45 protein-coding genes (2 of these 45 running past the window's edge) are annotated in these 57,511 nt (G+C 63.8%); 20 read left to right on the top strand and 25 right to left on the bottom strand.

Annotation, left to right across the window (positions count from 1 at the left end; translation table 11 throughout):
- Window positions 1–122 carry the final stretch of an MFS transporter gene (locus AT984_RS11155; protein ID WP_058720156.1) on the top strand. Its footprint begins 1,561 nt before the window's first position, so the window shows 122 of its 1,683 coding nt (coding positions 1,562–1,683); the start codon falls outside the window, past its left edge; the stop codon is at window positions 120–122.
- 245 nt (window positions 123–367) lie between these two features.
- Complete coding sequence (locus AT984_RS11150; protein ID WP_058720155.1) at window positions 368–571, top strand: hypothetical protein; 204 nt, start codon at window positions 368–370, stop codon at window positions 569–571.
- 124 nt (window positions 572–695) lie between these two features.
- Here AT984_RS11150 and AT984_RS11145 read toward each other — a convergent pair whose 3' ends face one another.
- The 3 genes from AT984_RS11145 to AT984_RS11135 form a co-directional block, all read right to left on the bottom strand.
- The gene (locus tag AT984_RS11145) at window positions 696–1,268 is read right to left on the bottom strand and encodes a porin family protein (protein ID WP_058720154.1); all 573 of its coding nucleotides are present in this window, start codon (window positions 1,266–1,268) and stop codon (window positions 696–698) included.
- Between the two features lie 269 nt (window positions 1,269–1,537).
- Window positions 1,538–3,100, bottom strand: coding sequence for a sensor histidine kinase (locus AT984_RS11140; protein WP_082679963.1), 1,563 nt, complete (start codon window positions 3,098–3,100; stop codon window positions 1,538–1,540).
- A gap of 291 nt (window positions 3,101–3,391) precedes the next feature.
- Window positions 3,392–4,456 (bottom strand): GGDEF domain-containing protein, encoded by a 1,065-nt coding sequence (locus AT984_RS11135; RefSeq protein WP_082679962.1) that lies wholly within the window; start codon window positions 4,454–4,456, stop codon window positions 3,392–3,394.
- 329 nt (window positions 4,457–4,785) lie between these two features.
- Here AT984_RS11135 and AT984_RS11130 point away from each other — a divergent pair, with 329 nt between their 5' ends.
- From AT984_RS11130 to AT984_RS11115, 4 genes are all read left to right on the top strand, one after another.
- Complete coding sequence (locus AT984_RS11130; RefSeq protein ID WP_058720151.1) at window positions 4,786–5,997, top strand: NAD(P)H-dependent flavin oxidoreductase; 1,212 nt, start codon at window positions 4,786–4,788, stop codon at window positions 5,995–5,997.
- A 129-nt stretch (window positions 5,998–6,126) separates the two neighbouring features.
- Window positions 6,127–7,080 (top strand): DMT family transporter, encoded by a 954-nt coding sequence (locus AT984_RS11125; RefSeq protein WP_058720150.1) that lies wholly within the window; start codon window positions 6,127–6,129, stop codon window positions 7,078–7,080.
- A gap of 4 nt (window positions 7,081–7,084) precedes the next feature.
- A complete protein-coding gene (locus AT984_RS11120; RefSeq protein ID WP_058720149.1) occupies window positions 7,085–7,873 on the top strand; it encodes an SDR family oxidoreductase in 789 nt (262 codons plus the stop codon).
- Window positions 7,874–7,971: 98 nt separating this feature from the next.
- Complete coding sequence (locus AT984_RS11115) at window positions 7,972–8,979, top strand: quinone oxidoreductase family protein (RefSeq protein ID WP_058720148.1); 1,008 nt, start codon at window positions 7,972–7,974, stop codon at window positions 8,977–8,979.
- 5 nt (window positions 8,980–8,984) lie between these two features.
- On the opposite strand, the gene AT984_RS11110 is transcribed toward AT984_RS11115, so the two are convergent.
- From AT984_RS11110 to AT984_RS11050, 13 genes are all read right to left on the bottom strand, one after another.
- Window positions 8,985–10,562 (bottom strand): ATP-binding protein, encoded by a 1,578-nt coding sequence (locus AT984_RS11110; protein ID WP_058720147.1) that lies wholly within the window; start codon window positions 10,560–10,562, stop codon window positions 8,985–8,987.
- Between the two features lie 146 nt (window positions 10,563–10,708).
- On the bottom strand, window positions 10,709–11,563 hold the full coding sequence (locus AT984_RS11105) for a DUF2189 domain-containing protein (protein WP_082679961.1): 855 nt from the start codon (window positions 11,561–11,563) through the stop codon (window positions 10,709–10,711).
- A 57-nt stretch (window positions 11,564–11,620) separates the two neighbouring features.
- A complete protein-coding gene (gene lspA, locus AT984_RS11100) occupies window positions 11,621–12,118 on the bottom strand; it encodes a signal peptidase II (protein WP_058720146.1) in 498 nt (165 codons plus the stop codon).
- 29 nt (window positions 12,119–12,147) lie between these two features.
- The gene (ileS, locus tag AT984_RS11095; RefSeq protein WP_058720145.1) at window positions 12,148–14,982 is read right to left on the bottom strand and encodes an isoleucine--tRNA ligase; all 2,835 of its coding nucleotides are present in this window, start codon (window positions 14,980–14,982) and stop codon (window positions 12,148–12,150) included.
- Between the two features lie 102 nt (window positions 14,983–15,084).
- On the bottom strand, window positions 15,085–16,125 hold the full coding sequence (locus AT984_RS11090; protein ID WP_058720144.1) for a bifunctional riboflavin kinase/FAD synthetase: 1,041 nt from the start codon (window positions 16,123–16,125) through the stop codon (window positions 15,085–15,087).
- Between the two features lie 46 nt (window positions 16,126–16,171).
- Window positions 16,172–18,202: an ATP-binding protein gene (locus AT984_RS11085; RefSeq protein ID WP_082679960.1), complete on the bottom strand. Its 2,031-nt coding sequence runs from the start codon at window positions 18,200–18,202 to the stop codon at window positions 16,172–16,174.
- A gap of 227 nt (window positions 18,203–18,429) precedes the next feature.
- Complete coding sequence (locus AT984_RS11080; RefSeq protein ID WP_058722255.1) at window positions 18,430–19,170, bottom strand: pseudouridine synthase; 741 nt, start codon at window positions 19,168–19,170, stop codon at window positions 18,430–18,432.
- 30 nt (window positions 19,171–19,200) lie between these two features.
- A complete protein-coding gene (locus AT984_RS11075) occupies window positions 19,201–20,322 on the bottom strand; it encodes an acyl-CoA dehydrogenase family protein (protein ID WP_058720142.1) in 1,122 nt (373 codons plus the stop codon).
- A 12-nt stretch (window positions 20,323–20,334) separates the two neighbouring features.
- Window positions 20,335–21,513, bottom strand: coding sequence for an acyl-CoA dehydrogenase family protein (locus AT984_RS11070; RefSeq protein WP_058720141.1), 1,179 nt, complete (start codon window positions 21,511–21,513; stop codon window positions 20,335–20,337).
- Window positions 21,514–21,707: 194 nt separating this feature from the next.
- Window positions 21,708–22,508 carry a PEP-CTERM sorting domain-containing protein gene (locus AT984_RS11065; protein ID WP_058720140.1) on the bottom strand — a complete coding sequence of 267 codons (801 nt, stop codon included), beginning with the start codon at window positions 22,506–22,508 and terminating at the stop codon, window positions 21,708–21,710.
- A gap of 168 nt (window positions 22,509–22,676) precedes the next feature.
- Window positions 22,677–25,514 (bottom strand): XrtA/PEP-CTERM system TPR-repeat protein PrsT, encoded by a 2,838-nt coding sequence (prsT, locus tag AT984_RS11060; RefSeq protein ID WP_058720139.1) that lies wholly within the window; start codon window positions 25,512–25,514, stop codon window positions 22,677–22,679.
- A gap of 134 nt (window positions 25,515–25,648) precedes the next feature.
- Window positions 25,649–26,350: a retropepsin-like aspartic protease family protein gene (locus AT984_RS11055; RefSeq protein WP_082679958.1), complete on the bottom strand. Its 702-nt coding sequence runs from the start codon at window positions 26,348–26,350 to the stop codon at window positions 25,649–25,651.
- A 6-nt stretch (window positions 26,351–26,356) separates the two neighbouring features.
- The gene (locus tag AT984_RS11050; RefSeq protein ID WP_058720138.1) at window positions 26,357–26,851 is read right to left on the bottom strand and encodes a YajQ family cyclic di-GMP-binding protein; all 495 of its coding nucleotides are present in this window, start codon (window positions 26,849–26,851) and stop codon (window positions 26,357–26,359) included.
- A gap of 113 nt (window positions 26,852–26,964) precedes the next feature.
- Here AT984_RS11050 and murB point away from each other — a divergent pair, with 113 nt between their 5' ends.
- Window positions 26,965–27,993, top strand: a complete 1,029-nt coding sequence (gene murB / locus AT984_RS11045) for a UDP-N-acetylmuramate dehydrogenase (RefSeq protein WP_058722253.1) — start codon at window positions 26,965–26,967, stop codon at window positions 27,991–27,993.
- A 7-nt stretch (window positions 27,994–28,000) separates the two neighbouring features.
- Here murB and AT984_RS11040 read toward each other — a convergent pair whose 3' ends face one another.
- Genes AT984_RS11040 through argG form a run of 3 tightly spaced genes read right to left on the bottom strand, consistent with a single transcriptional unit; the run spans window position 28,001 to window position 32,290 of the window.
- Window positions 28,001–30,307: an ATP-binding protein gene (locus tag AT984_RS11040; RefSeq protein ID WP_058720137.1), complete on the bottom strand. Its 2,307-nt coding sequence runs from the start codon at window positions 30,305–30,307 to the stop codon at window positions 28,001–28,003.
- 25 nt (window positions 30,308–30,332) lie between these two features.
- Complete coding sequence (locus AT984_RS11035) at window positions 30,333–30,896, bottom strand: molybdopterin-dependent oxidoreductase (protein WP_231741671.1); 564 nt, start codon at window positions 30,894–30,896, stop codon at window positions 30,333–30,335.
- Window positions 30,897–30,946: 50 nt separating this feature from the next.
- Window positions 30,947–32,290 carry an argininosuccinate synthase gene (gene argG, locus AT984_RS11030; RefSeq protein WP_058720136.1) on the bottom strand — a complete coding sequence of 448 codons (1,344 nt, stop codon included), beginning with the start codon at window positions 32,288–32,290 and terminating at the stop codon, window positions 30,947–30,949.
- A 238-nt stretch (window positions 32,291–32,528) separates the two neighbouring features.
- Here argG and AT984_RS11025 point away from each other — a divergent pair, with 238 nt between their 5' ends.
- Window positions 32,529–34,250, top strand: a complete 1,722-nt coding sequence (locus tag AT984_RS11025; RefSeq protein WP_058720135.1) for a long-chain fatty acid--CoA ligase — start codon at window positions 32,529–32,531, stop codon at window positions 34,248–34,250.
- Between the two features lie 30 nt (window positions 34,251–34,280).
- Here the strand turns inward: AT984_RS11025 and AT984_RS11020 are convergent, their stop codons facing one another.
- From AT984_RS11020 to AT984_RS11010, 3 genes are all read right to left on the bottom strand, one after another.
- Window positions 34,281–35,147, bottom strand: coding sequence for a DUF924 family protein (locus AT984_RS11020; RefSeq protein WP_082679957.1), 867 nt, complete (start codon window positions 35,145–35,147; stop codon window positions 34,281–34,283).
- Window positions 35,148–35,187: 40 nt separating this feature from the next.
- Window positions 35,188–37,290: a prolyl oligopeptidase family serine peptidase gene (locus AT984_RS11015; RefSeq protein ID WP_082680332.1), complete on the bottom strand. Its 2,103-nt coding sequence runs from the start codon at window positions 37,288–37,290 to the stop codon at window positions 35,188–35,190.
- A gap of 74 nt (window positions 37,291–37,364) precedes the next feature.
- Complete coding sequence (locus AT984_RS11010) at window positions 37,365–37,925, bottom strand: YaeQ family protein (RefSeq protein WP_058720134.1); 561 nt, start codon at window positions 37,923–37,925, stop codon at window positions 37,365–37,367.
- Between the two features lie 74 nt (window positions 37,926–37,999).
- Between AT984_RS11010 and AT984_RS11005 the strand changes: the two genes are divergently transcribed.
- The 9 genes from AT984_RS11005 (at window position 38,000) to AT984_RS10965 (ending at window position 50,153) form a co-directional block, all read left to right on the top strand.
- A complete protein-coding gene (locus AT984_RS11005) occupies window positions 38,000–38,272 on the top strand; it encodes a hypothetical protein (RefSeq protein WP_058720133.1) in 273 nt (90 codons plus the stop codon).
- A gap of 156 nt (window positions 38,273–38,428) precedes the next feature.
- Window positions 38,429–39,121 carry a hypothetical protein gene (locus AT984_RS11000; protein ID WP_058720132.1) on the top strand — a complete coding sequence of 231 codons (693 nt, stop codon included), beginning with the start codon at window positions 38,429–38,431 and terminating at the stop codon, window positions 39,119–39,121.
- 110 nt (window positions 39,122–39,231) lie between these two features.
- Complete coding sequence (locus AT984_RS10995) at window positions 39,232–41,307, top strand: M3 family metallopeptidase (RefSeq protein WP_058720131.1); 2,076 nt, start codon at window positions 39,232–39,234, stop codon at window positions 41,305–41,307.
- Window positions 41,308–41,334: 27 nt separating this feature from the next.
- Entirely contained in the window at window positions 41,335–42,090 is a 756-nt protein-coding gene (locus AT984_RS10990; RefSeq protein WP_058720130.1) for an SDR family oxidoreductase, read from the top strand.
- Between the two features lie 67 nt (window positions 42,091–42,157).
- A complete protein-coding gene (locus AT984_RS10985; protein ID WP_058720129.1) occupies window positions 42,158–42,439 on the top strand; it encodes a hypothetical protein in 282 nt (93 codons plus the stop codon).
- Window positions 42,440–42,959: 520 nt separating this feature from the next.
- The gene (locus tag AT984_RS10980; protein WP_058720128.1) at window positions 42,960–45,248 is read left to right on the top strand and encodes an Orn/Lys/Arg decarboxylase N-terminal domain-containing protein; all 2,289 of its coding nucleotides are present in this window, start codon (window positions 42,960–42,962) and stop codon (window positions 45,246–45,248) included.
- A gap of 108 nt (window positions 45,249–45,356) precedes the next feature.
- Window positions 45,357–46,691, top strand: coding sequence for a putrescine-ornithine antiporter (gene potE / locus AT984_RS10975; RefSeq protein WP_058722249.1), 1,335 nt, complete (start codon window positions 45,357–45,359; stop codon window positions 46,689–46,691).
- A gap of 104 nt (window positions 46,692–46,795) precedes the next feature.
- A complete protein-coding gene (locus AT984_RS10970; RefSeq protein WP_058720127.1) occupies window positions 46,796–47,713 on the top strand; it encodes an amino acid ABC transporter substrate-binding protein in 918 nt (305 codons plus the stop codon).
- Between the two features lie 133 nt (window positions 47,714–47,846).
- Window positions 47,847–50,153: an Orn/Lys/Arg decarboxylase N-terminal domain-containing protein gene (locus tag AT984_RS10965; RefSeq protein WP_058720126.1), complete on the top strand. Its 2,307-nt coding sequence runs from the start codon at window positions 47,847–47,849 to the stop codon at window positions 50,151–50,153.
- A gap of 49 nt (window positions 50,154–50,202) precedes the next feature.
- Here the strand turns inward: AT984_RS10965 and rsgA are convergent, their stop codons facing one another.
- The 3 genes from rsgA to AT984_RS10950 are packed head-to-tail and all read right to left on the bottom strand — an operon-like array spanning window position 50,203 to window position 52,755.
- Entirely contained in the window at window positions 50,203–51,111 is a 909-nt protein-coding gene (rsgA, locus tag AT984_RS10960) for a ribosome small subunit-dependent GTPase A (RefSeq protein WP_058720125.1), read from the bottom strand.
- Entirely contained in the window at window positions 51,108–51,473 is a 366-nt protein-coding gene (locus AT984_RS10955) for a 4a-hydroxytetrahydrobiopterin dehydratase (RefSeq protein WP_058720124.1), read from the bottom strand. The genes rsgA and AT984_RS10955 overlap by 4 nt, the downstream gene beginning before the upstream one ends.
- Before the next feature lie 16 nt (window positions 51,474–51,489).
- The gene (locus AT984_RS10950; protein ID WP_058720123.1) at window positions 51,490–52,755 is read right to left on the bottom strand and encodes a M48 family metallopeptidase; all 1,266 of its coding nucleotides are present in this window, start codon (window positions 52,753–52,755) and stop codon (window positions 51,490–51,492) included.
- A 63-nt stretch (window positions 52,756–52,818) separates the two neighbouring features.
- Between AT984_RS10950 and orn the strand changes: the two genes are divergently transcribed.
- The 3 genes in view from orn to AT984_RS23240 are tightly spaced (at most 34 nt apart) and all read left to right on the top strand, a layout consistent with a single transcriptional unit that may run on beyond the window.
- Window positions 52,819–53,409 (top strand): oligoribonuclease, encoded by a 591-nt coding sequence (gene orn / locus AT984_RS10945; protein WP_058720122.1) that lies wholly within the window; start codon window positions 52,819–52,821, stop codon window positions 53,407–53,409.
- 20 nt (window positions 53,410–53,429) lie between these two features.
- Window positions 53,430–55,328: a chorismate-binding protein gene (locus AT984_RS10940; protein ID WP_082679955.1), complete on the top strand. Its 1,899-nt coding sequence runs from the start codon at window positions 53,430–53,432 to the stop codon at window positions 55,326–55,328.
- A 34-nt stretch (window positions 55,329–55,362) separates the two neighbouring features.
- Window positions 55,363–57,511, top strand: the 5' portion of a protein-coding gene (locus AT984_RS23240; protein WP_197418304.1) for an SNF2-related protein. Its footprint extends 866 nt past the window's final position; the window shows 2,149 of its 3,015 coding nt (coding positions 1–2,149); the start codon lies at window positions 55,363–55,365; its stop codon lies off the right edge, out of view.

Here is a 57,511-nt window from a genome sequence, read left to right as displayed (position 1 = left end):
CTCAGAACGGCAATATCTATCACGGCCTGTGGTACCCCATCGGGGTCGCCGCGATGACCCTGGTGATCGGTCTGCTGTTTGTACGCGAAACCAAGGACGTCAATATCTACGCTAACGACTAAGTTAGGCGTGCGATTCTGATGTGAAAAGGGCGGCCTGCGGGCCGCCCTTTTTTGCCTTGCAACTCGGCTTTTGCGGCTGTCGTTTGGACTTTGCGAGCCGCATTTGACGAGTCTTTTTCCTAGCCAGAATGACCGCAGCAGCGCCAAGGCGCTGCACATCGCCCCATCAAGCGGGGCGCTCAGTTCGGCGTCAGCTTTGGGTTCAACAATCGCGGCATTCAATCATTGAAGGAGTGGAATCAATCATGTGGAAACTGTTCGTTGGCTTCATCATCTTTGCGGCTCTGGCGCTTTACATCCTGACCAAGAGCGGTGGCGACATCGATATGGGCGGCGAGAAGCATGATGTGGCGGCCCCGCACAGCGAAGTGGCGCCTTCCGCGCCAGCTGCTGCTGCCAGTGAGGCTTTGCCTGCTGCCAGCGCAGCGGCTTCGGCTGCCTCGATGTAAGCGATGTAAGCCAGGCAGGCTAAACAGGTTCGGCTAAATTTTGCCGAACCAACGAGACAAGGGGCGGGGCTGCCGTAGCAGCTCCCGCCCCTTGTTCGTTGACGGCCGTGGTCAGTCGCTCAAATTAGAAGCGATAGTTCACGCCGACGTTCCAGGTGTCAATCGTGTTGCCGAACATCGTGGCAGTGGGCACGTTGTTGTAGCGGGTCAACTCGGTACGCACGAACCAGTTCTTGTTCAGGTTGTAGTCGGCACCCAAGCCCACCTTGAAGCCGGTGTTGCCCTGGCTGTCGAGGTTGGCGACGCCCTTGAAATCACGCTCGTTTTGAGCCACACCCAGTCGGCCGAACAGGCTGAACTTGTCATTCACCGGTAGACGGCCGATGGCGTCCAGCGAGTAGCTCATGGTCTTGGCCTGGCTGTCGCCGAGGTGAGCCTTGCCCAGGTAGTTGACCGTCAACTCGGTAGCGAAGTACTGGTTGAACTGGTAGCCACCGTGGATGCCGTAGCTGGTGTCGCGCTTGTCGACGTTCAGGCCGGGGGCGCCGGCATTCACATCAGCATGTGATTGGCCGATATTGCCACCGACGTAAAAGCCCTTGTTCTGGTCGGCTGAAGCGCTGCCGGCAAAAGCGGCCAGGGCCAGTGTGAGCACGGCCAGCGGAGCGACGGGGCGGGTCTTGTTATTCGAGTTCATATTGGAATACCTTTCACGTTTCACCAGACATTTGGCTTCGCCACCGGGTCCCTTGGGGGCCTCTTGCGGCGATGACTCATTGTGGCGAAAGTGAGGGAGGGACTCAGTACAAACCCTGTGTTCGCTCTGTGACGGGGTATGACCTTGGCGTAAAGCTGTGTGAAGCGAAGAAAGGCGCGGAGAACGAAGGCGGCAGAGAGGCTGCGATGAATGCCTGCCCGCCTTTCGATGCCTCAGGCGCGCGCGCCAGGCGCCGTTGAGGCTTGCTGTTACTCGCTGGTTGGCGCGAGTTCGCCGCTGCGCTGTGGTGCGACGCAAGGCATGCGTATCACCATCCGGGCGCCCTGGCCGGGGCTGCTGATCACGTCGATCTGGCCGCCCAGCACATTGGTGACCATGTTGTGCACGATGTGCATGCCCAAGCCTGAGCCGCCTGTGCCCAGCTTGGTGGTGAAGAAGGGGTCAAAGATGCGCCGGCGTACCGACTCGTCCATGCCCGCACCATCATCACTGACGCTGAGTTCCACCTCGGAGGGGCTGAGGCGCCGGGTCTGCACCCGCACCACGCCCATGCTGCGGCCATGAAAACCGTGCACCAGGGCATTGATCATGAGGTTGGTCAGCACCTGGCCCAGCGAGCCAGGGTAGCTGTTCATCAAGATCTCGGGTTCCAGTGCCACCTGAACCTGAAATGGGGTGCGCTTGAAGCTGGGCTCCACCATCACCAGCACGTCTTCGACCACCTTGGCAAGGTCGAAGTCGCGGCGCAGGTCGGAGGTTTGGTCGATCGCCACTTGCTTGAACTCGCGCACCAGGTCGGCGGCTTTTTGCACATTGCGCTGCAAGATGTCTTGGCCGCGCCGGGCATCGCGCACCAGCTCTTCCAGCACGCTGCGGCGCATCGGGGTGTTGCTGGCCAGCAGTTCTTCCAGTTTGCGGAAACGGTCTTCCAGCGAGGACACCACGGTGAGCGAATTGCCCAGCGGCGTATTCATCTCGTGCGCAACGCCCGCTACCAGGCGGCCCAGCGAGGCAAGCTTTTCTGACTCGACTAAGTCATGCTGGGCGGTGCGCAAATGGCCCAGCGCCTGCTCCAAGTCTTCATTCTTTCGGGTCACTTCCTGGGTGCGTTGGGCGACCTGGTCTTCCAGCGTGTTGGCATGCCCGCGCAGGGATTCGAAGGCCTGCTGTAGCTTTTCACGCATGCGCTCCATGGCCTGGCCCACGCGCGCAATCTCGTCGCTGCCGCTGAGCGCCAGGGGCTTGTCCAGCGCACCGGCGGCCATGGCTTCTGCTGCTTGGGTCAAACGTGTCATCGGGCGCAGCACGCGGCGTTGCATCACGAACAGGATCAGCACCAGGGAAAAGGTCAGCGTGACCGCGCTGCGCCACAAGCTGCGCACCATATCGGCTCGCTTCTCGGCCAGCAGCGGTGCGGCGCTCATCTCCACCGTGACGCTGGCGATTTGTCGGCCGTCGCGCACCACGGGGCGTGTGGCGCTCAGGGTCAGGTCTTGCTCGCCAGAGGATTGCGCGCGCCGGTGTTCCTGGAAGGGCTTGCTATTGGCGGGCTCGAGCACCACCACGGATACAAAGCGGGGGTCGTCGAACTGCGCCTTGATCATCGGCTCGGCCAGATCGGGCGATACCTGCCACACCGGCTCGGCCAGGGACAAGGCCATCACCTCAACACTGCGGCTGAGGTCGCGCCTCACATCTTCCAGCGCCACCAGCCGGGTCTTTTGCAAATCGAACAGCAGCACCGCTGCGGTGGGCACCAGCAAGCCCAGCAACAAGGCCACCACCACAGCGAGGCGCAAGGAGGATCTCATGGAGGGCGCCTAAATCGCGACTTGATCGGACTGCCGATCAAGCTGGCATGAGGGGCAGGAGAGGAAGTGCAGGTAAAGCGTCATGGCCGGTCATGTATGCACATTTGCACGATTTGGCGAGTGTAGGGGCAAGTGAGCGGCTTGGCGCTTTGCTTTTTCCATTCGCTTAAGGGCTTTGTGCCCGGCTGACAACGCAGCCGGGGCGGCCTCTCTCAAACACCCACAAGCGGGCCTCCCCAGCGTGCCCTTTTGGCTCAGCTCGCTTTGCTTGAGCCAATGCTGCGCAATGGCTTAGTGCGCCAAGGCGGCAATGCGGTTGCGGCCGCCATGCTTGGCTGCGTACAGCGCGCGGTCGGCGCGGCCGTAAAAGTCGGCGGCGCTCTCGCCGGCGGCCAGTTGGGTCACGCCCAAAGAAATGGTGACGTTCTCAGCCTCTTGCACCTGCTCGCCGCGGCGGATGCGGCCGGCCGCCACTTTGCTGCGCAAGTTCTCGGCCAGGCGTTGGGCTTGATCCAGGCTGCTGTTGGGCAACAGGATGGCGAACTCCTCGCCACCCACGCGTGCGGCCAGTGCCCCATCGCTGAGTGCGCCTTGCAGTGTTCGCGCCACGGCGCGCAGCACCTGGTCGCCGAAGCTGTGGCCGAAGCTGTCGTTGATGCGTTTGAAAAAGTCGATATCGCCCAGCAGCAAGCAAGGGGCAATGGCGCTGGCCGGGGCAGGCTGCTCAGCGCCCGGCTGAGGCTGTTCAGCCATGCAGGCACTCAACTGCTGATCGAAGGCGCGCCGATTGGGCAGGCCGGTCAACGCATCCACCAGGGCTTCACCGCGCGCTTTTTGTACTTCCTTGCGCAGGCTGTCAATTTCTTGCTGACTGTGGCTCAGATGGGTTTGCAGCACCGTCATGGCGGCGCGAATTTCGCGCGAGCCGCTGAGCAGTTCGCGCAAGACCTCGGATTGGGTTTGCTCGCTGGGCCCGGCCAGCAACTGCTCGACCCAGGTGCCCAGTGAGTCGTCAAAGCGGGCCGTTTCCTGGCCGGCTTCCGCGGCTGTGACGGCCATATTGTCCAGGACCTTGCTCAGGCCTTCTCCGATGATCTTGGCCTTGGCGATTTCATCGGCCTTCATGCCGTCGCCAATATGCTGGCGGTACAGCTCCCAGGTCTGCGCCTCATCCAGCGTGGCGCCATCGCGCGTTTGCGCCAGCAAGGCCTGGTTGAGTGCGAGGTTTCGGCTGGTGACAAATTCGTACCAAACGGCGTAAGTGATCGGATGCAGGGCAGTGCGTTGGCGAGTCATCAGCGGGAGAGCGGCACGCAGGTGTTCGGCGCTGCGCGACATGCTGTCGGTGTATCTCATCAAAGTCCTTCGGGCGGAATTCGTTTGTTTCCACTACGCCGCAACCCGTCATTTGACGAGCTGCGCTGCTTGGGCGGGACAAACTGAATCAGCGCGGCGGGCCGCAAGACCGCTCGGTGCTAGAACCGTTTCTCCCCTTGACGCCATGGCCGTTGAACGGTCTCTTTGTTTGGGCGTCAAGCCCCTGACGCACCTGCTATCGGTCGCCCCTGTCGACACCAAAGGGTAATTTGCACAGTGCGTTTGCACTGGCTGTGATTTTTGTCAACTAATGCCGCTGCCATGGGGCTTAGGGTGGCGGCTTGCCAATTTTTCGACCCGCTGACCTCATGAATTCAAACGCCATCGCCCCTGATCTTGTGCCCCTGTTTGAGCGCAGTGGCTTGGCACCCTTGATGCTCAAAGGGCGGCGCCTGCTGCCGGTGGTGCAGGGCGGCATGGGGGTGGGTGTCAGCGCCCAGCGCCTGGCCGGCAGTGTGGCGGCCCTGGGTGGTGTGGGCACGCTCAGCTCGGTGGATCTGCGCCGCCATCACCCCGACTTGATGGCGCGCACGGAAGGGCAGAGTGCGGGTGCTGCCGCCAAAGCCTTGATCGACGAAGTGAACCTGATAGCGCTGGAACGCGAGATCGCCGGAGCGCGTGAGCGCAGCGGCGGCCGTGGTCTGGTGGCCCTGAATGTGATGCGCGCAGTGAGCGAATACGCGCCCACCATCAAGCGCGCGCTGGCCTGCGGCATTGACGCGGTGGTGGTCGGCGCGGGCTTGCCGCTGGACCTGCCGGAGCTGGCGGCAGATCACCCGGAGGTGGCGCTGATCCCCATCCTCAGCGATGCCCGTGGCGTGCAGCTGATCGTGCGCAAATGGGAGCGCAAGCAGCGCTTGCCTGACGCCATCGTGATCGAACACCCGCGCCTGGCCGGCGGCCATTTGGGCGCGGCTAAGGTGGAAGATTTGAACGACCCGCGCTTTGACTTTGAGCGCGTCATTCCCGAATGCCTGGCCTATTTCGACAAGGCTGGCCTGGCCGGCAAGATCCCGCTGATCGTGGCCGGTGGTGTGCGCAGCTTCGAGGACATTCAGCGCCTGCAAGCCCTGGGCGCGGCCGGTGTGCAACTGGGCACGCCCTTTGCCGTGACCAGCGATTGCGATGCCCACGAAGCCTTCAAACAAGTGCTGGCCCAGGCCAGCGATGCCGACCTGGTGGAATTCACCAGCGTGGCCGGTCTGCCCGCCCGCGCGGTGAACACGCCCTGGCTGCGTAACTATCTGCGCGCTGCGCCCAAGCTGCAGGCGGTGGCGCAGGTGAAGAGCCGCTGCACCAAGGCTTTTGATTGCCTGGCGCAATGCGGCTTGCGCGACGGTTTCAAGGACTGGGGCCAGTTCTGCATTGACAACCAACTCGCCGCCGCCCTGCGCGGTGACGTGGCCAAGGGCCTGTTCTTCCGCGGCGCCGGGGCCTTGCCCTTCGGCGCGGAGATCCGCTCGGCGCGCGACTTGATGATGCGCTTGCTGGGCGCGCCTTTGCTGCCGCAGCAGGCCTGAGGACAGGATCGCTAGCGCTCGTTCAGTAGCTCTTCGCGCAAGTAGACAGAGGCTGGCTCGTCCAGCCAAGAAGGGTCTTGGCGTGCGCTGCCAAGCGCGGCGCAGGGGCGGCTTCTAGAATGCAGCGCAATGAGTTCTGCTTCCAATGCGCCCGATCCGGCGCCCGATTCGGCCCCGGCTTCCGCCCCCGTTCCCTCCCTCCCGAAACCGATTTGGCCCGGGCTTGTGCTGGCAAGCTTGGGCGCCGTGGCTTTCTCCGGCAAGGCCATCATCGTCAAGCTGGCGTATCGGCATGGTGTCGATGCGGTCACGCTGATCATGCTGCGCATGTTGTTCGCGCTGCCGCTGTTTGTGGCCTTGGCCTGGTGGGCTGGCCGCGGCCAACGGGCGCTGACGCGGCGCGATTGGATCGCCGTGCTGGGCCTGGGCTTCTCGGGCTATTACCTGGCCAGCATGCTGGACTTCGCGGGCCTGGCCTATGTCAGCGCCAGTTTTGAGCGCCTGATTCTTTACCTCAACCCCACCATCGTGCTGCTACTGGGTTGGGTGCTGTTCAAACGCCGCGTCAGCACGCGGCAATTGCTGGCCCTGGCGCTGAGCTATTCGGGTGTGCTGCTGGTGTTCGGCCAGGAATTGCATTTGCAAGGCGCCGATGTGCTGCTGGGCGCGGCCCTGGTCTTCGGCAGCGCGGTGAGCTATGCGCTCTACCTGGTGTTCAGCGGCGAGGAGGTTAAACGCCTGGGGGCGATGCGCTTGACGGGCCTGGCCAGCACGGTGGCCTGTGTTTTGTGCATTGGTCAGTTTGTGCTGCTGCGGCCGCTGGGCAGCTTGGGTGCGGTGGCGCCGGAGGTGATCTGGCTGTCGGTGCTCAATGCCACGGCCTGTACGTTTGCGCCGGTGCTGATGGTGATGATGGCGATTGAGCGGCTGGGTGCCACGCTGGCGGCCCAGACCGGCATGATCGGCCCCATGTCGACGATTTTGATGGGCGTGGTGATTCTGGGGGAACCCTTCACGCCCATGGTGGCTGCGGGCACGCTGCTGGTGCTGGGCGGCGTGTGGCTCTTGACGCGTTGGAGGTAATGCCATGGATTTGGGTCTACAAGGGCGCTGGGCGCTGGTGTGCGCCGCCAGCAAGGGGCTAGGGCGCGGCTGCGCGCAAAGCCTGGTGGCCGAAGGCGTGAATGTGGTGATCACTGCGCGCGGCGCGGCCGATTTGCAGGCCACGGCCGAGGCGCTGCGGCGTTTGAACCCAGACGTTGATGTGCGTGCTGTGGTGGGCGACATCACCACGCCCGAGGGCCGCGCGGCGGCGCTGGCGGCCTGCCCGCAGGTGGACATCCTGATCAACAACGCCGGTGGCCCGCCGCCGGGCGATTTCCGTGACTGGCAGCGCGAGCATTGGCTGGCCGCGCTGGACGCGAATATGTTGACGCCGATCGAGCTGATCAAGGCGACCGTGGATGCGATGGCTGCGCGGGGCTTTGGCCGGGTGGTCAATATCACCTCCGCAGCAGTCAAGGCGCCGATCGACATCCTGGGCCTGTCCAACGGCGCACGCTCGGGCTTGACGGGCTTTGTCGCCGGCCTGGCGCGGCAACCTGGTTTGGCTGGGCGCAATGTCACCATCAACAATCTGCTGCCCGGTGCTTTCGACACCGAACGCCTGCAGAAGAACATCGCGGTGGGTGCAGCCAAAAGCGGCATGGACGTGGCCCAGGCCGCAGCCAAACGCAGCGCGGCCATCCCGGCCCAACGCTTTGGCACGGCGGAAGAATTTGGCGCCATTTGCGCCATGTTGTGCAGCGCGCAGGCGAGCTATCTGACGGGCCAGAACATCTTGCTGGACGGCGGCGCCTACCCCGGGGCGTTCTAGCCGACTGGGCATCAGCATGGCGCGACTCTCGGCACGAAGCGCGCAATCCTGGCAGGAAGGCGAGATTCTTTTGCCAGACATTTGAAAGGGCCGATACCATGACGAGTAACTGGACCAGCACCGAGCAGGTTGTGCGCATTGATCAAGTCGGCGGCCCCGAGCAGATGAAGCTGGTGGCGGTGGAGACCGGCATGCCCGGCCCCGGCGAAGTGCGCATCCGCCACAAGGCATGCGGGCTGAATTTCATCGACATCTATCACCGCAATGGCAGCTATCCGCTGCCCATGCCGGCCGTCCTTGGCATGGAGGCGGCCGGCGTGGTGGAGGCGGTGGGCGAGGGCGTGTCGCATCTGGCCGTCGGCGACCGCGCCGCCTATGCCAGCCCGCCGCCCGGGGCCTACGCCACGGCGCGGGTGCTGCCGGCACGTTCGGTGTGCAAGCTGCCTGAAGGCATCGACTTCGAAACCGGCGCGGCCATGATGCTCAAGGGCTTGACGGCCCAATACCTTTTGCGCCGCACCTTGCCGCAGGGCGGCTTGCAGGCCGGCGACCATGTGCTGTTTCATGCTGCCGCCGGCGGTGTGGGCTTGATCGCTTGCCAGTGGGCTAAGGCCCTGGGGCTGCAATTGATCGGCACGGCCGGTTCGGATGAGAAATGCGCGCTGGCGCTGCAGGCCGGGGCGAGCCATGTCATCAACTACCGGCGCGAGCCCGACTTTGCCAGTCAGGTGCGAGAGATCACTGGCGGCCGCGGCGTCAAGGTGGTGTACGACTCGGTGGGCGCGGATACCTGGGAAGGCTCACTCAACAGCCTCGCGCCCTTCGGCCTGCTGGCCAGCTTTGGCAATGCCTCGGGCATGGCGCCGCCGCTGAATCTGGGCACGCTGGCGGCCAAGGGTTCGCTTTACGTGACCCGGCCGACCCTGTTCACCCATCTGGCCACGCGTGAAAGCAGCCAGCTGATGGCTGACGACTTGTTCGCCATGGTGCTCAGCGGCCAGGTGAAGATCCCCGTGGAGCAGCGCTACCCGTTGGCCGAGGTGGTGCAGGCGCACCGGGATATGGAAGCCCGCAAGACGGTGGGCTGCGGCATCTTGCTGGTCTGATTGCTTTAGTCGGGCGTGCCCGGTTGCGCCGGCGTTGCCGGGTTGGGCGCGCGCCGCAAGGGCACTTCGAAGCTGAAGCAGGAGCCGGTACCGGCCGCGCTTTCCACCTGCACCTGTCCGCCCATCAGCAGCACCAGGCGCTGCACGATGGTCAGGCCCAGGCCGGTGCCACCGAAGCGGCGGGTGATGCTGCCATCGGCTTGGGTGAAGGGCTCAAAAATATGGGCGATTTGATCATGTGTCATGCCGATGCCGGTGTCGTGGACGGCAAAGCGCAGGCGTAGCAGATCGGGGTCGGGCTTGTTGGCCGTGGCGGATGTAGCGGCTTGGGCTTCGCCATCCGGGCTGTCGGGGCTGTCGCCAACGTTGCTGCTGTCGCAGCTATCCACGCGCTGGATTTCTACCCGCACCTCGCCGTTCTCGGTGAACTTGAGCGCATTGCCCACCAAGTTGACTAGCACCTGGCGCAGGCGCAGGGCGTCGCCCACCGCATGCTGGGGCACTCCCGGCTGCACACGCGCATTGAGCTGAATGCCTTTTTCATGCGCCTGCAGCAGCAGGGGGTGCAGGGCCTCGCGCAAGCAGTCGTGCAGGGAAAAAGGCGCTTGTTCGATGATGACGCGGCCGGATTCGATCTTGGCCACGTCCAGCAAGTCGTTGATGATGACCATCAGCCCCTTGGCGGAGTTGTGGGCCAGCTCGATGAAGCGGCGCTGCTTATCGTCCAACTCGGTTTGCAGCACCAACTCGGTCAGGCCCAGCACGCCGTTCATGGGCGTGCGGATTTCGTGGCTCATATTGGCCAGGAAGCTGCTCTTGGCCAGGCTGGCGGCCTCAGCCACTTCACGAGCGACTTCCAGCGCCGCTTGGCTGGCCTTGAGGTCGGCGATATCGCGGGCGTTGAGCAGCAGCACTTGCTCGCCGGTGACCGGGTCGCGCATAGGGCGGGCGTTGACGGCATGCCAGCAGCGGCCTTGCTCGGTCAGCAACTCCACATCGTCCTTATAGCTTTGACCGGCCTGCACATGCGCAAAGATCTTGGCGGCATCGGCCAGGTCCAGGAACACGCTGCCGAAGTCGCTGGGCTTGAGCCCGGGCCCGCTGTGATCGTTCTTGAAGGCCAGGGCTGCGGCCGGGTTGCGCATCAAAAAACTGCCGTCCTTCAGGCTGAACACGGCGATGCGAACCGAGGTGTGCTGCAAGGCTTCGACGCCACGGCGCAGGCCTAAGTCCTCGCCGCTGGCGAGTGAGTCGGCGGCGAAGAGCATGACTTGGCGGCGGTCCGGCGTGCGGATGCCCCGCGACACCAGCATGACGGTGGTGGGCACGCCCTTGGGGTAGAGCGTCCATTGCTCGCGCACGATTTTTTCCTGCGCATGGTCGGCCGCGGTCACGGCCAGGCGTTCACGCACGGCCTCGGCGGTGTCGGTATGGCTGCGCGACAAAAAAGCCTCGGCGCTTTCGGCCTGCCAGAAGCGCAAGGCCGCTGCATTGGCCCAGACATTGCGCATGTGCTCTTGGTCGAACACCCACATGGGCACATCGAGCCAGTCGTAGTGGGTCAGGCAGGAGAAGTCGAGCATGGACGTTGATGGGGGCGGCGGAAGGCGGTCAATGGGCGCTAGGCGCCATTGTGGCTTGGCCGGCTTGCCATCTGCTTGCGCGGCGGGCCGCCTGTGGCCCAAATCGGCAATTATTTGATTCTTGGCAGACCTGCAGCACTTCGCCCTCAGGCTGCCTGGGGCGGCGGGCTGTCCACCACAGCTTCGCGGTAGGCATGCCAGCTGGCGTGTCCCAGCAGCGGGCCAACGAGGATCAGGCCGGCAAAACCCGGCAGCAAGGCCAGCACGACCAGCACCGTGATCAAGGCGCCCCAAACCAGCATCACGCCCATCTGCGTCAAAACCAAGCGCATGCTGGTCAGGCCGGCGCTGATGGCGTCGGTCTCGCGGTGCAAGAGCATGGGCATGGAGATCACGCTAACGGCAAAAATCAGCGCGGCGAAAAGCCCCCCCACCGCCACATAGGCTGCAATGAAACCGAGGTTTTGGCTGTCCACCAATTTGCTCAGCGAGCCCGCGAAATCGGGCATGCCGTTAAAGCTCACCGCAAACACCACCAGGGCCGAGCGCGCCCACAGCATTTCGAGAATGAGCAGCACAAAGCCGAAGATGGCCAGCTGCCCGGTGCGGCGCCGCCAGACAGTGAGCGAGTCCAGCAAGCGCGGGGTTTCACCCACTTCCAGCCGGTAGCTGACTTGGTAGAGGCCCAGGCAGGTCAGCGGCCCGACCAGCAAAAAGCCCGCCGACAGCGCCAGGGTGTAAACCGGCGCATGTTTGAACACCGCCACCAGGGCCCAGCCCATCAGCATGAAGCACAGGCCGTAGAAAGCACCGATGAGGGGGGCGCGCATGAAGTCGCGCCAGCCCAGCGCCAACCAGTGGAAGGGAGCGGCTAAGCTGAGCGTGCGCAGCTGGATGGCGAAAACGCTGTCGGCCGGAATTTCGTTCTCGGCCGGGCTGGCCGAGGGGGGCGCTGTTGGCTGGGCCGAAGGATTGGTCGCTGGGGCTTCGATTGGCGTCATGCCACGCAGCGTAGGCCACGCGCCGAGCGCCCACCAGGGGACTTGTCCTAGCCGGTTTTACCCTTTGCGCACCCGGCGCAACTCATCCAGGATCAGCAGCACGGCGCCGATGGTGATGGCACTGTCGGCGATGTTGAATGAGGGGAAGTAGTACTTCGCACCCCAGTGGACTTGAATGAAGTCCACCACATAGCCGTGCATCAGGCGGTCCACCACATTGCCGATGGCGCCGCCCAGAATCAGACTCAGCGCGCTGGCAAACAGGCTTTGCTGGCCATGGCGGCGCAGCATCACGGTGATGAATACGGTGGCTGCGGCACCTAGGCCGACGAAGAACCAACGCTGCCAGCCCCCAGCGTCGTGCAAGAAGCTAAAGGCAGCGCCGTAGTTGTGCACCCGCACCACATTGAAGAAGCTGGTGACGTAGCGGCTGTCGCCGAGCTGGAAGTTACCGAGGATCAGCACCTTGGTGAATTGGTCCAGCAAGATGACGATCAGGGCGATGCCCAGCCAAAAGCCTAGACGATTGCCGCCGGCAGATTTTTTTGTTGCCATGAAAATGGTTTCTTTTGCGCCAAGGTCGTTCAGGCCACCAGTCGCGTTTCGCCCGCGCCGTGCAGATTGCTGTCGCAGCGGCCACAAATGGTCGGGTGCTCGGTATTGCTGCCGACGTCATCGCGGTAGTGCCAGCAACGCTCGCACTTTTGCTGCGTGGACGGCGTGACCGTGACGCTCAACTCATCCGCCGCCACCAGGCTGGCCGCCGAGGTGATCAGCACGAATTTCAAATCCTCGCCCAAGGACTGCAGCAGGCTCAAGTCTTGCGGATTCACGCCCAAGACCACTTCGGCCTGCAGCGATGAGCCCACGCCACCGGCGGAGCGCACATCCTCGATGGCCTTGTTGACCGCTTCGCGGATTTCGCGGATGCGGCTCCACTTGGCCAACAACTCGGTGTCAGCGGCCTCGAACTGCCAGTAGGTTTCGGTGAAGATGCTCTGGCCCGGCTGGGCGCCGGCAAAGATCTTCCAGGCTTCCTCGGCGGTGAAGCTCAGGAAGGGTGCCATCCAGCGCAGCATGGCCTGGGTGATGTGCCACAGCGCGGTTTGCGCCGAGCGGCGCGCCAGCGAGCCCGGGGCGGTGGTGTAGAGGCGGTCCTTCAGCACATCGAGGTAGAAGGCGCCCAGGTCTTCCGAGCAATACACCTGCAGCTTGGCCACCACGGGATGGAACTCGTAGCGCTCGAAGTGGGCCAGGATGTCGGCCTGCAACTCAGCCGCGCGGGCCAGGGCGAAGCGGTCCACTTCCAGCAGTTGGTCCAGCGGCACGCTTTGCGTGGCGGCATCGAAGTCGCTGACATTGGCCAGCAAGAAGCGCAAGGTGTTGCGGATGCGGCGGTAGGCGTCCACCACGCGGGCCAGGATCTTGTCGTCCAGGCCCAAGTCACCTGAGTAGTCGGTCGACGCGCACCACAGGCGCAGGATCTCGGCGCCCATCTTGTCGCTGACGGCTTGCGGCGCCACCACATTGCCCTCGGACTTGCTCATCTTGCGGCCCTTGCCGTCCACCACAAAACCGTGGGTCAGCAAGCCCTTGTAGGGCGCGCGGCCGTGCAGGGCGCAGGCGATCAGCAGGCTGGAGTGGAACCAACCGCGGTGCTGGTCATGGCCTTCCAGATACAAATCGGCCTCGGGGCCGCTCTCATGCGCCGCACCCTTGTGGCTGCCCTTGAGCACATGTTCAAAGGTGGAGCCGGAGTCGAACCACACGTCCAGGATGTCGCTGCCCTTGCTGTAGTGCTCGGCTTGCTCGCCCAGCCACTCGGCCGGGTCCAGCTTGGCCCAGGCTTCCACGCCACCGGCTTCCACCAGCGCGGCGGCGCGCTCGATGAAGGCCAGGGTGTCGGGGTGCGGCTGGCCGCTGTCCTTGTGCAGGAAGATGGGCAGGGGCACACCCCAGCTGCGCTGGCGCGAGATGCACCAGTCGGGGCGGCCGGCGATCATGTCGCGCAGGCGAGCGCGGCCATTCTCGGGGTAGAAGCCGGTGGCTTCGATGGCTTCCAGCGCGGTCTGGCGCAGGCTCTTGGCCGGCGCGTCGATGGCGAACAGGCCTTCGCCCTCGTCCATGCGCACAAACCACTGGGCTGCGGCGCGGTAGATCACCGGCGTCTTGTGGCGCCAGCAGTGCGGGTAGCTGTGGGTGATCTTGACGTGTGAGAGCAAACGGCCCGCGTCTTCCAGCGCTTGCGCGATGACGGGGTTGGCTTTCCAGATGTGCAAGCCGCCGAACAAGGGCAGCTCGGCCTCGTACTGGCCGTTGCCTTGCACCGGGTTCAAGATGTCCTTGAAGGCCATGCCGTGGCTGACGCAGCTCTGGAAGTCGTCCAGGCCGTAGGCGGGCGCGGAGTGAACCACGCCGGTGCCGTCTTCGGCGGTGGCGTAGTCGGCCAGGTAGACCGGGCTGGTGCGGTCGAAGCCCGCGTCCACATGGGCCAGGGGATGCTTGAACTTCAGCATCGCCAGGTTCTTGCCGACGGTGGTGGCGAGCACCGCGCCTTCGAGCTTCCAGCGGGCCAGGCATTTCTCCACCAAGGCTTCGGCCACCATGAAGATGCCGCGCGGCGTGTCCACCAGAGCGTAGACCAGCTCCGGGTTCAGGTTCAGCGCCTGGTTGGCCGGAATGGTCCAGGGTGTGGTGGTCCAGATGACGGTGAAGGCTTCTTTGTTCAGCGCGGGCAGGCCAAAGGCAGCGGCCAGCTTCTCGGGCTCGGCGCTCAAGAAGGCCACATCCACGGCCGGGCTTTGCTTGTCTTGGTATTCGATCTCGAATTCGGCCAGCGAGGAGCCGCAGTCAAAGCACCAGTACACGGGTTTGAGGCCGCGGTAGACAAAGCCGCGCTCGAACAAGCGCTTGAGCACCCGGATCTCACCCGCCTCGTTGGCGAAGTTCATGGTGCGGTAAGGGTTGTCCCACTCGCCCAGCACGCCCAGGCGCTTGAAGTCCAGGCGCTGCGCGTCGATCTGCTCGCCGGCGTAGGCGCGGCTCTTGGCCTGCACCTCGTCGCGCGGCAGGCCGCGGCCGAAGGTCTTCTCGATCTGGTTCTCGATCGGCAGGCCGTGGCAGTCCCAGCCCGGGATGTAGGCGGCGTCCATGCCCTTGAGTTGGCGCGCCTTGACGATCATGTCCTTGAGGATCTTGTTGGCGGCGTGGCCGATGTGGATCTGGCCATTGGCATAGGGCGGGCCGTCATGCAAAACGAATTTCGGTGCGCCGCAGCGCGCGTCGCGCAGCTTTTTGTAGACCCCGTGGTCGTCCCATTCCTTGACCCAGCCGGCCTCGCGCTTGGGCAGGTCGCCGCGCATCGGGAAGGGGGTGTCGGGCAGGTTGAGGGTGGCGCGATAGTCTTTGGTGGTGCTCATGGCAAAACTCGGTGAGGCCAGGCGGGAGGCGCAGCCTTGGGGGATTTGAAGCGGAGGAAGAAGAGGCGATTCAGCGAAGCAGGGCAGATCCTGCTGTCAGCCTCAAATTCGGTCGCGGGTGGTCTGGCGCCGCAAGGCCGCGTGGGCGCCGGGCGCCTGAGCGCCTGCAAAAAAAGCGCGCGCGTCGCGAACATCCTGGGCGATGGCCGCCGTCAGCGTAGCCAGCCCGTCGTAACGGGCTTCATCGCGAAGTTTGTGCAGGAGTTCCACCCGTACGAGTTTACCGTAGCCGCCCGCCGCACCCAGCTCGGCAGGCCAATCCAGGCAATGCACTTCCAGCAGCACGCGGCCGGCGTCTTCCACCGTGGGGCGCACGCCCAGCGAGGCCACACCGTCCAGCACCTGGCCGGCCAGCCCGTGCACCCGCACCGCGAAGATGCCGTGGGCGGCTGGCTTGTCGTGGGTGAAGCGCAGGTTCAGGGTACGAAAGCCATCGCCTGCAGCGGGGACCGACTCGCCCAGGCTGCGGCCGAGCTTGGCGCCATGCACCACATGGCCCGAGATGGCGTAGGGCCGGCCCAGCAAGCGGGTGGCGGCGGCCATATCGCCAGCGGCCAGGGCCTCACGCACGGCCGAGCTGCTGACGCGCAGGCCATGCACCTCGTAGCTCATCATGCGGGCCACATCGAAGCCTTGGGCCCGGCCAGCGGCGTCCAGCGTGGCGTAGTCGCCCAGTCGCTTGGCGCCAAAGCGGAAGTCGTCGCCGACCAAGATGTATTTGCTGCCCAGGCCCTGAACCAGCACTTGTTGAATGAAGTCTTGGGCGCTCAGCGCAGCCAGGGCAGCGTCGAAGCGCAGCACGATGACTTGGTCGATGCCGCAGCGCTCTAGCTCGCTGAGCTTGTCGCGCAGCAGGGCGATGCGGGCGGGTGCCAGTTCGGGCTTGCCGAGCTTGGCGGCAAAGTAGTCGCGTGGATGGGGCTCGAAGCTCATCACGCAACTCGGCAAGCCGCGATGTTGGGCCTCCGATTTGAGCAAGGCCAGCATGGCCTGATGGCCGCGGTGGACGCCGTCGAAATTGCCAATCGTCAGCGCGCAAGCGCTGGCGATGCCGGGATGATGAAAACCGCGAAAAACCTGCATGCGCGGATTATCGCCGGGTAGCCGACTGCAGCCTTAGTGGCCGCATTCAGGCGGCCTGCGTCGCAGGCAAATGGCGCTGTGCCACGCCCAGCAAATCGTCCATCTCGAAGGGCTTGACCAGATAGTCGTCCATGCCGCTTTGGATGCAACGGTCGCGGTCACCGTTCACTGCGCTGGCGGTCAGTGCCACGATGGGCACATGGCCCATCGCCTCGCGGCGCTCGATGCTGCGCCATTGGCGGGTGGCCTCAAAGCCGTCCAGCACCGGCATCTGGCAATCCATCAAGACCAGGTCGTAGTCCTTGGTCTTGAGCTGATCGAGCGCTTCTTGGCCATTCTCGGCCTGGTCGACCTGCAGGCCGCATTGCTCCAGCATGGACGAGGCCACCAGCACATTGACCGCGCTATCGTCCACCAGCAGCACGCGGCCGCTCAGGCGCGGCACTTGGCGGGCAGGGCGCTTGGCCTGCGTAACGGCTTGTTTGCTGGCGCTTGGCTCGGCCAGTGTTGTCGCAATTGTTGCCTCTGTTGTCGATGGCGTGGCTGTGGCGGCCGCCAGCAGCTCACCGAGGTTGCCGCTCAGTGGCTGGGCAGCCGGCTCGGCCACATCGGCTTGCGCTGAAGCTGTAGAAGGTGCTGCGGCCTCGCTCGATTTATCGCTGCTGCTCGCTTCGCAGGGCTGCAATGGCAGGGTGAATTCGAACAGTGAGCCATGGCCAGGCGCCGAGCTGCAGCGCAGATCGCCGCCCATGGCACGTGCCAGTTCACGCGAAATCGTCAGTCCCAGACCGGTGCCGTCCTTGCGCTTGCTAGACGTTTTACGACGCAGGTCTTGGGCTTGTTCGAAGGGGGCGAAAACGCGCTCCAGCTGGTCGGCCGCAATGCCTTCGCCGCTGTCGTGCACCGCAAAGCGCAGCATGGTGCCGGCGCGCATATCGTGCACGGTGGCCACTTCGACGCGGACATGTCCCTTCTCGGTGAACTTGATGGCATTGCCGATCAAGTTGTGCAGCACTTGCTTGATGCGTGAGGCATCACCCAGCGCGAAAAGCGGCAGGGCAGGGCTGAGCCGTAAATCGAAGGCCAGGCCTTTTTCATGCGCGGTTTGCGACAGCAGTTGGCAGACGTCATCCACCGTCTCGCGCAGATTCACTGGGCCGGTGTCAACTGCCAGCTTGCCGGATTCGATGCGGGCCAGGTCGAGGATGTCGTTGACCAGGGCCAGCAAGTGCTGGCCGGAGCGCCGCATGATGTTGACCTGCTCGCGTTGCGTGCCGTCCAGATTGGAACGCTCCAGCAACTGGGTCATGCCCAGGATGCCGTTCAGCGGGGTGCGGATCTCATGGCTCATCACCGCCACGAAGCGGCTCTTGCTGGTGCTGGAATGCTCGGCGGTTTGCAGGGCTTGCTGGCGCTGCTCGGCCACCCAGGCATTGGCGAAACGGTGGCGCAGCAGTTCGGTCAAGCGCAGCTCCATCTTGCGTGATTCACTCAAGGCCAGGCCCAGGAAAACCAGCAGCCCCAGTCCGGTGAGGCTTGCCGTCATCGTGCCCAAGCTGAATTGGTGCAGCACCATGGGCAGCACGGCCAGGGAGGCGCAGACCAGATTGGCGCTGAAGGTATTGCCAAGCGAAAACAGGCTGATCGCCATCACGGCCAGCACCGAGGCCAGGATCAGGCCATTGAGTTCGGGCGCGCCGGGCAGGTAGAACAGATGGCCCATCACGCCCCAGCTGAAGGCGTCCAGACCCAGCAGCAGCAGGTGGCGGTGGCGCCAGGCATCGGTTTGGGCGAGGGTCAGGGTCGCGGGCTTCAGGCGCTTGAAGCGCAGCACATCGGCCCAGCGCAGCGACACGATCAGTGCGCGCATGGCCAACCAGCTCAGCAGCATGATTTTTGACAGATGGGGCCAGAACAACAGCACCGGCACCATGCTGTAGGCCAGCCCGGCGATGCTGGGCGTGACGCTGCGGCCCAGCAAGGCGGTCAGCTGCTCGAGCTTGACGCTGCTGGCGATATTGGGGCATGAGCCCTCATCACCCATACCCGGCGAACCAGGAGATGGCTGTGTGTACATTTCTCAATCCCTCGACCACTGGGCCGGCCATGCGCCGGCGCCATCTGCTAGTGGGGCAGCCTCTGCGTGCTGCGCCCATCCTCCAAGGGGAGAGTTTGTACCTGCGGGATGTGACAAATTACCCGGTATGAACCCTAGAGCGTCGCATGGGCGCCGCAGATTTGAGGCAAACCCGCTAGGGGTTTGCGCGGGGTCAAAAGAGCGTCAGGTGCTGAGGCGGTGCGCGCTCAGGGTGTGATGAGTTTGGGGCTGCTGATCCAGATCCACTCGCCCGGCTTGAGATCGCTGGGCAAGTCCAGGGCGCCAAAGCGCGGGCGGTGCAGGCTTTCGACCCGGTTGCCCGCCGCCGCCACCATGCGCTTGACTTGGTGGTATTTGCCTTCGATCAGGGTCAGGCGCAGGCCATGGGTGCCAAAGCTCTCAGCGCCTTCGGCCTTGACCACCTCGCCCACATAGGGCGTGGTGCGCACCGGCTTGTTGGCACTGGTGGTCTCGGGCTCGCGCAGCTCAACGCCTTCCAGCAGCTTGGCCACCATCTCGGGCGTGACCGGGTGCTTGCACTGCGCTTCATAAACCTTGGGCACATGGTGCTTGGGGCTGGTGAGCTTGTGGATCAGCGTGCCGTCGTCGGTCAGCAGCAGCAGGCCGGTGGTGTCCTCGTCCAGCCGGCCAATCGGCTGCACATCGCGCTCGCGCAAGGGGGCGGGCAGCAGATTCATCACGCTGGGGTGATGCTTGGGCTTGCGCGAGCATTCGTAGCCGGCAGGCTTATTCAGCAGAATCAAGGCCTTGTCGTAGAAGGGCCAGGTCTTGCCGCTGACTTCAAAGCTGAAGCCCTCGGTCTCGAACTCGGCATCCGGGTCATCGACCATCTCGCCAGCAACGCTGACTTGCTCGTTGTAGATCAAGCCCGAGCACAAGCGGCGGGTGCCGAAGCCTTGGGAGAACAGGATTTGGGACAGGCGCATTTTCATGCCGCCATTGTCCCTCAGCCGCCATCAGGTGAATACACCGGCCTTGTCCTGCATGCGCTGACTGACTTCGCCCAGATGGTGCAGATCGTCGCCGAACTGCATGCCCATCACGGTCAGGCGTTTGAAGTAGTGGCTGCTGATGTACTCATCGGTCACGCCAATGCCGCCGTGCAGCTGGGTGCATTGCTGGCCCACATAGCGCATGGAGTTGCATAACTGCAGCTTGGCTTGCGACAGCGCCATGCGGCGCGCATCGGGCGCATCACCCAGCTTGAGGGTGGCGAAGTAGCTCATTGAGCGGGCCAGCTCCAGCTGCATCTTCACATCGGCCATGCGGTGGCGCAGGGCTTGAAAGCTGCTGATGACGACACCGAACTGCTTGCGCGTGTTGAGGTAGTCGGCCGTGATGGCCAGCATCTTTTCCATCGCGCCTACGCCCTCGGCGCACAAGGCGGCAATGCCCCAGTCGAGCGCCAGCTCCAGCACGGCCAGGCCTTGCTCGCGGCCCACCAGCAGCGTGGCGGGTGCGTCAAGCAGTGTCAACTCGGCCGCGCGCGAGCCATCTTGCAAGCTGTAGGCCCGGGTGCTGACACCTGCTTGCTGCCGCTCAACCAGATAGAGCGCAATGCCGCCTCCTTCAGCTGCGTCAAGGCGTGCCGGCACGATGAAGGCATCGGCCACATCGCCTGCCGCCACCAAGGTCTTGGCGCCGGTGAGCTTGTGCTCGCGCGCCACGGTCTTGATCTGCTCATGCCGATAGCGCGCGCCTTGTTCCTGGTGGGCCAGGACCAGCAAGGCCTCGCCGCTGGCCATGCGTGGCAGCCAAGCAGCTTGCGTGGCGGCCGGTGCATGGGCCAGCACCACGGGCGCCATCAGCCCGGCTTGCGCAAAGGGCTCCATGACGATGCCGCGGCCCAGTTCCTCCATCACCACCATGGCGTCCACCGCGCCAAAGCCCAGGCCGCCCTGGTCTTCGGGAACGAGCAGGCCGCCCAGGCCGAGGCCGAGCAAACCGTCCCAGGCCTCGCGGCTGAAGCCGCCGGCCTTGACGATGCTTTGGCGGCGCTCAAAGCTGTAATCTTTTTCGACCCAGCGGCGCAGGGCTTCACGCAGCGATTCTTGGTCTTCGGTGAAATCAAAGTCCATGTCTGTGTCCTCTTAACCAAGCACCGTCTGGGCGACGATATTGCGCTGCACTTCGTTCGATCCACCGTAGATGGTGGTCTTGCGGTAGTTGAAGTAGTGGCTGGCCAATGAGGCGCAGTGGGCCGGTCCGACGTGGTCACCCTGCCAGCCGGCTTCCATCGCTTCGTGGATGAAGGGCAGGCTGTTGGGGCCGCCGGCTTGCATCATCAGCTCGCTGTAGCGTTGTTGAATCTCGCTGCCGCGAATCTTCAAGAGCCCCGCCACATCGAGCGACTGCTTGCCGCTCTTTTCAGCCGACAGCACGCGCAGCACCATCATCTCCAGCGCCACCAAGTCGACCTCCAGCAGGGCGATTTGATCGCGGAAGCGCTGGTCTTCCCACAGGCCTTCGGCCTTGGCAATGCGCTTGAGGCGCTCCAGCTCGCGCTTGCCACGATTCACATCGGCAATATTGGTGCGTTCGTGGGCCAGCAGGTACTTGGCATAGGTCCAGCCCTTGTTTTCCTCGCCCACCAGGTTTTCAGCCGGGACTTCGACATTGTCGAAAAACACCTCGTTCACCTCATGTTCGCCGTCGAGCATGATGATGGGCCGTACGGTGACGCCGGGCGACTTCATGTCGATCAGCAAGAAAGAAATACCGGTCTGCGGCTTGCCGGAGCTGTCGGTGCGCACTAGGCAGAAGATCCAGTCACCGTACTGGCCCAAGGTGGTCCAGGTCTTCTGGCCGTTGACGATGTATTTGTCGCCCACCCGCTCCGCCTTGGTTTTTACCGAAGCCAGGTCCGAGCCCGAGCCCGGTTCGCTATAGCCCTGGCTCCACCAGACTTCACCGCTCATGATGCCGGGCAGGTGGCGCTCTTGCTGCTCGCGCGAGCCGAAAGCCATGATCACCGGGGCCACCATCACCGGGCCAAAGGGCACGATCCGCGGCGCGCCGGCCATGGCGCATTCTTCTTCGAACAAATGGCGTTGCACCGCGTTCCAGCCCGGGCCACCGAAGGCCTTGGGCCAGGCCCAGCCGTGCCAGCCTTTGGCGCCGAGGATCTTGGCCCAGCGCTGCAGATCGTCCTTGTTCAGGCGCTGGGCCTGCTGAACTTTCTGGCTGATGTCTGCGGGAAGGTTGCTGCTCACCCATTCGCGGATTTCGGCGCGAAAGGCCTGCTCCTCGGGCGTGAAGTTCAAATTCATCGGGCGTCTCCTGGCGCTGGGGCGATCAATTCTGCTACTGCTTTGTTCGAGGCTGTTTTTAGCACGGCCGTGCTATTTTCAGCTGTCCCGACAGAGACAGGCCAGGGGCATGCCAGGAGCTGGCGTGTTGAAGTCGCCGCCCCAATGAAAAACGGCCCCGTAGGGCCGTTGTCATTCTTGCAAAGCGGGCTGAATCAGCTGCGCTTGCTGCGGCGGGTGTAGGCCACGCCAAACAGGGCCAAGCTCACCAGGGCAATCGAGCCAGGCTCCGGCACCGTGTTGGGGGCATCGGTCACGCGCAAGAAGGTCTGCGAACCGCCAAGAGGGCTGGAAACGTAGGCAGTGTAGGTGTAGTTCTTGGTCGCGCTGAGGTTGGCGCCATTGACCGAAGTCCAGGTGTTGCTGGTCAGTGCGGTCAGATAGGCATCAGCCTGGGTTTTGAATCCGGCCGCTGTACTTAGTATTGCAGAGGCCTTCAATCCGCCGCTGGTACTGGAATAGGCCGACTCGCCCTCGATTTCCCATACAGCGTACTGGAATGCCGCAGACTTGGCCGCGCTTTTCAGACTATCGTCGTAGGCATGCGAGTACAGCGACACCAGCTTGTTCAGCACCGTGGTGGTGTTTTGGGCTGCATAGGGCGTCACGCCGCTATAGGCCGGGTTGGTGAACAGCTTGTTGTAGCTGCTGTTAGTGCCGCCCAAAGTAAGGAAGTCAACGAGCGATGCGGTGTTGTAAGTGGCGCCGGCCTTGTACGCGGTCAAGGGGTCCAGGCAATACACCCAGAAGGCGTCGTTGTTGCTGTCCTTCACTTGGAAGGCACCGGCGCTGGTGTTCGAGGTGGTGCTGCCAAAGGTCGCACTGACGGTCGTAGTGTTGCTGGTCCCGGTGGTGTTCAAAACCGTCGAGGCCGCCATGGCTTGGCCCATTCCCAGGCTGACCAATAGCGCCATCGCTGCGAGAGGCGCCTTAGCGCGCAGATCAATGTTTTTCATGATTTTGGTCGATCCCTGTTGAATGGAAACAAGTTTGAATTTGTGGTGAGTAGATTAGCAGCGACGCAATTTGTAACAACCCCGTAAATCTGGGGGGTGGTTTCCCTTGGTGTGGCAAATCTGGCGAAAGAAACTGTTTAAGTTACCAATCAAGGTCAAACCCACCGATCAAAGCCCGAGTTCGCTCTTGAGTCGCGCCAGCTCCGCGCTGGCTTGAACGCCGGCCGGGGCGTTGAGCGCAGCGGTCAACTCCTCGCGGGCCTCGGCCTTGCGACCGGCCTTGGCCAGGGCATAGGCCAGGTGGAAGCGAATCTCGCCGCTGCCTGGGTTGCGCAAGCGGGCCTCGCGCAAATGCCGCAAGCCTGCTTCAGCCTTGCCGTTGAGCACCAGCAGCCATCCCAATTGATCGCTCAACTCGGGGCTGCCGGGGGACAGCTTCAGCGCCTTCTCGGCCGTGGCCACTGCAGCCGGGTCGCCCATACGTTGCTGCAGAGATGCGAAGCCGCTCAAGGTGTCGGCATCATCGGGCTCGGCCGCCAGCAGCTTGTTGTAGCTGGCGCGGGCGGCTTCAGTCTTGCCAGCCTGGAACTGCACTTCGGCCAGGGCCTTGAGCAGAGTTCGGTCCTCGGCATTCTTCTTAGACCAATCTTCCAGCAAGCTCAGGGCACGGTTGGTATCCCCAGAGACGATCAGCGCGCGCGCCAGCAAAAGGGCGGTGCCGGTGTTGGGTGCCTTGTCCATTGCGGCACGGTAGGCCGTCACGGCCTGCGGGACCTGGCCGCGCATCATGGCCACATTGGCGCTGGTCATCAGCGTGGGCAAGGTGCCGGGGTATTTGCTGTTGAGCAGCTTGAGCCCGGCGTCAAGCTTGGCGTTGTCGCCACGCCGCGCTTCCACTTCGACCTGCAAGACCAGGGCCGCTTGGTCGTCCGGCCGAGCTTGCAAGGCTTTTTGGACGTTGTAGGCCGCGCCGTCAGGGTTGCCGCTCATCAACTGCAGGCGGCCAATCATCACTTGCTTTTCTGCATCGAACTCAGCCAGCCGTGTCGCTTCCTGGAAAGACAGGCGCGCATTGGTCGCATCGCCCACGGCCAGATAAGCCCGGCCCATGGCCAGCTGAACCGGCAATTTGCTGGGGTGTTTGGCCACCAGCAGCTTGGCGGTGGCGAGCGCCTTGTCCAGCTGCTTTTGGCTGGACAGCAAGTCAATCATGGCCAGGCCGGGCCTGGGGTCGGCGCGCTGCACATCTTCGGCGCGCTGCCATTGGGCCATGGCCTCGGCGGGCTTGCCGGCGCGCAATTCCAGCACGCCCAACTCGAACAGCACATCCGGGTCGTCCTTAACGCGGGTCAGCATCTGCTTGAGGCGGATACGGGCGGGGTCGAACTTCTTCTCTTCGATGTCCAGCCAGCTCAGGTTGATGCCGGCCGGGCGGAACGCCGGGTCCTTGGCCAAAACCTGGCTGAAGGCCTCGCGGGCGCCGGCTTTGTCACCGATCCGGCCCTTGATATTGCCCAGGAAGTTCAGCATGGTGAGGTTGCTGGGATCTTGCTTGACGATGGTTTGCGCGGTTTGCAGGGCGCGTGCGCTCTGTCCTTCGCGGGCATAAATCATGGCCAGCTGAACACCGGCGCGGGTGTCTTTGGGATTGTCGGAAAAGGCCTTTTCCAAATTGCTTAAGCCCGCTTTGTCCTGACCCAGGCCCAGCTGGCTGAAGCCCAACTCCCGGACGGCATCCGGCGAGTTATTGCGCTGGGCAGATTTCTCAAAGGCTTCGCTGGCCTGAGAATAATGTTTGCGTGCCAGATGGACCGAGCCCAGCAGATACAGCACATGCGGGTCATCCGGCTTGGCGCGCAAGAGGTTTTCCAGCAGGGGCTGGGCTTTGCCGTAGTCACGGGTGTCCAGCAGGATCGTGGCCATCAAGACTTGCGCGGTGTAGTTGCGCGGGTTGAGCGCAATCAGAATGTCCAGGTAGGCGCGCGCTTTTTCGTTATTGCCCAAGGCCTTGTGGGACAGGGCGCCCGCCAGCAGCAAGGGTTCATTGCCAATCAAGAGGCCGGGCGGCATGACGTCGATCATGCTGGTGGCTTCGGTGAATGACTTCTTGGCCGCGGCTTCGTCGCCGCGTTGGCTGGCCAGCTGGGCGCGGATGTAGGAGGCGCGGGGGTCATCCTGCTTGGCCGCCGCCAGCATGGCCAGATCTTCCTCGGCCTCTTTTTGGCGGCCCATGCCCATCAGCAAAGCGGCATGCGACACCCGGGCGTCGACCTGGTTGGGGTTGATGCTCAAGGCCTTTTCCTGCGAGGCCAGGGCGGCTTTGCTGTCCTGTGTGGCTTGCTGGATGGCGCCCAGGGTGTACCAGGCCAAGCCCAGCGTCGGCGCCAGTTCGGTGGCGCGCAGGGCCGTGGCGCGCGCCTTGTCACGCTCGCCGGCGCGCAGCTGCATCTGTGCTTCGGCCATCAGGGGCAGGGCCGAGCGAGGGTCCAGCGCCTTGGCATCGGCAAAGCTCTTGGCCGCCAGGGTGGTATTGCCGCTCTGGGCGTAGGCGGTGCCGCGCAGCGTCAGCAACTCGGCTTGTTGGCTGGGCCCGAGGCCCGTGGTGTTGATCTGCTCAAGCAGCTTTTTGCGCTCGCCTTGCTGCAAATAGAGCTGGGCCATCGGAATCGCCACTTCGCTGCGATTCACGCCTCGGCGCACGGCTTCTTCGAAGGCCGCCTCGGCGCCTTTGAGTTCGCCGCTCTTGAACAAGACCTTGCCGAGCAAAAGATGCGCGGCCAGCATCTGTTTGTCTTCTTGAATGGTGTTTTTGAGCTGGATGCTGGCGCCGCTCAAATCGCCTTTCTCAAAACGCTGTAGCGCGTCTTCGTAAAACTTGGCGGCCTTTTCGGGCGAGGCCTGGGCGGCACCCAGACTGGCCCCCAAAAGCATGGCCAAAAGCAAAGGGCGCAGGCCGCTTGCGGGTGAAGTGATGGGCAGCAGGCGAGGCTTGATGGGTGCAGTCATCCCCACAGTATCCGCAACTCGGCGGCGATTGCAGCCGCTGCCTGCTGGTCGTGGTGACATTGTTCATACAACTTCGCCTCTTCACCCCCTGCTTGCGGGGGTGGGGTGAAGCGTTCACCGCCCTGCGCAGGGCTTCAGTAGCGCAGATCCAGGGTCATGATTTCGTTCTCGCGCTTCATCTGAAAACGCGACAGAAATGTATTGCCCAGCAAAACATGGCTCATCTGCCCCGGTGTGACGATGGCGTCGACATTGCGTAATTCCACTTCGCCGACCCGCACCGTGGCGAGCTGAAGCAAATGGGCGGGCACCACGCCATTGGCGGTCTGGGTCATGATGCGCCGGCCCTCGCGGTATTTGAGGTTCAAACGCTCAGCCTCGGCCTGGCTGATGGACACGGCGGTGGCGCCGGTGTCGACCAGGAACTGTGTCGTCAGGCCGTTGATGCTGCCGCCGCTGGTGAAGTGGCCGCCGGGACCAGAACTCAACACGATCTGGCGGGCGCTACGCACATTGCTCGTGGCGTCACCGACCCGGCCGGGTGAGGCGCCGAGCACCAGAGTCTGGCGCCGCCCGGCAACTTCCACCACCGCGCGGTCCTCCTCCATCGAGATCAGGCGCACCCCTTGCACCGTGGCGCCCACGGCCACGGTCTTGGCCTCCCCGCCGATCAGCAGCAGGGCCGCTTTTTGGCCCAGGCTGCCGTTGAAGCTGAGCGCCGGCCCGGCACTTGCGCTGTTGCTGCTGCTGCTTTGCGCCGCAACAAGGCTGGCCATCAGCGCCAGGCTGGCGCCGCAGACGAGGCGGCGGACGAGGCTGACGCTGGGCTTGGCCATGGCGGCTTAGTCGCGGAAGTTGCCGTAGCTCAGCGGCGTGTCGGCAAATTCTTTCTTCAGCGCATTGATCGCCACTTGCAGGTCATCGCGGTTCTTGCCGGTGGCGCGCACCGTGTCGCCCTGGATGGAGGCTTGCACCTTCATCTTGCTTTCCTTGATGAAGCCGGTGATCTTCTTGGCCAAAGGGGCCTCGACGCCGTTCTTGATCTTGTAGACCTGGCGGACTTTGTCGCCACCCATCTTCTCGACCTTTTCCTGCTTGTCCAGGAAGCTGATCACCACGCCTTGCTTGGTCAGCTTGCTGTAGACCACGGCTTCGATTTGCTCGAGCTGGAAATCGCTGTCGCCGACCGAGTGGATTTCCTTTTCTTTTTCCTTCAACTCGACGCTGGCGCTGGTGCCCTTGAAGTCAAAGCGGGTGCCGATTTCTTTGGAACTGGTCTCGATACCGTTCTTGATCTTGACCATATCGGGTTCGAGGGTGATGTCAAAGCTAGGCATAGATGTTTATTCAATCTTGTGAGGTGAAAGGGCGGGGATTCGCACCCTTGATCTGGGAAAATTCTGCCATGGATGAAAAAGCGGTCAATCGGGACGAGGTTTCCGGCGCCAAATTGGTGCTGGAATTCGACGTCAATCTCAAGCCTTTTAACACCTTCGGCCTGCCTGCAACAGCCCGGCGCCTGGTGCGCATCCGCGAAGCCGCTGATGTGCGCCGCGTGGTGGACCACCCCGAACTGGGCCGCGCGCCCAAGTTTGTGCTGGGCGGCGGCAGCAATTTGGTGCTGACCAAGGACATCGAGGCGGTGGTGCTGAAGATGGAAATTCCCGGCATGCGCTTGGTCGAGGAGCGCGACGATGCCTGGATTATCGAGGCCGGCGCCGGCGTGCCCTGGCATGACTTGGTGGCGTGGACCCTGGATCAGGGCTACCCCGGCCTGGAGAACCTGGCCTTGATTCCCGGCACCGTGGGCGCGTCGCCGGTGCAAAACATCGGCGCTTACGGCCTGGAGGTGCAAGACCGCATCGATAGCGTCGAGGTGGTGGACCTGGTGACCGGTCGCGTGGTGCGCCTGCCGGCCTCGGTGTGCAAGTTTGGCTACCGCGACAGCGTCTTCAAGCACAGCGACTTTGGTGGCCTGGCTGGCAAAAGCGTCATCACCCAGGTGCGCTTTGCTCTGCCCAAGCCCTGGCGGCCCGTGCTGGGTTATTTGGAGCTGGAGCGCAAGATGAGCGAGACCGGCATCACGGCGCCCACGGCCCGGCAGATCTTTGATTGGGTCTGCGCCATTCGCCGCGCCAAGCTGCCGGATCCGGCCGTCATCGGCAACTCCGGCAGCTTTTTCAAGAACCCTCTGGTCACGCCCGAACAATGCCGCGACATCATCGGGCGCGACCCGAGTGTGGTGCACTACCAAATGCCCGATGGCCAGATCAAGCTGGCCGCCGGCTGGATGATCGATGCCTGCGGCTGGAAGGGCAAGGCGGTGGGTGGCGCGGCGGTTTACGAGCGTCAAGCGCTGGTGCTGGTGAACCGCGGCGAAGCGCGTGGCGCTGAAGTTGTGACCCTGGCCCGGGCGATTCAGGAAAGCGTCTACGGCCGCTTTGGCATCCGGCTGGAGCCGGAGCCGGTCTTGTTGTGATCGCGCCCTAACTGAGCGTTGGCGCGGGTTTCAAAAGCCCGCGTTCCCGGCACAGGTTAGCGCTGAGATCAAACGCATCGAGCAATGCGGTGCACTGTTGGCCAATCAGCGGCCAGTCCAACTGCCCGGCATTGATGGCGGCGCGCAGGCCCAGCTCCAGGTTCAGTGCTGGCTCCACCACCAGCAGCAGGCCCAGATTGGCTGCCGCACCCTTGACGGCATGGGCGAGTCCGCGCAGCGGCAGCGCCTGGCGCTCGGCCAGTGCTTGTTGCAGATCTGAGCGGGTCTGCGGCAGGCTATCCACAAAGGTTTGGTAGAGATGCGCCACGGCCTCAGGCGCCAAGAGTTCGCGCAAGTCGGCCAGCACCCGCTCATCAAAGCGGCGGTCTGGATGGGCCGCCGGGTTTGCATCCGTCATTGCAACGCTGTCGGTGCTCTTCGCTGTTTTGATTGCTGATTCAGTGGCGGGGGCGAGCTGGCTGGCCAATTGCTGCAGGGTCTGGGCCAGCAACTCGACGCTGACGGGCTTGGCCAGGAACTCGTTCATGCCCGCATGCAGAGCGCGCTGGCGGGTCTCTTCGAATGCATCGGCCGAGAGCGCGTAAATCGGCGTCGCGCATCTTGGCGGCGCCATGGCGCGGATGGCCCGAGCGGCCTGAAAGCCGTCCATCACCGGGGTGTGCAAATCCATCAGCACCAGATCGAAGGGCTCTTGCTGGAGGCGCTGCACGGCTTCAAAACCGTTCTCGCAGAACAGCGCGCTGTGGCCCAGCTTGTCCAGCACGGCGCGCAAAAAAGCGCGATTCGTTTCATGGTCTTCTGACACCAGAATGCGCAGCGGCCGCTGTGTGGCCTGGGCCAGCGCCTGTGCGTCTTTGCTGGCCTGGCCGGCACTCAGCTGGGCCTGGCTTTCCACCAGGCTGAGGTCCAGGGTGAAGGTGGAGCCGTGACCCAATTCGCTGGTGACGGTGATGTCGCCGCCCATGGCGCGCGCCAGATTGCGGGAAATCTCCAGCCCTAGGCCGGCACCGCCGAAGCGGCGCGAGCTGCTGGCGTCGCCCTGGCTGAAGCGCTGGAACAGTTTGGCCTGGGTGTCGGCGTCCATGCCCACACCCGTATCGCTGACCTCGAAGCGCAGCAGCGGCAGGCCTTGCGCATCGGCTTGGCGGCTCAGCTGCAGGCTGACCCGGCCTTGCTCTGAAAACTTGACCGCATTGCTGAGCAGATTGAGCAGAATCTGCCGCAGCCGGGTTGGGTCGCTCATCACCCAGGCGGGCAGGCCGGCTTCGGCTTCGATGCGCAGGGCCAGGCCCTTGGCTTGCGCACTTGGCAGGCTGAGTTCCCGCAGCTCGGCCAGCAGCTCTTGCAAAGCCACAGGCTCCAGATGCACGGTGATGCCGCCGGCCTCCATCTTGGAGACGTCCAGAATATCGTTCAGCACGCTCAGCAAATGGCGGCTGGAGTCTTCGGCGGCCTTGAGCAGGGTGCGCTGCGAGCCGTCCAGCGGCGTGTCGCGCAGCAGGCCCAGCATGCCCATCAAGCCGTGCATGGGGGTGCGCAACTCATGGCTCATATTGGCCAGGAAAACGCTCTTGGCGCGGCTGCCGGCCTCGGCCTCGCGGCGGGCCTGCTGCAGATGTTGGGCGTGTTCGAGTTGCTCCTTGCCGTAGCGGGCCAGGCGCCTGAATTGGCTGATCACCACCGCGGCCAGGGCCAGGGTCAAGGTGCATTGCAGCAAGGTCAGGGCGATGCTCAGGCGGGCTTGGGAGCGCACCAGTTCGTTGCGCTCAACGGTGCGGGCGGCCACATGGTGCGAGGCGGTGAGCGAGAGATCCCGGATCGCCTCGCCCATGCCCGACATTTGCGCCAGCGCCATGCGCATCTGCTCGGGATGGCTGCGCACCGTGGCCGCAGTCAGCGGCAGGGCATCGGCCCATTGCACAAAGCGCTTGCAGCGCGCCAGCGTGGCGTCGTAGTTGGGGCTGCCGCGCAGCATCTTGGCGGCATATTCGCTTTCGATCAGATTGATGCGGCTGACGAAGATTTCGAAACGCTGCTCCACCTGCTCGGCGTCGATGGGGCTTTGGCTATCCAGCGCCTGCTGCAGTGAGAGCTGCAGCTTGAGGAACTCGGCTTCCAGCTGGAACAAGCTCCAGGCCAGATAGTCTTCTTCGTAGCGCCCGGTGGCATTGAGTAACTCGGTTTGCCGATGCTGCAACATGGCCACGCCGCCAAAGGTGGTGATCAAGGCCAGTGCCATGGTCACCGCCAGCACCGTCCAGCGGCGCCGCTGCAGAAAAAGGGTGGAAGACATCGGTGGCTACTGGGGCGGCGCCTGGCTAGCGAATCACCAAGGCCTTGAGCTGCCAGACCGAGCGGCTGTAGAACAGCGAGCTGCGCAGCTCAGGCTCGGTATCGAAGGGGTAGATGATGAATAAGGGGCCTTTGTCTCGCAAGGGCATGGTTTGATCATCCATCAGCCTGGCCACAATCACCTGATGCCTGAGGGCATCCTCCACCGGAATGCTGACCTTGTAGTCATTGATGGCGATGGCTTCCAGGCTCTTGCCATCCGCACCGGCTGCCGCCAGCACATCGCGCAAGAGCGGGCCGGTGAATTTGCGCGGCTCGGCGTACCACGGCGTTTTGGTCTTGAAGCTGTGCTGCGGCAGGGCGGCCAGCATGGCCATGTCGAACACGGCGCGGTCCTGCGCGTTGGGGCGCTGGAGCTTGCCGCTGAGGGTCAGCACGATGCGACCCTTGGGCTCGGCCGTCCGCCCGGAAGCGGCGGCGGAGGCACTGACCCAGCCCGCCGGAGCCGGCGGGTCTTGTGCCAGTGCCAAGCTCGCAAAGCTGGTGAAGGCCAAGCTAGCCAAGCCCGCCAACACAGCAGGCCCGGTCAAAAGCAACCGGGCCGCGCCGCTTGGCTGCGCGGAACCGCCCCGCGCGCGCATCAGTTGTCGCCGCCGTCTCGCTTGAGTTGGGGCAGGTTGCTGCCCGAACCTGCTGTCAGCAAACCGACCTGGGCATAGGTAGTCAGCTTCTCGCGCGTGTCCTTGATGTCCAGATTGCGCATGGTCAGCTGGCCGATGCGGTCCTGCGGCGAGAAGGGCGCGTCTTCCACTTTCTCCATGCTCAGACGCTCGGGCTGATAGGTCAGATTGCTCGAGACGGTGTCGAGGATGGAGTAGTCATTGCCACGACGCAACTCCAGCGTCACTTCGCCGGTGACGGCGCGTGCCACCCAACGCTGTGCGGCTTCGCGCAGCATGATGGCTTGCGGGTCGAACCAGCGGCCTTGGTAGAGCAGGCGGCCGAGCTTGCGGCCGCTTTCGCGGTATTGCTCGATCGTGTCTTCGTTGTGGATGCCGGTAACCAGGCGCTCGTAGGCGATGAACAGCAAGGCCAAGCCAGGGGCTTCGTAGATGCCGCGGCTCTTGGCTTCGATGATGCGGTTTTCGATCTGGTCGCTCATGCCCAGGCCGTGGCGGCCGCCGATGCGGTTGGCTTCCAGCAGCAGGTCAACGGGGTTGCTGAAAACGATGCCGTTCAGCGCCACCGGTTGGCCTTCTTCGAAGCGCACCGACACGGTTTCGTGCTTGACGACCACGTCTTCGCGCCAGAAAGCCACGCCCATGATGGGGTTGACGATCTTCATGCCCGAGCTGAGGCTTTCCAGGTCCTTGGCCTCGTGGGTGGCACCCAGCAGATTGGAGTCGGTGGAGTAGGCCTTCTCGGCCGACATCTTGTAGCCGAAACCCGCCTTGGTCATGAAGGCCGACATTTCGCTGCGGCCGCCCAACTCGTCGATGAAGGCCTGGTCCAGCCAGGGCTTGTAGATCTTCAGCGCGGGGTTGGTCAGCAGGCCGTAGCGGTAGAAGCGCTCGATGTCATTGCCCTTGAAGGTGGAGCCATCGCCCCAGATATTGACATCGTCTTCCTTCATCGCAGCCACCAGCATGGTGCCGGTGACGGCGCGGCCAATGGGCGTGGTGTTGAAGTAGGTGATGCCAGCCGTGCTGATGTGGAAGGCGCCGCTTTGCAGGGCGGCAATGCCTTCGTTCACCAGCTGCGCGCGGCAGTCCACCAAGACGGCCTTCTCAGCGCCGTACTGCATGGCCTTGCGCGGAATTTCGTCGTAATCGGGTTCGTCGGGCTGACCCAGATTGGCGGTGTAGGCGTAGGGAATGGCACCCTTGTTGCGCATCCAATGCAGGGCCGCGCTGGTGTCGAGGCCGCCGGAGAACGCGATACCGACCTTCTGGCCGGCGGGGATGTGCTGAAGAATGGTGGACATGGGCTGTTGGAGTGAAGTGCTGGCGGGCATTTTCAGGCAAATTTAGGGCTAAACCCGCATCGGGCTGTTTTTGGATCGTTTTCAACGTGGTTCAAATGCGATTTCCGTGGCGCCGGCGTGGTTTCAGGCTGAATGTGTTTGATGCTGTGTCCCCTGCGGCGGCGGCTTTGTCTCGCTAGCGACAGCTGCTAGCGCGCGGCTCCACCCAGAATCGGCACAAACACAAGGAGACCGACGAATGCCCGCAGACGCTCTGATTTCCCCGCAACAACTGGCTCAGCGCAGCCACTGGCCACGCCGTCTGCCGCGTGAGTTGCAAGTGCCACAGACCTCCTTGTGGTTCAACCTGGAGGTGTCGGCCAAGCGCTTCCCCGATAAGGCGGCGACGATTTTTTGCGGCCAATCATGCAGCTACGCGCAACTCAAGGCCCAGGCCGAAGCGCTGGCCGGCTGGTTGCAGGCCCAGGGCGTGCAAGCGGGGGACCGCGTCGCCCTCTATATGCAGAACTGCCCGCAGTACCTGGCGGCCTTTTACGCGGTGAACCGGGCCAATGCGGTGCTGGTGCCGGTAAACCCGATGAACCGGGCCGAGGAGTTTGGCCACTACATCAGCGACCCCGCCACCAAGCTGGTGATCTGCAGTGCCGAGTTGGCCGGCATTGTTCACGCCGCCAATCAGGCCTTGCCGCAAGCCCAGCGCGTCAAGGCCGTGCTGGTGGCGCACTATGGCGATGCATTGCCGGCGCAGGGCATCCCGGCCGAGCTGGCCGTGCCTGAAATCTTGCAGCAGTTCTTGCAAGCCCGGCCCGATTTGCCCGCCATGGACGGGCTGACGCTTTGGGGCGATGCCCTGGCCCAAGGCCTGCGGCCCGGCCCACACACGGCCGGCCCGGATGATCTGGCCTTGCTGCCCTACACCTCGGGCACCACCGGCCTGCCCAAGGGCTGCATGCACAGCAATGCCACCTTGATGGCCAATGCCTGCGGCGGTGGGCTGTGGGGTTATGCCTCGCCCGAAGCGGTGGGCCTGGCTGTGGTGCCCATGTTCCACATCACCGGCATGTTGTACGGCGTCTTGGGCCCGGTGTTTCAGGGCATGACCATCGTCATCATGCCGCGCTGGGATCGCGAGTTGGCGGGCCGTTTGATCTCGCGCTACCGGGTCTCGCACTGGACTTGTGTGCCGACCATGATCATCGACCTCTTCGGCAGCCCCAATTACAAGAGCTTCGATTTGAGCAGCCTGGTCTACCTCAGCGGCGGTGGTGCGGCGATGCCGCAGGCGGTGGCGGAACGCCTGCAGCAAGAGTTCGGCCTGACCTTTGCCGAGGGCTATGGCTTGACCGAAACGGCCGCGCCTTCACACGCCAATCCGCCCGAGCGGGCCAAGCTGCAATGTCTGGGCATTCCCATCTTCGGGGTGGATTCGCGCATCATCGATCCGCACACCTTGACGGAGCTGCCGATCGGCGAGGTGGGCGAAATCATCACCCACGGCCCCATGGTGTTTGGCGGTTACTGGCAGCAGCCCGAGGCGACGGCGGCGGCCTTCATCGAGATCGAGGGCAAGCGTTTTTTCCGCACCGGTGATCTCGGGCGCATGGATGAGGAGGGTTACTTCTTCATCACCGACCGGCTCAAGCGCATGATCAATGCCAGCGGCTACAAGGTCTGGCCCTCGGAAGTGGAGATGCTGCTCTACAGGCATCCGGCGGTGCAGGAAGCCTGCATCATCGCGGCCAAGGACGCCTATCGCGGCGAGACCGTCAAAGCCATCGTCGTGCTGCGCGCCGAGGCGCGGGGCAATGTCAGCGAAGAAGACATCATGGCCTGGGCGCGCGAGCATATGGCACTCTACAAAGCGCCCAAGCAGCTGGCCTTTGCCGATAGCCTGCCCAAATCGGGTTCAGGCAAGGTGATGTGGCGGCTCTTGCAGGAGCGCGAGGAGCACGGCGCTTAAGCCTCCTATTTTGTCCTCGCCTGGGATGGCTTAGAAACCCGCCCCCGGCTGGGCCAGATAGTCCAACTCCGCGGCGCTGGACTCGCGCCCGAGGATGGCGTTGCGGTGCGGGAAGCGGCCGAACTGCCGGATCACCGCCTCATGCTTGCGGGCATAGTCCAGCGCGCCTTGCAAGCGAGGGTCAAGTCTTGCCTGCTGCTCGAACTCGGCCACGCAGCGGGCTTGCATGGCGGCGTCTTCGGCATGCTCCAGCGGCATCAGGGCGAACCAGCGCTGCAGGGGCGGCAGTTGCTCGAAGCCGCTGCTGCGTTCGCTGTCTAGCAAATGCAGGGCATCCGCTAGGGCCAGCGTATCGCCCGCGAAACTGCGGGCCTGGCCGCGAAAGACGTTGCGGGTGAATTGGTCCAGCAGCAGGATGCGGGCCAGGCGGCCTTGCGCCGTGGCGGCCCAGTCCTGCAAGCCGCCGGCCATGGCGGCTTCAATCAGCGTGCTGAAACGCGCGCTGATGTCGGCGTCGGTCGCTGCGCTTTTGGTGAACCACAGCGAGCGAACCTGGTCCTCGTCCGCGCTGCCCAGGGCGCCGAACCAATAGTTCAGCACCGCCTGAATGGGTGCTGCCAGCGTCAGGCGCTGCCAGCGTGCCTGGCGGCGGATGAAGGCCGCCACATAGCTGCAGGCGGGCACGACTTGCATGCCCTCTTGCGTAGCGGCCCACTGCAGGCCATGCGTGACCAGCTTGGCCGCCAGGCCGCGGCCTTCCAATGCGGGAGGCACACCGGTGTGGTGAAAAATCAGCTGGCTGGCGCTGCGTTGGTAGTCCAGTTCAATGGTGTGGCCATCGATCTGGGCATGAAAGCGGCCCAGCGCCGGGTCGTGCTGAATGTGCAAATCACTCATGGCCTGATCCTATTGCGTCTTGCTTTTTTGCTTTGCCGACTCAGCGTTTGAGCTGCTGCCACAGATAGGCGTATTCCATCGCCTGCAGGGTGGCGCGCTGCTCGTTGTCGGCGGCGCCGCCATGGCCGCCCTCGATGTTCTCGAAGTACAGCAGATCGTGGCCCTGGGCCTGCATCAGCGCCGCCATCTTGCGAGCGTGGGCGGGGTGGACGCGGTCATCACGGGTCGAGGTGGTGAACAAAACCTTGGGGTACTTCACGCCCTTTTTGACGTTTTGGTAGGGGCTGTACTTGCGAATGAAGTCCCATTCCTCGGCCTTGTCCGGGTCGCCGTATTCGGCCATCCAGGAGGCGCCGGCCAGCAGCTTGTGATAGCGGCTCATGTCCAGCAAAGGCACTTGGCAGACCACGGCGTTGAAGAGTTCGGGGCGCTGCACAAAAGTGGCGCCCATCAGCAAGCCGCCATTGCTGCCGCCCATGATGCCCAGGTGCTTGGGCGCGGTGACTTTGCGCTTGATCAGGTCTTCGGCCACGGCGATGAAGTCGTCATAGCTGCGCTGCTTATTGGCCTTGATGGCGGCCTGGTGCCAGCTAGGGCCGAACTCGCCGCCGCCGCGGATATTGGCCAGCACAAACACGCCACCGCGTTGCAGCCAGGCACGGCCGCGGCCGCCCGAGTAGCCGGGCTGCATCGAGGCTTCGAAGCCACCGTAGCCGTAGAGCAAGGTGGGGTTCTTGCCATTGGCTTTGGCGCCGGCGGGCCAGACCACGAAGTAGGGCACGCGGGTGCCGTCGCGGCTGGTGGCAAAGAACTGCTCGGCCTTCATGCCGCCGGCGTTGAAAAGCGGCTCGCGGCTTTTCAGCGCTTGGCGTTCATCGCTGCCGGCTTGGGCCAGGTAAAGCGTGTCGGGGGTCAGGAAGTCCGCGTAATTGACCAGGTAGTTATTGGCCAGTTCGTCTTGCGGCAGCTCGTTGTCATGCAGGCTGGCCAGGCTCAGGGTGCCGGGGAAGGGGGCTTTGATCAGGCGGTGCGTGGGTGTTGCACCGGTGAAGCTCCATTCCTCCAGTCGGCTGGCCACTTGATCGCTGACGTTCAGGATCAGGTGCTTTTGCGTCAGGGTGTAGCCGGCCAGTGAGCGGGTGGCGGTGGGCGCGAACAAGACTTGGAACTGCGCACGCTCGCCGCGCAAGAAGGCAGCCGCATCGGTCAGCAACAGGGAGCCGGCGCTGAATTTTTGGGGGCCGACTTGCCAGTCGCTGCGTGGCTCGATCAAGAGCTTGTCGCCCCAGAAATGCGGCTGCGCATCGCTGGGCAGGTCCAGCTTGACCAGCTTGCCGTCTTGCAGCAAAAAGCTGGCCTGGTTGTAGAAGTCCAGCGCGCGGCTGAACAAGGTGCGGGGGTAGCCGGGCGCGTGGTCCACCATCACGCCGGCCGCCACGTCTTGGGCCTCGCCTTCGAAGACGGTGGTGGCTGCGCTCAGCGGTGTGCCACGTTGCCAGCGCTTGATGACGCGCGGGTAGCCGGAATCGGTCAGGCTGCCGGGGCCGAAATCGGTGCCCACGTAAACCGTGTTGGCATCCATCCAGTCCACCGAGGACTTGGCCTCGGGCAGTACAAAGGCTTGCTCGCTGACGAAGGTTTTGGTCTGGGTATCGAACTCGCGCACCACATGCGCATCTGCGCCACCGCGCGAGAGCGAAATCAGGCAGCGCCGGTAGTCGGGGCCGAGGCAGCTGCTGCCGGCGTAGACCCAGTTTTCTTTCTCGGCTGCGCCCAGGGCATCGATGTCCAGCACCGTTTCCCATTGTGGCTGGGCCTTTTGGTACTCGGCCAGGGTGGTGCGGCGCCACAGGCCGCGCTTGTTCTGCTCGTCTTGCCAGAGGTTGTACAACCAGGGGCCCATGCGCTTCACATAGGGAATGCGGTCCTTGGCGTTGAGCACGCCGGCCAGATCCTGGCGCAGGCCTTTGTACTCGGGGCGTGACTGCAAGACCTTGGCGCTGACGGCATTGCGCTCACGCACCCAGGCCAGGGCGCGCTCGCCTTGCACTTCTTCCAGCCATTGGTAAGGATCGGGGCTTTGCTGCACAGCCGGTGCGGCGGTGGGTGAACTCGCTTGAGCCATGGCAGTCTCCGTGAACATCAGGGTCAGGCCGGCCAGGGTGAGGCTGGCGAAGGCGGAGGCGAAGGAAGAGGTCAAGGCGATTGTGGGTTTCATCATTCCTGCGGGCGCTTGAGCGCGATGGGGTTGATTTCAATCGAGTCGGCGGCCGTGGAGACATAAATGCCGCCATCCTGCACCGTCACTTGCAGCTGCATGGTGCGTTGCGCCAGCTTGGCCAGGGCTTGCGACTGCTCATGCGGAATCTGCCAGACCGACAGGCGGTTCAGCCGCGTCAGCTTGGATTCGATATTGGCCCACCAGATCGGTGTGCTGTAGGCAAAGCCGTAGACGCTGACATGGCCCGAGCGGCCATGGGCTTTGAGCAGGCGGCGGTCATCGGGTTGGCCGAGGTCGATCCAATGCTTGATGTCACCGGTCAGGTCGCGCTGCCACAGCTCGGGCTCATCGGCGTCGGCCAGGCCCTTGCTCAGCTCCAGCTGGCCATTCAGATCATCGGCCTGCACATTCAGGGCGAAGGCCAGGATGCGGATCATCATGCGCTCGTCGGTTTCCGAGGGCTGGCGGGCGATGGTCAGATTGTGTTCGCCGTAGACATTGCGGTCCATGTCGGCGATTTGGACTTGGGCTTTGTGGATGGTGGCCTTGATTGCCATGTGGGCGCGTTTCTCTGGTGGTGGTCGGCGGGGTGGCGAATTATCAACCCAGGCGATGAGGGACAATCCAGGCCATGAGCATGAAGAAAACCGACCTCGACCGCCTCGCCGGCCTGAAACTTGATACCCAGATGCGAGGTGCGCCTGTTCCCGGCCGCTTTGGCCAGGGCGCGGCCCAGTTGCCGGACCGCAAGGAGCAGCGCCGCCTCGACAGCGCCGCCGGCCTGGTGCCCTTCGCCTGCAAGCTGCCGGCCGAGCTGACCCAGACCCTGCGCGACAAGGCCGCCAGCCATGAGGGCGGCATCAATGCCCTGGTGGCCGAGTTGCTCCGCAAGGGCTTGCAGTAAGCCGCGGCGTGACGGCGGATGCGGCGATGGCCGCACCCCGGTGTCACGCTTTGTTGCACGCCTCTCGCACAGCCCATTCGCCCTGCGTGGCATGATGGGCGCCTGATTTTTTGTCCGCACCCCCATCCACAGGGTGCATTCAGCCGAGTCTCCACCATGAAACTTCTCGCCCTCTCTCTCGCCCTGGCCCTGGCTTTGCCCGCATCGTTCCAGGCCGTGGCGCAATCCAATGTCACGACCAACCCGAACGCCAAGGTTGACCCGAAGAACAACAAGGTCGGCAAGCCGGTGGTGGAAAAGCCCAAGCAAAAAGTCATGAGCCGCGACGAGTTGCGCGCTTGCATGGCTTTGTATGAGGCCAATACCCAAGAAGCCCTGTCCATCAAGGAAGCCCAGCAGGTCTACAAGGACCAGAGCGTGGCGCTGAAGAAGGAAAAAGAAGAATTGAACGAGGCTGACAAGGCCTACATGGCCGAAGTCGCCGAGTTCAAGGCCGAGCGCGAAGGCATCTTGAAGATGAACGACGAGATCAAGGCTGCCGCGCCCAAGATGACGAAGGACGAGCTCGAAGCCAAGCGCAAGGAATATGAAGCCCGCGCCGCTAAGTTTGACGCCGCCGCCGCCCCCGTGATTGAGAAGGGCAAGGCGCTGGAAGCCCGCCGCAAGACGTTCTCCGACAAGGTGGACCCCTTCAACGCCAGCTTCAAGGCCCTGGAAGAGCGCACCGAAGCCCACCTCGACAAGATCGACAACTGGAAGGCCGAGTGCGGCAACAAGGCCTACGACGAGGCCGACGAAGCCGCCATCAAGAAGGAACGCGCTGCTGCCGCCGCTACGGCGCCGAAGTAAGCGAGTGAGCTTCTTTCCGGTCCAATGAGCCGAATGGGCGCCAGGCTTTGCAGCTGGCGCCTTTTTGCTTTTTGGGCAGTCCATTTTTCACGTCATCCCGCCATCACGCCATGAGCCCCAACCCCGCCTCCAATCCCTTGCTGCAAGACTGGGCCGCCCCGCTGGGCTTGCCGGACTTTGCGCAAATCCAAGCCCAGCATTTCGCTCCGGCGTTTGAGATCGCACTGGCCCAGCACCGGGCCGAAATTGACGCCATCGCGGCGCAGACCGAAGCGCCCAGCTTTGCCAATACCTTGGCGAGCTTTGACCGCAGCGGCCGTTTGCTGACCCGGCTGGAGCATTTGTTCGGCACCTTGGCGGCTTCGGCCACCTCGCCAGAGCTGCAGGCCGCCCAGCGCGCCCTGGCCGCCCCACTGGCCGCGCACAGCAGCTGGACCTATATGCACGCCGGCCTGTTTGCGCGCGTCGCTACTATTTATCGCGAGCGCCAGAGCCTGGGCCTGTCCGCCCAGGAGCTGCGTTTGCTGGAGCGTGTGCACCTGGACTTCGTGCGCGCCGGCGCCCAGCTGGGTGCTGCTGAACAGCGCCGTTATGCCGAGGTGATGGGACGCCTGGCCGAGCTCAATACGCAGTTCGGCCAGAACGTCTTGGCGGATGAAACCGGCTACCAACTGGTGCTGGACGGCGAGGCCGATCTGGCCGGCCTGCCGGACTTTGTGCGCCAGGCTGCGGCGCAGGCGGCCGCCGAACGTGGGATTGCGGGCAAGGGCGGCGTGGGTGGCGCGCATGTGATTACTTTGTCGCGCTCCCTGATCGTGCCCTTCCTGACCTTCAGCGAGCGGCGCGATTTGCGCCAGCAAGCCTGGGAAGCCTGGGTGAGTCGCGGCGAGCATGCCGGCGCCAGCGATAACCGCACCATCGCGCAAGAAATCCTGACCCTGCGTAATGAGCAAGCGCGCCTGCATGGCCATGCTTGCTACGCTGACTACGCCCTGGCCGACACCATGGCCGGCAGCCGCCAAGCGGTGCTGGGCTTGCTGGACCAGGTGTGGGAGCCCGCCAAGGCCGCCTGCGCGCTGGAGCAAGAAGCCTTGGAAGCGATGATGCAAAGCCTGGGTCATGCCTTGCCCTTGCAAGCCTGGGATTGGCGCTTCTACGCCGAGAAGGTGCGCAAGGCCAAGTACGACTTGGACGAGGCCGAGGTCAAGCCTTACTTCCCGCTGGATGCGATGGTGCAGGCCTTGTTTGACTGTGCCGGCCGTTTGTTTGGCCTGAGCTTTGTGGACCAGCCGGGCATCAAAGCCTATCACCCCGATGTGAAGGTCTACGAGGTGCGCGGCGCTGATGGTCAAGCGCGCGGCCTCTTCGTGCAAGACAACTTCGCACGCAGCATCAAGCGCAGCGGCGCGTGGATGAATGCTTTGCGCTGGCGAGCCCGCAACGGCCTGGATTGCCTGCCCATCATTCTGAACAATAACAACTTCGCCAAGGGCGCGGCGGGCGAGCCCACGCTGCTGAGCTTTGACGATGCCCGCACCTTGTTCCATGAGTTCGGCCACGGTCTGCATGGCTTGCTGTCTGACGTCGAGTTCGAGCGGCTTTCCGGCACCCAGGTCTTGCGTGATTTTGTCGAGCTGCCCTCGCAGATGTTCGAGCATTGGATGGCTGAGCCCGAGGTGCTGAAAAAGCATGCGCGGCACTACAAGACCGGTGCGCCGATCCCTGAAGAATTGCTGGCCAAGCTCAAGGCGGCGGCGCTGTTCAACCAGGGCTATGAAACGGTACGTTACACCGCCAGCGCCTTGGTCGACCTGGCAGCGCATTCGCTCACCGACGCGCTGGGCCCCGAGGTCGTGGCTTTCGAGGCGCAAACCTTGGCCGCCTACGGTCTGCCCGCAGCGGTGGGCCTGAATCACCGGCTGACGCATTTCCAACACCTGTTCTCGGGCAGCTCTTACGCCGCCGGTTACTACGTCTATATGTGGGCCGAGGTGCTGGAGATGGACGCCTATCAGGCCTTTGTAGAGGCAGGGAGTATCTTCGACCCCGTCGTGGCGCAGCGCTTGCTGGAAACGATTTACTCCAGCGGCAACAGCCGCGAGCCCGGCGAGGCCTTCCGGGCTTTCCGCGGCCGCGATCCGCAAGTGGCGCCCATGCTCAAGGGCCGGGGCTTGTTGCAGAACTAAGAAACTCAAGAGGGAAGGGCGGGTGCGATGAGCACAGTGAGCAAATTTGCCTTGGTGACAGGCGCCGGTTCGGGCATTGGCCGGGCCGTGGCTTTGGCGCTGATGCAGGCGGGCTACCGCGTGGCCCTGGTCGGGCGCCGCGAGGCGGCTTTGCGCGAAACGGCGGCCTTGGGCGCCCAGCTGGATCAGGCCCTGGTGCTGGCGGCGGACATCAGCCAGCCGGCAGCCGTGGCGGCGGTGTTTGAGCAGGTCCGGGCGCAGTTCGGCCGCCTCGATCTGCTCTTTAACAATGCCGGCCTGTCGGCGCCGGCGGTGCCGATTGACGAGCTCAGCTTCGACCAATGGCAGGCGGTGATCGATGTCAATTTGAGTGGCAGTTTTCTGTGCGCCCAGGCCGCCTTCACGCTGATGAAGGCGCAGCTGCCGCGTGGCGGCCGCATCATCAATAACGGCTCGGTCTCGGCTCAGGCGCCGCGGCCCAACTCGGCGCCCTACACGGCCAGCAAACATGCCATCACCGGCCTGACCAAGTCGCTGGCGCTGGATGGCCGCGCCTTCGACATCGCTTGTGGTCAGATCGACATCGGCAATGCCTTGACCGAGATGGCCCTGCCGATGACGCGCGGCGTGCGCCAGGCCAATGGCCAGATTGCCGTCGAGCCGACCATGGATGTGGCTCACGCCGTCAGCGCCGTGCTGTACATGGCCAGCCTGCCGCTGAGTGCGAATGTGCAGCAGATGACCGTGATGGCCAGCCATATGCCCCTGGTGGGCCGGGGTTGAAATTGGCGGTGCAGCCCTCAATTGAGGAGTTTTGGGGCCTGCAAGAGGGCGAAAGGGGTAGAGCGAGATGATTTCTTCAGTGCTGAGTTTGTTGACGCGATTGGTCCTGGGTGTGGCCACCGCGGTGCTGGTACTCGCCTTTTTCGCGCTGGCCTTGTTCACGCTCTTGGGGGTGGTGATCTGGAGCCTGCTGCGCGGGCGCAAGCCGGTCATTGATGTCTCGGGCCTGAAGCGCGCCGGGCAATTCCGTGCCGGGCGCGGCCCGATGTCTGCGCGGCGCGAGCCGGTGGGCGAGGTGGTTGATGTTGAGGCTCGCGAAGTGCCCACGCCGGGATCACGTCTGAACTGAATTGAACTGAACTGAGTTCGCCAGCGCGAGCTGGCTAGAGCCCTGGCGGCACATCGATCGGGATGATCGGTGTGCCGCCTTTTTTCTTTGGGCAACTTGGCAGCAGAACGGCTCAGTCGATGTAGGGCCGGTGCTGCAGGCGATCGTAATCATGCCGGGTGTGCTTCTATACAGGCGCTGCAACGCAAGTACTTGATCCCGCCGAGGGTCAGGTCTCGCTGCCGGAGACCTGCACATGTTTTGCAGCGGTGACGCGTCCCGCATGCACGCATGCCGAGCGACTCAATCTTGATCGGCCTCCTCGACCAACGGCCATGTTCGCTCTCCGGTCCAGCGGCCCGCCCACTTTGCGCAGACGCAAATCGCCTTGGGTTTGCGTGGACTCAAATCATGCTTGTTTGGCTGCCAAGTTAGGTGTTGTGGCTCATTGCCCCAAGGCCTAACCTAGCAGCCATTTTTAAGGCAGGCCACAAGCCTGCATTCAGGGTCCAAGGGGGCCTTGGCTAACCGGGAGTATTTGATGAGTCATGGAGTGCGGATTGTTGAAATGAAGGCGCTGCTGGTCAGCGCAGAGTTCAATGCGCAATCGGCCGTTGGCCGGGCGGTACGCGCCCTGGGCGCGGCCCTGGCCGAGCGTGACATCACGGTGCTGGAGGCCAGCACGGTCGAAGATGCCCAGGCCTTGATCCATTCGGACCCCGGCATTCAATGCGTCTTGCTCAGCTGGTCCATGGGTTCCGAAGACGATAGCCATGCGGGTGCGACCCAAACCCTGAACCTGATCCGTGCGCGCAATACCAATGTGCCGGTGATGATGATGGCGGGCAGTGGCGGCGCCCAGCTATCCGCTGAAGTGATGCGTCAGGTGGACGAGCTGATTTGGTTCCTGGAAGACACCACGGCCTTCATCGCCGGCCGCGTGTTTGCCGCCATCAAGCGTTACCGCGACGCGATTGCGCCACCGTTCACTCGCGCTTTGATCGACTTCGCCAGCAAGTACGAATACTCCTGGCACACCCCGGGCCACGCGGGTGGCACGGCGTTTTTGAAGTCGCCGGTCGGTGCGGCTTTCCATGACTATTTCGGTGAGAACCTGCTGCGCTCGGACTTGTCGATCTCGGTGGGCGAGCTGGGCTCGCTGCTCGATCACAGCGGCCCCATTGGCGAGAGCGAAAAGTACTGCGCCAAGATCTTTGGCGGCGACCGCGCTTACAGCGTCACCAACGGCTCATCCATGTCCAACCGGGTCATCATGATGGCCTCGGTCACGCGCGGTGACTACGCCTTGTGCGACCGCAATGCCCACAAGTCCACCGAGCAGGCGCTGACCATGACCGGCGTGGTGCCCACCTATCTGGTGCCTTCGCGCAATCATCTGGGCATCATCGGCCCCATCCATGCCAAGACGCTCAGCGAAGCTAGCGTGAAGGCGGCCATCGATGCCAACCCTCTGGCCAAGGACAAGGCCAAGAAGGCGGTGCACGCCATCGTCACCAACTCGACCTATGACGGCCTGATCTATTTGGTGCCGCGGGTGGTGGAGTTGCTGGACAAGAGCGTGGACCGCATCCACTTTGACGAAGCCTGGTATGGCTACGCCCGCTTCAACCCGCTCTACCGTGACCGCTTCGGCATGTATGGCGAAGCCAAGGACTATCCGCGCGACAAGCCCACCATCTTTACCACCACCTCGACCCATAAGTTGCTGGCTGCCATCTCGCAGTCCTCGCTGATTAATGTGCGTGACGGCCGCAACCCGGTGCCGCATGCGCGTTTCAACGAGTCTTACATGATGCATGCCTCGACCTCGCCGCTGTACGCGATCATCGCGTCCAACGAAGTGTCGGCAGCCATGATGACCGGCGTGGGCGGGGTGACGCTGACGCATGACTCGATTCAAGAAGCGGTGATCTTCCGCAAGGCCGTTTGGCGCATGCGTCGCGATGCCCAGATCCGCGGCGACTGGTTCTTCAGCACCTGGAATGCCGATGTCGTCACCGACCCGTCCAGCGGCAAGACCATGGCTTTCGAGGACGCGCCCACCGAGTTGCTGAGCACCGAGCCTAGCTGCTGGGTGCTGCAGCCTGGCCAGAGTTGGCACGGCTTTGCGGACATCGAGGCGGGCTATTGCATGCTGGACCCGATCAAGGTGTCCATCGTGGCGCCGGGCATCGCCGAGGACGGCTCCTTCGAGGCCAGCGGCATCCCCGCCATGCTAGTGACGGCCTTCTTGAGCCAGCGCGGCATTCAGGTCGAGAAGACCACCGACTTCACCATCCTCGTGCTGTTCTCTCTGGGCGTGACGCGCGGCAAGTTTGGCACCTTGGTCAATGCCTTGCTGCGCTTCAAGGAAGCCTACGACGCCAACACGCCGGTGGCCGAGGTGCTTTACGGCCACGGCGAGGCGGTGCCCGAGGCTTACAACGGTGTTGGCCTGAAGGACTTGGCCAACGCCATGTTTGAGCAGATGAAGAGCAGCAACATCCTGCGCCTGCAGGCCTTGGCCTTCTCATCCCTGCCTGAGCCGGTGATGACGCCGGCCGATGCTTATTCCAAGCTGGTGCACAACGAGATCGAGGAGGTGGCGGTGGACGATCTGGCCGGCCGCGTGCTGGCCAATGCCATCGTGCCTTACCCACCGGGCATTCCGATGTTGATGCCGGGTGAGTCGGCCGGCGCGGCGGATGGCCCCTTCATCGGCTATCTGCGTGGCCTGCAAAACTGGGGTGAACGCTTCCCTGGTTTTGGCCGTGACACCCACGGTGTCGAGGTCAAGGACGGGCGCTACTTTGTGCAATGCCTGAAGTGAATCCGGGCCGCTTGGGGCCGCGCGCTGTGAAGCGTGCGGCGAAGCGATCTTTGACCTCTCATGCAGCTGCAAGCCTGGCTTGCAAGACCCAAAATCAAGGAGCCCGCAATGGCTGATTCCAGCAAGAAAATGTCCCTGATGGGGCTGACCACCATCGTCGCGGTCAATATGATGGGCTCGGGCATCATCATGTTGCCCGCCAATATGGCCCAACTCGGCGCGGTGTCGCTGCTGTCCTGGGTCATCACCGCCGTGGGTTCGATGGCAATTGCCTACAGCTTTGCCCAATGCGGTTTGTTCTGCGCCCGCTCGGGCGGCATGTCGGCTTATGCGGAGGAAGCGCATGGCAAGTCGGGCTTCTTCATGGCCTCCTTCTTGTACTACCTGTCGCTTGCCATCGGCAATGTGGCCATTGCCATCTCGGCGGTGGGCTACATCACGCCCTTCATCCCTTGGCTGGGCACCGGCTCGACGCCGCTCTTCGTCGGCGTGGTGAGTTTGCTGTGGCTGACCACCGTGGCCAATTTTGGCGGCCCCAAGGTAACGGGCAAGATCGGCGCCATCACCGTGTGGGGTGTGATCATCCCGGTGGCCGGCCTCTCGGTGATCGGCTGGTTCTGGTTCAAATCTTCGGTCTTTGCCGAGGCCTGGAACCCGCATGGCACGCCGCTGAGCGAGGCGATTGCCTCGAGCATCCCGCTGACCTTGTGGGCCTTTCTGGGCATGGAGTCGGCCGCAGCCAACTCTGATGCGGTGGAGAACCCCAAGCGCAATGTGCCACTGGCCTGCTTGTTCGGCACCGGCGGCGCGGCGGTGGTCTACATCCTGTCGACCACGGTGATTCAGGGCATTGTTCCGAATGCTGAACTGGCTCAGTCCACCGCGCCCTTTGCCCTGGTCTATGCCGCCATGTTCACGCCCATGGTCGGCAATGTGATTCTGTTCCTGGCGGTGGCGGCCTGCGTGGGCTCGCTGCTGGGCTGGCAGTTCACGCTGAGCCAAGTCTCCAAAGCCGCGGCGGAGCAGCGCATGTTCCCCGCCTTCTTTGCCCGCATCACGGCGGCGGAAGCGCCCATCGTGGGTATGGTGGTGGCTTGCGTGATCCAGACCTTGATGGCGGTGTCCACCATGTCGCCGGATGCGGCGGCGCAGTTCGGCAAGCTGGTGAACCTGGCGGCGGTGACCAATCTGGTGCCTTACGTCACCGCTTTGTCCGCCCTGATGATCATCATGCACAAGGCCAAAGTCAGCAGCGCCGTGTTCACCCGCAATGTGGTGGTGCTGATGGTGGCCATGCTGTACAGCTTCTACGCCCTTTACGCCTCGGGCAAGGACGCCGTCTTCGGCGGCATGATCGTGATGGCTGTTGGCTTCCTGATCTACGGCTTCATCGCCAATCGCTTCATCGAAGTTCTGCCCAAGGCGGGTGCAGCGAAAGCCTGAACGGCCTGAAAAGACCAAGGTCTGAGCGGCCTTCGCGCGCACCCATGCTGATCATGAAAGCGCGCCGCGCCGCCACCTTCTCAACAAGAAAGAGGAATCCAATCATGGCAATTTACCCAAGCATTCACTGGGGTCTGCTGACGGCCGGCCTGCTGACCGGCCTGGTTCTGCCGATGCAAGAGGCATCGGCGCAAACGCTGGAGCGCATCGCCAAGAGCGGGCAGCTGACTCTGGGCTATATCGACGGCGTGGCGCCCATGTCCAGCCGTGGCGCCGATGGCCAAATGGCTGGCTACGGCGCCGATCTGTGCCAGGCGGTGGCCGATGCCGTCAAGGCCAAGCTGCCACAGCGCGCTGTGACGGTGCGTTATGTGCCTGTGGCCTCGGAAGATGCGGTCGACAAAGTGGCGAACGGCGGCGTGGACCTGCTGTGCACGCCCACGGCCGAAACCCTGAAGCGCCGCGAGCACGTGTCTTACTCCATTCCCGTGCTCAACGGCGGCATTGCAGTGCTGATTCGGCAGGACGCGAGCAAGCAGCTGCGCGATGTGGTCAATGGCCAGGCGCCGGTGACCGGGCCTGTCTGGCGCGCCACTGCCAATGGGGGCCGGGTCAAGCACACTTATGCGGTGCGTGAAGGTACTTTGGCCGAGGACTGGGCGCGCGCCAAGTCGCGCCTGCTGGGCGTGACGGTCAGCACCATCAAGGTCCAGGACGATGCCAAGGGCATTGCGCTGGTGCAGGCCAAGCAGGCCGATGCCTATTTCGGCGAGCGGGTGCTGCTGGAGCAGTATGTGGCGCGCAATCAGCTTGGCAAGGAGTTGCTGGTGGCCAAGCGGGTGCTCAATACCGAACTGCTGGGCCTGGCGATGGCACGCAATGACGACGACTTCCGCCTGCTGGTAGACCGCGCACTGAGCCAGCTCTACCTCAGCAAGACTTTCCCAGCGGTATATGCGCGCTACTTCGGCGGCTGGGAAGAGCCCACCAAGCTTGCTTTCGAAGGCTGGGTGCGTCCTTGATGGCCTGAAGTCCTTGGGCGCGAGCCAGGTTCAGCGCAAGCTGGCCCGCGCCAATCATTGGCCCCCACATCAGCGCTGAGCGGCGCGGCAACATGCCTGCGCGGCCAGCTAGACAGTTTGAGGAGATCAACAGATGGCAAGCTCAATTCCCTTTCGCTCCCGCGTGCTGTGCATTGACGACGATTTGGCCGGCCAGTCCACCACCGCCAGCCGGCGCATTCAGGCCATCCTGGCTGCCCTGCGTGAGCGCAACGTCGAGGTCATCGAGGCCCTGTCTTATGCCGACGGTGCGGCGAATTTGCGCTCGGACGCGGCCATTCACTGCGTCTTGATCGACTGGTCCTTGGGTGCCAATGACGACGCCAGCCATGCCGCGGCCGCTGAGCTGCTGCAAGGCTTGCGCCGCCGCAATGCCACCGTGCCGGTGTTCTTGCTGGCCGACCGCAAGTCCGCCGGTGGACCGATGACGGTGACGGTGGCCAGCCTGGCCGATGAGTTCATCTGGACGCTGGAAGACAGCCCGCCCTTCATCGCCCGCCGCATCGAAGCAGCGGTGGAGCGCTACTTTGAGCAGTTGCTGCCGCCTTTTGCCCGCGCCCTGGTCAATTACAACCGGGATGCCGAGTATTCCTGGGCCGCGCCCGGCCACCAGGGCGGCGTGGCCTTCAGCAAGTCGCCCATCGGGCAGCTTTTTGTCGAAGCCTATGGCGAGACCTTGTTCCGCACCGATATGGGTATTGAGCGCGGTGCGCTGGGTTCGCTGCTCTCGCACACCGGGCCGATTGGTGCGAGCGAAACCTATGCGGCGGAGGTGTTCGGCAGTGATCGCAGCTACTCGGTGCTGAACGGCACCTCGGCCTCGAATCGCACCATCATGTCGGCCTGCATCGGCGAGCAGCAAATCGCGCTGTGCGACCGCAACTGTCACAAGTCGATTGAGCAAGGCCTGGCGCTGACCGGGGGCATTCCGGTCTTTCTGCAAGCCGGGCGCAATCGCTACGGTGTGATCGGCCCCATCCACCCCGATCAACTTCAGCCCGCCGCGATTGCGGCCAAGATCGCGGCCAACCCCTTGGCGTCCAAAGCTTCACAGCAGCGCGCGGTCTACAGCGTGCTGACCAACTGCACCTATGACGGCATGTGTTACGACGCCAAAGGCGTCGAGGATCTGCTGAGCCAGAGCGTGGACCGCATCCATTTCGACGAAGCCTGGTTCGGCTACGCCCGCTTCAACCCCATGTATCGCGAGCGTTATGCGATGCGGGGTGCGGCCAGCAGCCATCCGGACGATGGCCCGACGGTGTATGCCACCCATTCCACCCACAAGCTGCTGGCGGCGTTGTCGCAGACCTCCTTCATCCATGTGCGTGATGGCAAGGGCGCCATCGACCATGGCCGCTTCAACGAGGCCTATGGTGCGCAGGCATCGACTTCGCCGCTGTACGCCTTGATCGCCAGCAACGAGGTAGCCGCGGCCATGATGGCCGGCCCCTCGGGCGAGGCCTTGACGCAGGACGTGATCGACGAAGCCGTGGCCTGCCGTCAGGCCGTGGCCCAGGTGGCGCGTGAACTGGCGGCCAAGGATGAATGGTTCTTCACGCCCTGGAATGCGCCCGAGGTGACGGACCCCGCCACGGGCAAGCGTTATGCCTTTGCCGACGCACCGGCCGAGCTGCTGGCGCACGAGCCCTCATGCTGGGTACTGCACCCGGGTGAACGCTGGCACGGTTTTGATGCCATTCCGGACGGTTGGTGCTTGCTCGACCCGATCAAGTTCGGCATCGTCGCCCCCGGCATGAATGAGGACGGCACGCTCGCCGAGCAGGGCATTCCGGGCGATTTGGTGACAGCCTATATGTCGCAGCATGGCATCGTGCCCTCGCGCACCACGGCGCATATGGTGCTGTTCCTGTTCTCGATGGGCGTGACCAAGGGCAAGTGGGGCACCTTGATCAACACCATGCTGGACTTCAAGCGTGACTACGACGCCAATGTGCCCTTGGCCAAGGCCTTGCCGCGCGTGCTGGCCGCAGCGCCTGAGCGTTATGCCGGCATGGGCGTGAAGGACCTGGGTGACGCCATGTGGGCCGAGATGCGCGCCAGCCGCATGGGCTATTGGGAGGCCGAGGCTTACGCACAGCTGCCGGTGCCGCACTGCACACCGCGCCTGGCCTTCCAGAAACTGATGACCGATGAGGTCGAGTTGCTGCCGCTGGATCAACTGGCCAACCGCGTCGTCACCGTGGGCGTGATTCCCTATCCACCCGGCATTCCCATCGTCATGCCGGGCGAGAACATCGGCCCGGCCGATGGTGCCTGGCTCAGCTATTTGCGCGTGCTGGCGCATTGGGCGGAGAGGTTCCCCGGCTTCGCCAAAGAGGTGGAGGGCGCCATCGAGAAGGACGGCACTTACTACGTCTATTGCCTCAAGCAGGCTTGAGTGCAGCTGGCCTCCAGCCTAGAGCTACCTCGGGGCCGGCCGGCGGCGATCACCAGCGCTTGCTGGTCAGCTCGGCCAGGATTTCGCCGTAGATGCGGTAGCGCGCCGGGCTGATCAAGCCGGCCTCCACCGCATCGCGCACGCCGCAGCCGGGCTCATGCTGATGGGTGCAGTTGTAGAAGCGGCAATGGTCGGCATGCGCGCGCAGATCGGGCATCAAGAGCGGCAGCTGGGTGGGCTCGATCTGGCGCACACCGAATTCCTGGAAACCGGGTGAGTCGATCAGGGCCGATTGGCGCTCGGCGTCCACCCAGTACCACTGCGTGGTGGTGGTGGTGTGGCGGCCGGAGTTGAGTGCCACCGAGATATCGCCCACCTGGGCCTTGGCATCGGGGATCAAGAGATTGATCAAGGTGCTCTTGCCGGTGCCGCTGGGGCCCATCACAAAGCTGCGCTTGCCGGTCAGCCAAGGCGTGAGCTTGGCGATGGACTCGGCCGGTTCGGCCTTCAGCGCAATCTCCATCATGTTCAAGCCCATGGCCCGGTAAGGCGCCAGGCGTTCCCGCGCGGCGGCGGCGCCGGGCAGGTCGGTCTTGTTCAGGGCAATCGTGGTGTGGATGCCGGCGGCTTCCGCGGCCACCAGGGCGCGGCACAGCTGGCTCTCGCTGAACACCGGCTCAACGGCAACCAGGATCAGCAGTTGATCAACATTGGCCGCAAAGCTCTTGGTCTTCCACTCGTCCTGGCGGAACAGCAGATTGCGGCGCGGCTCCACCGCTTCGATCACGCCTTCGTCCGAACCACTGGGCGCCCAGCGCACTTCGTCGCCCACCACGCAATCACTCTTCTTGCCGCGCGGGTGGCAAACCCGGCGCAGGCCTTCGCTGTCTTCAACGATGTAATGGCGGCCATGGCCACGCACCACCAGGCCGAGATCCAGGGCGCTGAAGCGGCTCATGCGCTGGTGCCGCCGACGTGGCGCAGGGCGTTGACCCGCGCCGCGCAGATGAAGTCATTGACCGTCAGGCTCCCGGCCGAATGGGTCGTGAAGCGCAGGCCGCAGTGCTTGTAGGAGATGTGCATATCGGGGTGATGGTCCTGTGCCTTGGCAATCGCGGCCACGGCGTTGGCGAAAGCCATGGTTTGATCAAAATCCTGGAAATCGAAGCGGGCTTCGATGCTGGCTGGCTGCGCCTGCTCATCTGCGCTGATCAGCTGCCAACCCGGCACCAAGGCCAGCCATTCGGGCCAAGCGGCAGGGGCCAGTGCGGCAAGCGCGTGTTGGCAGTTTGTGCTCAGTAAATCGATGGTGCTAGGCATCAGCGGGGCTGCTTCATCAGGCTTGTGACAGGGCCGCCAGGCGCTCGCTGGCCGGCGGGTGCGAATAGTAAAAGCGGGCGTAGACCGGGTCGGGCGTCAGCGTGCCGGCATTGTCCTCGTGCAGCTTCAGCAGGGCCGAGGCCAGATCGGCGCCGCTGGCCTGCGCGCAGGCATAGGCATCGGCCTGGAACTCATCCCGGCGCGAGAAATAGCTGCCCAGCGGGGTGAAGAAAAAGCCGAACACCGGCACCACCAGCAAGAACAGCAGCAAGGCCAGGGCGTCATTGGGCGCTGCCATATTCGGCTGCACATTGAAGGCCAGATAGAAGCCGGGCTGCGCGGACAACCAACCCAGCAGGGCAAAGCCGGCCAAGCTGATGGCAAACATCAAGACCATGCGTTTGGTGACATGCTTGTGCTTGAAATGGCCCAGCTCATGGGCCAGCACGGCCTGAACCTCGGCGCCGTTCAGGCGCTCCAGCAAGGTGTCGAAAAACACCACCCGCTTGGCCGGGCCGAAGCCGGTGAAGTAAGCATTGCCGTGGGCTGAGCGGCGGCTCCCGTCCATCACGAACAAGCCCTTGGCCTTGAAGCCGCAGCGCTGCATCAGGGTCTCGACCTGGGCCTTCAGATTGTCGTCAGGCAGGGGCTCGAATTTGTTGAACAGGGGCGCGATCACGGTCGGGTAAAGCACCAGAATCAAAAGGTTGAAGCCCATCCAGGCGCCCCAGGCCCACAACCACCATAGGCTGCCGGCAGCACCCATCAGCCACAGAATCAAGGCGGCAATCGGCAGGCCGATGACGGCGCCGACCAGCATGCCCTTGAGCGCATCGACGACATACATCTTCAGCGTCATGCGGTTGAAGCCAAAGCGCTGCTCCAGCGCAAAGGTGTTGTAAAGCTCCCAGGGCAGGTCCAGCAGGGCGCCAATCAAGGTAAAGCTCAGCAGCAGCATCAGCTGATAGCCCATGCCACTGAAATGCGGTGTCAGCAGGGTGTTGAGCGCCTGCAAGCCGCCCAGCAGGGTCCAGCCCAGCAGCACGGCGCTGCTGAAGGCCAGGCTCAGCAGGCCGTAGCGACTGCGGGCAATGGTGTAGTCAGCGGCTTTTTGATGGGCGGCCAGGGGCACGGTGGCGGCGAATGCGGCCGGCACGTCGTTGCGGTGCTGGGCCACATGGCGAATTTGGCGGCCGGTCAGCCAGAACTTGGCCAGCAGGGTCAGCACCAGGGCGATGGCGAATGCCAAGGCCAGAAATTGCGGGTTCAGGGTTGAAAGCATGGTCCGAAGTGTAGGGCTGCGACAATACCGGCCACATAAAGTCTCCGCGAAACACCTGCCCCCATGAGCATCACGACCGATACCGTCAACGACAGCGCCGCGCCCGCGCTGGCCCTGAATGAACAAAACCTGATCTGGATCGATCTGGAAATGACCGGGCTCAACCCCGAGACCGACCGCATCATCGAGATCGCCGTGGTGGTGACCGATGCGAATTTGACTCAGCGCGTGGAAGGCCCCGTGTTCGCCATCCACCAAAGCGATGCAACCCTGGACAAGATGGACGCCTGGAACAAGGGCACCCATGGCCGCAGCGGCCTGATTGACCGCGTTAAAGCCTCCACCGTGACCGAGGACGAGGCCGTGACCCAGACCATTGCCTTCCTCAAGCAATATGTGCCGGCCGGCAAGTCGCCCATGTGCGGCAATAGCATCTGCCAAGACCGCCGCTTCCTGGCCAAGACCATGCCCGCGCTGGAATCCTTCTTCCATTACCGTAATCTGGATGTCTCGACCCTGAAGGAATTGGCCAAGCGCTGGAAGCCCGAGCTGCTGGCCGGCTTCAAGAAGGCGCAGGCCCATACCGCGCTGGCCGACATCACCGAGTCCATCGACGAGTTGGCCTATTACCGCGAGCATTTCCTCAGCCTCTGAGCCGGGCACTGAGGCCAGCCATGTCGTCTGACCTGACTCCCGAAGCTCCTGCCGTCGCTTCGGCGTCGCAGACCCTGCACGCTGCCTTTGACTTCCCTCGCCATCCGCTGGCTCGGGAGGACGGCGAGCGCGTGCGGGGCGCCTTCTATGCGCCGCCAGTCCGTTGGCTGCGCGCCCATGCGCCTGCCGAGTTGAACGCGGTGCTGGACGAGGCGCATGCGGCCAGTCGGGCTGGCGCCTGGGTCTTGGGTGGCCTGCGCTACGAAGCGGCCGCGGCTTTTGATGCGGCGCTGTGCGTGCGTGACACGGCCTTGCCCCTGGCCGAGTTTGCAGTTTTCGAGACTGCGCCCGAGCCCTGGCTCGAGGACGGCGCTGCGAGCGCGGTCGCCGGCGCAAAGGCCGCCGCACGCCGCTGCGAGGATTGGCAAGACAGCCAGAGCGAGCTAGACGAATGCGCGCAGATCGAGCGCATCCGCGAGTGGATTCGTGCCGGGCACTGCTATCAGGTCAATCTGACCACGCCGCTGTATTCCGCGCTGGCCGAGGGCGTGGACTTGGCGGCCTACTTTCTGGCCCTGCACCGCGCTCAGCCGGGCGGCTTCTCGATTTTTCTGCGTGATGCCGGCGTGGCCAGCGTGTCGCCGGAATTGTTTTTCGACTGGCGGCCGGTGCCGGGTGCGGCCAGTTCTTGGCTGCTGGCGGCACAGCCCATGAAGGGCACGGCGGCGCGCGGCCGCGATGTGGTGGAGGACGAGGCGGCACAAGCTCATCTGCACACCAGCCAGAAGGAGCGCGCCGAGAATTTGATGATCGTTGACCTGCTGCGCAATGACATCAGCCGGGTCGCGCAGCTGGGCAGCGTGCGGGTGCCGCGATTGTTCGAGCTGCACGCTTTGCCAACGGTGTGGCAGATGACCTCCACCGTGACGGCGGTGAGCCGGCCTAAGCTGCGCTTGTCCGAGTTGTTCGCCGGGCTGTTCCCTTGTGGTTCGGTGACCGGCGCGCCCAAGATCCGCGCCATGCAAATCATTGCTGAGCTGGAGCCGGCGGCTCGCGGCTGGTACTGCGGCGCCCTGGGCCTGCTGCAGCCGGGCGGGGTGGCTACCTTCAATGTGCCGATCCGCACGGTGGAGGCACAGGTCGATAGCGAGGGCGGGGGAGCTAAGCTGCGCGCCAGTGTGGGCAGCGCCATCACCCTCGATTCGCAAGCGATGGCTGAAGTTGCGGAATGGCGCGCCAAGTCGCGTTTCCTGCTGCGCGCTCAGGCGCCGGTGGCGGCGCTGGAAACCCTGCGCTTGCAAGACGGCGAGTTGCTGCGCCTGAACGGCCATATCGCCCGCATGCAACGCACGGCCCAGCACTTCGGCTTACGCCTGAATCAGGCTGAGTTGCGGGCGGCGCTGCAGGCTGTGGCCCAGCAAAATCCGCAAGGCCAGTGGCGTGTGCGAGCAACGCTTGGCGAACAAGGGCGTGTGCATGTTGAGCTGACTGCGCTCCCGCAGACCCCGAATTGCGTGATACTCGCGCTCGCTGAGCAAGCCGTCGCAACGCGCGGCCCCGGCGCTGAATTTCTTCAACACAAAACCACGCGGCGCGAAGCCTATGATTTTTTTACCAGCACCAAGCCGGCTCAGGCCTTCGACGTGCTGCTTTGGAACGAAGACGGCGAGCTGACCGAATGCACTTTCGGCAATATCGCCGTGAAGTTGGACGGTCGCTGGTTGACCCCGCATTTGCAAGCCGGGCTGCTGCCCGGCGTTTACCGAGAAGAACTCCTGCATCTGGGGCGCGTGAGCGAAGCGCGTTTGCTGAAAAGCGATCTGTGCCGCGCCCAAGACCTTGCCTTTATCAATAGCCTGCGCGGCTGGTGTCAAGCCAGCCTGCTGGGCAGCCCGGATGCGCTGGGCGGCGATTGCTAGCCGCCACGCCCATCCTCACCGAATACGACATCTCATGGCTACAGCCTCCAAGAAATCCGCCGCCAGCAGTGCCAAAACCACTGCCGCGCCCGCCACCGCAGCCAAGAAGCCAACGGCCAGCAAGACCGCTGCCAAGCCAAGCACTGCCGCCAAGGCAGAGGCCAAGCCAACTGCCAAAGCAGTCAAAGCTGTGAAGGCGGTTGAATCCAAGCCAACCGCGAAGGCGGTGAGCGCGGCGAAGAAGACCGTCAAGTCCAGCCCTGCAGCGGCACCCGCCAAGCGCGCGAGCAAGGCGGCGAGCCCTGTGGCTGCGCCTGTCAGCGCCAAGCCCGCCGCAAAGGCAGCGGCGAAGCCTGCGGTTAAGGCTCCGGTGAAGGCTGCGGCGGTGAAGGCCGCAGCGCCCGTCAAGGCCGCAGCCAAGGTCAAGGCTGCGTCGCTAGCGACGCCTGCGGTGAAGGCGCCGGCCAAGAAGAAGGCTGTGGCGGCAGTCGCCCCCATCAAGACAACTGCTGCAGGCAAAAAGGCCGCTGCGGCAGCGCCCGTCAAGGCAGTGAAAGCGGCTGTGAAGGCTGTGGCAAAGGCGCCGGTGGAAGCGCCAGCAAAGGCTGCGGTCAAAGCGGCTGTGAAGAAGCCGGTTGAGAGAGCGACCACCAAGGCCGTCGAGCCGATTGCAAAGAAGACGGCGGCGAAGAAGGCTGCCGCGCTTGCGGTGCCCGAAGCTGCCGCTGTGCCTACGAAAAAGAAGCCTGCAGCTAAGCAGTCTGCCAAGCCCGCGGTGGCGGCTGTTGTGGCTGCTGCGCCGGTCGCCGTGCCTGCGCCAGCACCCAGCGCCCCGTCCAAAGCCAAGGCTAAGCCCAAGGCCCAAGCTGCTGCACCGGCCGCTGTCAGCCCGGCAAAGCCTAAGTCGGCCGCCACAAGCGCAGCACCCAAGGGCAAGTCCGCTGCCAAGCAGGCCGACAAGCAGACGCAGCTCGCTGCCGCGCCGGTTGCGGCACCGGCTCCCGCCCCGGTGGCAGCACCTCAGCCGCCCGAAGCCCCCGCACGCTTTAGCCTGCAGGCCGAGGATGCGAGCAGCCATTTCGGCGCCTACCGCGTTACGTCCTTGAGCGATGCGGCCGCACATTGGCAAGTGACGGTGCATGGCGCCCAGGCCATCGATTGCCGCTGCAGCTGCGCAGGCTTTGCCTTCAGCAACCGCGGTGCTTGCGAACACATCGACTTCGTGCTGGACGAACTCATGAGCCAGCCCGAGGCCGCGCAAGTGCTGCGCCAAGGCTGGCATGCTGATTACAGCGAGGTCTTGCTGCGCTTCGGTGCACGCCGTCAGCTGCGTTGGCGTCAAGGTCGTGCCTGCTCGGATGCGCTGGCCGAGGCTGCCCAGGCTTTGCTGGACGAAAACGGCCGCTTGCGTGCCGAGGCGCCTGGCGCGCTGAGTCAGCTGTTGAATCTGGCTGCCACGCTGGGCCATGATTTGCGGGTGGAAGAGGGCGTTTGGCCCTTGCTGGCCCATCGCCGTGACGCCGCCCAGCGCGTGGAACGCCTGGAACAAGCCTATCCGCAAGGCCTGGCCAGCCCCGCGCTGCACGGCTTGCTCAAGCTGCCTCTGCCCATTTATCAATTGGAAGCGGCCTTGTTTGCCGTCTGCGCCGGGCGCAGCCTGGTGGCCGATGACTTGGGTCTGGGCCTGCACGCACAAGCCTTGGCCGCGGCCGAATTGCTGATGCGCCATATGGGCGTGGAGCGCGTGCTGGTGCTGGCTGAGGCTGCCGCCTTGCCGCGCTGGCAGGCCGAGGCTCAGACCTTGAGCCCGCGCGGCGTGCAAATGCTGCGGGCCGGCGTGGCGCCAAGCGCGGCCGAAATCGGCATCGCCTCGCATGCGGCGCTGACGCAAGACCTGGCCCCGCTGCAGGCCTTCGCGCCTGAGTTGATCATCGTGGACGACGCGGCGCTGCTGGACGAGCAGATGCTCAGCCAGCTCAAGCAATTGGATCAGGGCTTTTTGCTGCTCTTGAGCGGCGAGCTTTTGAATCAGCGCCCCAAGGCCTTGCTGCCCCTGGTGGAGCTGCTGGATCGCCAGCGCAGCGGCCCTTACGCTCGCTTCCTGAGCTACCACGCCAAGCGTGACCAAGAAGGTCGCGTCCAGGGCTTTGTGGCCCTGGATGCGCTGGACCAAACGCTGGAGC

The sequence above is a fragment of the Paucibacter sp. KCTC 42545 genome (assembly GCF_001477625.1).
Taxonomy (GTDB): Bacteria; Pseudomonadota; Gammaproteobacteria; order Burkholderiales; family Burkholderiaceae_C; genus Paucibacter_A.
This window is presented reverse-complemented; position numbering and strand designations above follow the sequence as displayed.

Excerpts from the sequence above, each read along its gene's own strand:
- AT984_RS11020 (WP_082679957.1), bottom strand. The coding sequence starts at position 35,147 with ATGAGTGATTTGCACATTCAGCACGACCCGGCGCTGGGCCGCTTTCAT.
- AT984_RS10985 (WP_058720129.1), top strand. The coding sequence starts at position 42,158 with ATGATTTCTTCAGTGCTGAGTTTGTTGACGCGATTGGTCCTGGGTGTG.
- AT984_RS11025 (WP_058720135.1), top strand. The coding sequence starts at position 32,529 with ATGCCCGCAGACGCTCTGATTTCCCCGCAACAACTGGCTCAGCGCAGC.
- AT984_RS10970 (WP_058720127.1), top strand. The coding sequence starts at position 46,796 with ATGGCAATTTACCCAAGCATTCACTGGGGTCTGCTGACGGCCGGCCTG.
- argG (WP_058720136.1), bottom strand. The coding sequence starts at position 32,290 with ATGTCCACCATTCTTCAGCACATCCCCGCCGGCCAGAAGGTCGGTATC.
- rsgA (WP_058720125.1), bottom strand. The coding sequence starts at position 51,111 with ATGAGCCGCTTCAGCGCCCTGGATCTCGGCCTGGTGGTGCGTGGCCAT.
- AT984_RS11145 (WP_058720154.1), bottom strand. The coding sequence starts at position 1,268 with ATGAACTCGAATAACAAGACCCGCCCCGTCGCTCCGCTGGCCGTGCTC.
- AT984_RS11120 (WP_058720149.1), top strand. The coding sequence starts at position 7,085 with ATGGATTTGGGTCTACAAGGGCGCTGGGCGCTGGTGTGCGCCGCCAGC.
- AT984_RS10965 (WP_058720126.1), top strand. The coding sequence starts at position 47,847 with ATGGCAAGCTCAATTCCCTTTCGCTCCCGCGTGCTGTGCATTGACGAC.
- AT984_RS10940 (WP_082679955.1), top strand. The coding sequence starts at position 53,430 with ATGTCGTCTGACCTGACTCCCGAAGCTCCTGCCGTCGCTTCGGCGTCG.
- potE (WP_058722249.1), top strand. The coding sequence starts at position 45,357 with ATGGCTGATTCCAGCAAGAAAATGTCCCTGATGGGGCTGACCACCATC.
- AT984_RS11065 (WP_058720140.1), bottom strand. The coding sequence starts at position 22,508 with ATGAAAAACATTGATCTGCGCGCTAAGGCGCCTCTCGCAGCGATGGCG.
- AT984_RS11105 (WP_082679961.1), bottom strand. The coding sequence starts at position 11,563 with ATGACGCCAATCGAAGCCCCAGCGACCAATCCTTCGGCCCAGCCAACA.
- lspA (WP_058720146.1), bottom strand. The coding sequence starts at position 12,118 with ATGGCAACAAAAAAATCTGCCGGCGGCAATCGTCTAGGCTTTTGGCTG.
- AT984_RS11085 (WP_082679960.1), bottom strand. The coding sequence starts at position 18,202 with ATGTACACACAGCCATCTCCTGGTTCGCCGGGTATGGGTGATGAGGGC.
- AT984_RS11070 (WP_058720141.1), bottom strand. The coding sequence starts at position 21,513 with ATGAATTTGAACTTCACGCCCGAGGAGCAGGCCTTTCGCGCCGAAATC.
- AT984_RS11005 (WP_058720133.1), top strand. The coding sequence starts at position 38,000 with ATGAGCATGAAGAAAACCGACCTCGACCGCCTCGCCGGCCTGAAACTT.
- AT984_RS11050 (WP_058720138.1), bottom strand. The coding sequence starts at position 26,851 with ATGCCTAGCTTTGACATCACCCTCGAACCCGATATGGTCAAGATCAAG.
- AT984_RS11010 (WP_058720134.1), bottom strand. The coding sequence starts at position 37,925 with ATGGCAATCAAGGCCACCATCCACAAAGCCCAAGTCCAAATCGCCGAC.
- prsT (WP_058720139.1), bottom strand. The coding sequence starts at position 25,514 with ATGACTGCACCCATCAAGCCTCGCCTGCTGCCCATCACTTCACCCGCA.
- AT984_RS11150 (WP_058720155.1), top strand. The coding sequence starts at position 368 with ATGTGGAAACTGTTCGTTGGCTTCATCATCTTTGCGGCTCTGGCGCTT.
- AT984_RS11080 (WP_058722255.1), bottom strand. The coding sequence starts at position 19,170 with ATGCGCCTGTCCCAAATCCTGTTCTCCCAAGGCTTCGGCACCCGCCGC.
- AT984_RS10990 (WP_058720130.1), top strand. The coding sequence starts at position 41,335 with ATGAGCACAGTGAGCAAATTTGCCTTGGTGACAGGCGCCGGTTCGGGC.
- AT984_RS11140 (WP_082679963.1), bottom strand. The coding sequence starts at position 3,100 with ATGAGATCCTCCTTGCGCCTCGCTGTGGTGGTGGCCTTGTTGCTGGGC.
- AT984_RS11125 (WP_058720150.1), top strand. The coding sequence starts at position 6,127 with ATGAGTTCTGCTTCCAATGCGCCCGATCCGGCGCCCGATTCGGCCCCG.
- AT984_RS11075 (WP_058720142.1), bottom strand. The coding sequence starts at position 20,322 with ATGGACTTTGATTTCACCGAAGACCAAGAATCGCTGCGTGAAGCCCTG.
- AT984_RS11115 (WP_058720148.1), top strand. The coding sequence starts at position 7,972 with ATGACGAGTAACTGGACCAGCACCGAGCAGGTTGTGCGCATTGATCAA.
- AT984_RS10995 (WP_058720131.1), top strand. The coding sequence starts at position 39,232 with ATGAGCCCCAACCCCGCCTCCAATCCCTTGCTGCAAGACTGGGCCGCC.
- AT984_RS11015 (WP_082680332.1), bottom strand. The coding sequence starts at position 37,290 with ATGTTCACGGAGACTGCCATGGCTCAAGCGAGTTCACCCACCGCCGCA.
- AT984_RS11130 (WP_058720151.1), top strand. The coding sequence starts at position 4,786 with ATGAATTCAAACGCCATCGCCCCTGATCTTGTGCCCCTGTTTGAGCGC.
- AT984_RS11110 (WP_058720147.1), bottom strand. The coding sequence starts at position 10,562 with ATGCTCGACTTCTCCTGCCTGACCCACTACGACTGGCTCGATGTGCCC.
- AT984_RS10980 (WP_058720128.1), top strand. The coding sequence starts at position 42,960 with ATGAGTCATGGAGTGCGGATTGTTGAAATGAAGGCGCTGCTGGTCAGC.
- ileS (WP_058720145.1), bottom strand. The coding sequence starts at position 14,982 with ATGAGCACCACCAAAGACTATCGCGCCACCCTCAACCTGCCCGACACC.
- AT984_RS10950 (WP_058720123.1), bottom strand. The coding sequence starts at position 52,755 with ATGCTTTCAACCCTGAACCCGCAATTTCTGGCCTTGGCATTCGCCATC.
- AT984_RS11040 (WP_058720137.1), bottom strand. The coding sequence starts at position 30,307 with ATGTCTTCCACCCTTTTTCTGCAGCGGCGCCGCTGGACGGTGCTGGCG.
- AT984_RS10955 (WP_058720124.1), bottom strand. The coding sequence starts at position 51,473 with ATGCCTAGCACCATCGATTTACTGAGCACAAACTGCCAACACGCGCTT.
- AT984_RS11135 (WP_082679962.1), bottom strand. The coding sequence starts at position 4,456 with ATGAGATACACCGACAGCATGTCGCGCAGCGCCGAACACCTGCGTGCC.
- orn (WP_058720122.1), top strand. The coding sequence starts at position 52,819 with ATGAGCATCACGACCGATACCGTCAACGACAGCGCCGCGCCCGCGCTG.
- AT984_RS11055 (WP_082679958.1), bottom strand. The coding sequence starts at position 26,350 with ATGGCCAAGCCCAGCGTCAGCCTCGTCCGCCGCCTCGTCTGCGGCGCC.
- AT984_RS11000 (WP_058720132.1), top strand. The coding sequence starts at position 38,429 with ATGAAACTTCTCGCCCTCTCTCTCGCCCTGGCCCTGGCTTTGCCCGCA.
- AT984_RS11090 (WP_058720144.1), bottom strand. The coding sequence starts at position 16,125 with ATGCAGGTTTTTCGCGGTTTTCATCATCCCGGCATCGCCAGCGCTTGC.